This window comes from Nocardia brasiliensis NBRC 14402 (genome assembly GCF_000308475.2).
In the GTDB taxonomy this organism is placed as follows: Bacteria; Actinomycetota; Actinomycetes; order Mycobacteriales; family Mycobacteriaceae; genus Nocardia; species Nocardia brasiliensis.
In genome coordinates this window covers 56,752-114,422 of record NZ_BAFT02000038.1, presented here as the reverse complement: position 1 = coordinate 114,422, position 57,671 = coordinate 56,752, and the positions used below count along the sequence as shown (strand labels likewise).

The 57,671-nt window shown below is 68.1% G+C and carries 50 protein-coding genes (1 of these 50 running past the window's edge); 33 read left to right on the top strand and 17 right to left on the bottom strand.

The features are described 5' to 3' along the window. Together TY25_RS11945 and TY25_RS11940 are read left to right on the top strand one after the other, a co-directional pair. Window positions 1–597: the 3' portion of an amino acid ABC transporter permease gene (locus tag TY25_RS11945; protein ID WP_042255979.1), read on the top strand. The gene continues 363 nt to the left of window position 1, outside the view; only the last 597 of its 960 coding nucleotides appear in the window; the start codon falls outside the window, past its left edge; its stop codon occupies window positions 595–597. 35 nt (window positions 598–632) lie between these two features. Then, complete coding sequence (locus TY25_RS11940; protein WP_014983378.1) at window positions 633–1,385, top strand: amino acid ABC transporter ATP-binding protein; 753 nt, start codon at window positions 633–635, stop codon at window positions 1,383–1,385. A 45-nt stretch (window positions 1,386–1,430) separates the two neighbouring features. On the opposite strand, the gene TY25_RS11935 is transcribed toward TY25_RS11940, so the two are convergent. Beyond that, on the bottom strand, window positions 1,431–2,345 hold the full coding sequence (locus tag TY25_RS11935) for a LysR family transcriptional regulator (RefSeq protein ID WP_042255978.1): 915 nt from the start codon (window positions 2,343–2,345) through the stop codon (window positions 1,431–1,433). Window positions 2,346–2,416: 71 nt separating this feature from the next. On the opposite strand from TY25_RS11935, the gene TY25_RS11930 reads away from it, so the two are divergent. The 4 genes from TY25_RS11930 to TY25_RS11920 all read left to right on the top strand — a co-directional run bounded on the left by TY25_RS11930 (window position 2,417) and on the right by TY25_RS11920 (window position 5,607). Beyond that, on the top strand, window positions 2,417–3,778 hold the full coding sequence (locus TY25_RS11930) for an FAD-binding oxidoreductase (protein ID WP_042255977.1): 1,362 nt from the start codon (window positions 2,417–2,419) through the stop codon (window positions 3,776–3,778). A 114-nt stretch (window positions 3,779–3,892) separates the two neighbouring features. Next, complete coding sequence (locus tag TY25_RS11925) at window positions 3,893–4,777, top strand: SPFH domain-containing protein (protein WP_042255976.1); 885 nt, start codon at window positions 3,893–3,895, stop codon at window positions 4,775–4,777. 12 nt (window positions 4,778–4,789) lie between these two features. Beyond that, complete coding sequence (locus tag TY25_RS43385; RefSeq protein WP_014983382.1) at window positions 4,790–4,942, top strand: type II toxin-antitoxin system antitoxin; 153 nt, start codon at window positions 4,790–4,792, stop codon at window positions 4,940–4,942. A 68-nt stretch (window positions 4,943–5,010) separates the two neighbouring features. Continuing rightward, on the top strand, window positions 5,011–5,607 hold the full coding sequence (locus TY25_RS11920; RefSeq protein ID WP_052382936.1) for a hypothetical protein: 597 nt from the start codon (window positions 5,011–5,013) through the stop codon (window positions 5,605–5,607). A 61-nt stretch (window positions 5,608–5,668) separates the two neighbouring features. Here TY25_RS11920 and TY25_RS11915 read toward each other — a convergent pair whose 3' ends face one another. Next, window positions 5,669–6,529, bottom strand: coding sequence for a class I SAM-dependent methyltransferase (locus TY25_RS11915; RefSeq protein WP_042255974.1), 861 nt, complete (start codon window positions 6,527–6,529; stop codon window positions 5,669–5,671). Between the two features lie 347 nt (window positions 6,530–6,876). On the opposite strand from TY25_RS11915, the gene rpsA reads away from it, so the two are divergent. Continuing rightward, window positions 6,877–8,349: a 30S ribosomal protein S1 gene (gene rpsA, locus TY25_RS11910; protein ID WP_014983385.1), complete on the top strand. Its 1,473-nt coding sequence runs from the start codon at window positions 6,877–6,879 to the stop codon at window positions 8,347–8,349. 117 nt (window positions 8,350–8,466) lie between these two features. Continuing rightward, window positions 8,467–9,099: a TetR/AcrR family transcriptional regulator gene (locus TY25_RS11905; RefSeq protein WP_052382935.1), complete on the top strand. Its 633-nt coding sequence runs from the start codon at window positions 8,467–8,469 to the stop codon at window positions 9,097–9,099. Here TY25_RS11905 and TY25_RS11900 read toward each other — a convergent pair. The 3 genes from TY25_RS11900 to TY25_RS11890 form a co-directional block, all read right to left on the bottom strand. Then, window positions 9,092–11,314, bottom strand: coding sequence for an MMPL family transporter (locus TY25_RS11900; RefSeq protein WP_052382934.1), 2,223 nt, complete (start codon window positions 11,312–11,314; stop codon window positions 9,092–9,094). The genes TY25_RS11905 and TY25_RS11900 overlap by 8 nt on opposite strands. Window positions 11,315–11,613: 299 nt before the next feature. Beyond that, entirely contained in the window at window positions 11,614–12,180 is a 567-nt protein-coding gene (locus TY25_RS11895; protein ID WP_146154022.1) for a hypothetical protein, read from the bottom strand. A 99-nt stretch (window positions 12,181–12,279) separates the two neighbouring features. Next, window positions 12,280–12,966 (bottom strand): NAD(P)-dependent oxidoreductase, encoded by a 687-nt coding sequence (locus TY25_RS11890; RefSeq protein ID WP_042256158.1) that lies wholly within the window; start codon window positions 12,964–12,966, stop codon window positions 12,280–12,282. Window positions 12,967–13,053: 87 nt separating this feature from the next. Here TY25_RS11890 and TY25_RS11885 point away from each other — a divergent pair, with 87 nt between their 5' ends. Then, window positions 13,054–13,755: a TetR/AcrR family transcriptional regulator gene (locus tag TY25_RS11885; protein WP_042255972.1), complete on the top strand. Its 702-nt coding sequence runs from the start codon at window positions 13,054–13,056 to the stop codon at window positions 13,753–13,755. Between the two features lie 5 nt (window positions 13,756–13,760). Next, on the top strand, window positions 13,761–14,441 hold the full coding sequence (locus TY25_RS11880; protein WP_042255971.1) for an AEC family transporter: 681 nt from the start codon (window positions 13,761–13,763) through the stop codon (window positions 14,439–14,441). Window positions 14,442–14,450: 9 nt separating this feature from the next. Here the strand turns inward: TY25_RS11880 and TY25_RS11875 are convergent, their stop codons facing one another. Then, entirely contained in the window at window positions 14,451–15,584 is a 1,134-nt protein-coding gene (locus TY25_RS11875; protein ID WP_042255970.1) for a hypothetical protein, read from the bottom strand. A 138-nt stretch (window positions 15,585–15,722) separates the two neighbouring features. Between TY25_RS11875 and TY25_RS11870 the strand changes: the two genes are divergently transcribed. The 10 genes from TY25_RS11870 to TY25_RS11825 all read left to right on the top strand — a co-directional run bounded on the left by TY25_RS11870 (window position 15,723) and on the right by TY25_RS11825 (window position 27,302). Further along, entirely contained in the window at window positions 15,723–17,330 is a 1,608-nt protein-coding gene (locus tag TY25_RS11870; protein ID WP_042255969.1) for an ABC transporter substrate-binding protein, read from the top strand. Beyond that, entirely contained in the window at window positions 17,330–18,304 is a 975-nt protein-coding gene (locus TY25_RS11865; protein WP_226887423.1) for an ABC transporter permease, read from the top strand. Before TY25_RS11870 ends, TY25_RS11865 begins: the two co-directional genes overlap by 1 nt. Next, on the top strand, window positions 18,297–19,154 hold the full coding sequence (locus TY25_RS11860; RefSeq protein WP_042255968.1) for an ABC transporter permease: 858 nt from the start codon (window positions 18,297–18,299) through the stop codon (window positions 19,152–19,154). The genes TY25_RS11865 and TY25_RS11860 overlap by 8 nt, the downstream gene beginning before the upstream one ends. Then, entirely contained in the window at window positions 19,151–19,978 is an 828-nt protein-coding gene (locus tag TY25_RS11855; RefSeq protein WP_042255967.1) for an ATP-binding cassette domain-containing protein, read from the top strand. The genes TY25_RS11860 and TY25_RS11855 overlap by 4 nt, the downstream gene beginning before the upstream one ends. Beyond that, on the top strand, window positions 19,975–20,664 hold the full coding sequence (locus TY25_RS11850) for an ABC transporter ATP-binding protein (RefSeq protein WP_042255966.1): 690 nt from the start codon (window positions 19,975–19,977) through the stop codon (window positions 20,662–20,664). Before TY25_RS11855 ends, TY25_RS11850 begins: the two co-directional genes overlap by 4 nt. After that, window positions 20,661–21,635 (top strand): ornithine cyclodeaminase, encoded by a 975-nt coding sequence (locus TY25_RS11845; RefSeq protein ID WP_042255965.1) that lies wholly within the window; start codon window positions 20,661–20,663, stop codon window positions 21,633–21,635. The genes TY25_RS11850 and TY25_RS11845 overlap by 4 nt, the downstream gene beginning before the upstream one ends. Then, the gene (locus TY25_RS11840; protein WP_342216891.1) at window positions 21,632–22,975 is read left to right on the top strand and encodes an alanine racemase; all 1,344 of its coding nucleotides are present in this window, start codon (window positions 21,632–21,634) and stop codon (window positions 22,973–22,975) included. Before TY25_RS11845 ends, TY25_RS11840 begins: the two co-directional genes overlap by 4 nt. 65 nt (window positions 22,976–23,040) lie before the next feature. Then, window positions 23,041–24,099, top strand: coding sequence for a PLP-dependent cysteine synthase family protein (locus TY25_RS11835; RefSeq protein ID WP_042256156.1), 1,059 nt, complete (start codon window positions 23,041–23,043; stop codon window positions 24,097–24,099). 5 nt (window positions 24,100–24,104) lie between these two features. Next, window positions 24,105–25,505, top strand: coding sequence for an MATE family efflux transporter (locus TY25_RS11830; RefSeq protein ID WP_042255963.1), 1,401 nt, complete (start codon window positions 24,105–24,107; stop codon window positions 25,503–25,505). Window positions 25,506–25,757: 252 nt separating this feature from the next. After that, the gene (locus TY25_RS11825) at window positions 25,758–27,302 is read left to right on the top strand and encodes a phospholipase C (RefSeq protein WP_042255962.1); all 1,545 of its coding nucleotides are present in this window, start codon (window positions 25,758–25,760) and stop codon (window positions 27,300–27,302) included. Between the two features lie 48 nt (window positions 27,303–27,350). Here TY25_RS11825 and TY25_RS42580 read toward each other — a convergent pair whose 3' ends face one another. Beyond that, the gene (locus TY25_RS42580; protein WP_141692293.1) at window positions 27,351–27,563 is read right to left on the bottom strand and encodes a hypothetical protein; all 213 of its coding nucleotides are present in this window, start codon (window positions 27,561–27,563) and stop codon (window positions 27,351–27,353) included. A gap of 306 nt (window positions 27,564–27,869) precedes the next feature. On the opposite strand from TY25_RS42580, the gene coaE reads away from it, so the two are divergent. After that, window positions 27,870–29,060, top strand: a complete 1,191-nt coding sequence (gene coaE / locus TY25_RS11820; RefSeq protein ID WP_042255961.1) for a dephospho-CoA kinase — start codon at window positions 27,870–27,872, stop codon at window positions 29,058–29,060. A 9-nt stretch (window positions 29,061–29,069) separates the two neighbouring features. On the opposite strand, the gene TY25_RS11815 is transcribed toward coaE, so the two are convergent. Both TY25_RS11815 and TY25_RS11810 read right to left on the bottom strand, forming a co-directional pair. Further along, complete coding sequence (locus TY25_RS11815; RefSeq protein WP_042255960.1) at window positions 29,070–29,594, bottom strand: ribonuclease FAU-1 family protein; 525 nt, start codon at window positions 29,592–29,594, stop codon at window positions 29,070–29,072. A 47-nt stretch (window positions 29,595–29,641) separates the two neighbouring features. Beyond that, the gene (locus TY25_RS11810) at window positions 29,642–30,289 is read right to left on the bottom strand and encodes a ribonuclease FAU-1 family protein (RefSeq protein ID WP_081868821.1); all 648 of its coding nucleotides are present in this window, start codon (window positions 30,287–30,289) and stop codon (window positions 29,642–29,644) included. 349 nt (window positions 30,290–30,638) lie between these two features. On the opposite strand from TY25_RS11810, the gene TY25_RS11805 reads away from it, so the two are divergent. Both TY25_RS11805 and uvrB read left to right on the top strand, forming a co-directional pair. Next, window positions 30,639–31,106: an NUDIX hydrolase gene (locus tag TY25_RS11805; protein WP_042255959.1), complete on the top strand. Its 468-nt coding sequence runs from the start codon at window positions 30,639–30,641 to the stop codon at window positions 31,104–31,106. Between the two features lie 60 nt (window positions 31,107–31,166). Next, a complete protein-coding gene (uvrB, locus tag TY25_RS11800) occupies window positions 31,167–33,359 on the top strand; it encodes an excinuclease ABC subunit UvrB (protein ID WP_029899220.1) in 2,193 nt (730 codons plus the stop codon). 530 nt (window positions 33,360–33,889) lie between these two features. Here the strand turns inward: uvrB and TY25_RS11795 are convergent. Further along, the gene (locus TY25_RS11795; RefSeq protein ID WP_042256154.1) at window positions 33,890–34,357 is read right to left on the bottom strand and encodes a VOC family protein; all 468 of its coding nucleotides are present in this window, start codon (window positions 34,355–34,357) and stop codon (window positions 33,890–33,892) included. 55 nt (window positions 34,358–34,412) lie between these two features. On the opposite strand from TY25_RS11795, the gene TY25_RS11790 reads away from it, so the two are divergent. The 3 genes from TY25_RS11790 to TY25_RS11780 all read left to right on the top strand — a co-directional run bounded on the left by TY25_RS11790 (window position 34,413) and on the right by TY25_RS11780 (window position 36,762). Continuing rightward, window positions 34,413–35,303 (top strand): helix-turn-helix domain-containing protein, encoded by an 891-nt coding sequence (locus TY25_RS11790; RefSeq protein ID WP_042255958.1) that lies wholly within the window; start codon window positions 34,413–34,415, stop codon window positions 35,301–35,303. A gap of 106 nt (window positions 35,304–35,409) precedes the next feature. Then, a complete protein-coding gene (locus TY25_RS11785; protein WP_029899217.1) occupies window positions 35,410–35,823 on the top strand; it encodes a DoxX family protein in 414 nt (137 codons plus the stop codon). 486 nt (window positions 35,824–36,309) lie between these two features. Further along, a complete protein-coding gene (locus tag TY25_RS11780) occupies window positions 36,310–36,762 on the top strand; it encodes a universal stress protein (RefSeq protein WP_014983412.1) in 453 nt (150 codons plus the stop codon). Window positions 36,763–36,888: 126 nt separating this feature from the next. On the opposite strand, the gene TY25_RS11775 is transcribed toward TY25_RS11780, so the two are convergent. From TY25_RS11775 to TY25_RS11765, 3 genes are all read right to left on the bottom strand, one after another. Then, window positions 36,889–39,162 (bottom strand): HelD family protein, encoded by a 2,274-nt coding sequence (locus tag TY25_RS11775; protein WP_081868843.1) that lies wholly within the window; start codon window positions 39,160–39,162, stop codon window positions 36,889–36,891. A 290-nt stretch (window positions 39,163–39,452) separates the two neighbouring features. Next, on the bottom strand, window positions 39,453–40,796 hold the full coding sequence (locus TY25_RS11770; RefSeq protein WP_042255956.1) for a diguanylate cyclase domain-containing protein: 1,344 nt from the start codon (window positions 40,794–40,796) through the stop codon (window positions 39,453–39,455). A gap of 533 nt (window positions 40,797–41,329) precedes the next feature. Further along, a complete protein-coding gene (locus TY25_RS11765) occupies window positions 41,330–43,051 on the bottom strand; it encodes a GAF domain-containing sensor histidine kinase (RefSeq protein ID WP_042255955.1) in 1,722 nt (573 codons plus the stop codon). 142 nt (window positions 43,052–43,193) lie between these two features. On the opposite strand from TY25_RS11765, the gene TY25_RS11760 reads away from it, so the two are divergent. Beyond that, window positions 43,194–43,970, top strand: a complete 777-nt coding sequence (locus TY25_RS11760; RefSeq protein ID WP_052382933.1) for a sigma 54 modulation/S30EA ribosomal C-terminal domain-containing protein — start codon at window positions 43,194–43,196, stop codon at window positions 43,968–43,970. 83 nt (window positions 43,971–44,053) lie between these two features. Here TY25_RS11760 and TY25_RS11755 read toward each other — a convergent pair whose 3' ends face one another. Continuing rightward, on the bottom strand, window positions 44,054–45,250 hold the full coding sequence (locus TY25_RS11755) for a GAF domain-containing sensor histidine kinase (protein ID WP_052382932.1): 1,197 nt from the start codon (window positions 45,248–45,250) through the stop codon (window positions 44,054–44,056). A gap of 8 nt (window positions 45,251–45,258) precedes the next feature. Beyond that, the gene (locus TY25_RS11750) at window positions 45,259–45,891 is read right to left on the bottom strand and encodes a response regulator (RefSeq protein ID WP_029899211.1); all 633 of its coding nucleotides are present in this window, start codon (window positions 45,889–45,891) and stop codon (window positions 45,259–45,261) included. A gap of 482 nt (window positions 45,892–46,373) precedes the next feature. Between TY25_RS11750 and uvrA the strand changes: the two genes are divergently transcribed. Further along, window positions 46,374–49,409 carry an excinuclease ABC subunit UvrA gene (gene uvrA / locus TY25_RS11745; protein ID WP_042255954.1) on the top strand — a complete coding sequence of 1,012 codons (3,036 nt, stop codon included), beginning with the start codon at window positions 46,374–46,376 and terminating at the stop codon, window positions 49,407–49,409. Between the two features lie 50 nt (window positions 49,410–49,459). Here the strand turns inward: uvrA and TY25_RS44445 are convergent, their stop codons facing one another. Both TY25_RS44445 and TY25_RS11735 read right to left on the bottom strand, forming a co-directional pair. Beyond that, window positions 49,460–50,179, bottom strand: a complete 720-nt coding sequence (locus tag TY25_RS44445) for a MerR family transcriptional regulator (protein ID WP_042256150.1) — start codon at window positions 50,177–50,179, stop codon at window positions 49,460–49,462. 42 nt (window positions 50,180–50,221) lie between these two features. After that, the gene (locus tag TY25_RS11735) at window positions 50,222–51,646 is read right to left on the bottom strand and encodes a serine hydrolase domain-containing protein (protein ID WP_042255953.1); all 1,425 of its coding nucleotides are present in this window, start codon (window positions 51,644–51,646) and stop codon (window positions 50,222–50,224) included. Window positions 51,647–51,859: 213 nt separating this feature from the next. Between TY25_RS11735 and TY25_RS11730 the strand changes: the two genes are divergently transcribed. From TY25_RS11730 to TY25_RS11710, 5 genes are all read left to right on the top strand, one after another. Then, window positions 51,860–52,753: an aminoglycoside phosphotransferase family protein gene (locus tag TY25_RS11730; RefSeq protein ID WP_042256149.1), complete on the top strand. Its 894-nt coding sequence runs from the start codon at window positions 51,860–51,862 to the stop codon at window positions 52,751–52,753. 184 nt (window positions 52,754–52,937) lie between these two features. Beyond that, the gene (metG, locus tag TY25_RS11725; protein WP_042255952.1) at window positions 52,938–54,446 is read left to right on the top strand and encodes a methionine--tRNA ligase; all 1,509 of its coding nucleotides are present in this window, start codon (window positions 52,938–52,940) and stop codon (window positions 54,444–54,446) included. Between the two features lie 137 nt (window positions 54,447–54,583). Then, entirely contained in the window at window positions 54,584–56,125 is a 1,542-nt protein-coding gene (locus TY25_RS11720; RefSeq protein WP_042255951.1) for a M28 family metallopeptidase, read from the top strand. A gap of 120 nt (window positions 56,126–56,245) precedes the next feature. Next, window positions 56,246–56,674 (top strand): helix-turn-helix domain-containing protein, encoded by a 429-nt coding sequence (locus TY25_RS11715; RefSeq protein ID WP_042255950.1) that lies wholly within the window; start codon window positions 56,246–56,248, stop codon window positions 56,672–56,674. A 28-nt stretch (window positions 56,675–56,702) separates the two neighbouring features. Then, a complete protein-coding gene (locus TY25_RS11710; protein ID WP_042255949.1) occupies window positions 56,703–57,542 on the top strand; it encodes an alpha/beta fold hydrolase in 840 nt (279 codons plus the stop codon). Window positions 57,543–57,671: the final 129 nt, after the last annotated feature.

Below are 57,671 nucleotides of genomic sequence, written 5' to 3'. Positions count from 1 at the left end.
TTCCGCGGCACACCGGTTTTCGTGCAGTTGGTGTTCTGGGGTCTGTTCCCCTCGCTGTACAAGACGATCGTGCTCGGCGTGCCGTGGGGGCCGCACCTGTTCGAGTTGAACGTGCAGAACATGCAGGCCGCCTTCACCTTCGCGGTGATCGGCCTGGGCCTCAACGAGGCCGCCTACATGGCCGAAATCGTCCGCGCCGGCATCAATTCCGTCGGTGAGGGCCAGCGCGAGGCGTCGATCGCGCTGGGCATGTCGTGGAGCCAGACCATGCGCCGGACGGTGCTGCCGCAGGCGATGCGGGTGATCATCCCGCCGACCGGCAACGAGCTCATCGGCATGCTGAAGACCACCTCGCTGGTCACGGCGTTGCCGTTGAGCACCGACCTCTACGGCCGGGCCCGCGAGATCTACGGCGTGAACTTTCAGCCGATTCCGCTGCTGCTGGTCACTGCCACCTGGTATCTCGCGATCACCAGCGTGCTGATGGTCGGTCAGTTCTACCTGGAGCGCTACTACTCGCGCGGCCTGTCCCGCCAGCTCACCGGTAAGCAGTTGCAGGAGCTGGCCGACGCCCAGACGATTGTGAAGGCGAAATGAGCAGCGTCGACGTCGAGCAGACCGCTCGACTCCCCATGATCGTCGCCGACCGGGTCTGCAAGAACTTCGGCGCGTTGCAGGTGCTCAAGGGCGTCTCGCTGGAGATCGGCCGCGGCGAGGTGCTGTGTGTCATCGGGCCGTCCGGTTCGGGCAAGTCCACCTTCCTGCGCTGCATCAACCATCTCGAGCAGGTCAACGCCGGACGGCTCTACGTGGACGGCGAACTCGTCGGCTACCAGGAGAAGAACGGCAAGCTCTACGAGCTGCACCCGCGCGAGGCGGCCCGGCAGCGGCGCGAAATCGGCATGGTGTTCCAGCATTTCAACTTGTTTCCGCATCGCACCGTGCTGGACAACGTGATCGAGGCGCCGACCCAGGTCAAGAAGGTGCGCAAGGCCGACGCCATCGCGAAGGCGAAGGAGCTGCTCGAGCGAGTCGGCTTGGCGGAGAAGGCGAATGCCTATCCGGCTCAGCTGTCCGGTGGGCAGCAGCAGCGCGTGGCGATCGCCCGCGCGCTGGCGATGGATCCGAAGCTGATGCTGTTCGACGAGCCGACCTCCGCGCTGGACCCGGAACTGGTCGGCGAGGTGCTCACGGTCATGCGTGAGCTCGCCGAGTCGGGCATGACCATGGTCGTGGTCACCCACGAAATGGGTTTCGCCCGAGAGGTGGCCGACAAGCTGGTGTTCATGGACGGCGGCGTGATCGTCGAGGCCGGCGCGCCGCGTGAGTTGCTCGCCAACCCGAAACACGAACGCACCAAGACGTTCCTGTCCCGGCTGCTCTGAGGCGCTGCGCTCCCGCACTCGAATTCGGGTGCGGGAGGGCCGGTCCTATGCCTCGGACGACGTTGTTTTGCCGCCCAGCGCGATCCGTAGCTGACCCAGCAGCACTTTGGCGGCCGGAGTGCCCGGCCGGTCGGCTCGCCAGACCAGCGCGAGCCTGCCGTGCATCTCGGGCTGCACGATCCGGACCACGCGGACCCTGAACGCCGCCGCTTCCGCGGGTGTGAGCTCGGGGACGACCGCGATGCCGAGACCGCGGGCCGCCAGTTGCAGCAGCAGCGGGGGAGCGGCCGCCTCGAAGGCGACGTTCGGCGTGAAACCGGCTGCCGCGCAGGAAAGTTCGAAGACGCCGCGCAGGCCGGTGCCGGGCGGAAGGCAGATCAGCGGCTGCTCGCGCAGTGCGTCGAGGGCGATCTCCGCGCCGTGCGTCCGGTCTGTTGCCGCGACCGCGGCCACCACCGCGGTCTCCAGCACCACCTCCATCCCGATTCCGGAATCTATTGGCGCGCCGGTCAATCCGATCAACGCGAGATCCAGGTCGCCGCGGCCGAGGGCGGCGAGCATGCGTTCGGAGGTGTCCTCGGTGAGGCTGATGCCGACCTGGGGATGGTCGTCGTGGAAGTCGGCGAGCACGCCGGCCACGTCGAACTCCTCGGTGGCCGCGCCCGAGATCAGGCCGACCCGTACCTGACCGCGCAGCAGGCCGGCGAATTCGTCCACCGTCGCGGTGATGCGCTCGGTCGCGGCGAGCGCGGCGCGGGCGTGGGCCAGCACCGCCGTGCCGACCTCGGTGGGCGTCACCGTGCGGGCGCCGCGGTCGAGCAACTGCTGGCCGAGTTCGCGTTCGAGCTGCCGGATCTGCGCGCTCAGTCCCGGCTGAGCGAGGTGCAGGCGCGCGGCGGCGCGGGTGAAGTTCGCCTCCTCGACCACCGTGACGAAGTAGCGCAGCTGACGCAGTTCCATAACTGATGATTCTAGTTACGAGAAGATCTATCTGTTGTACTTCTCGATGCGCCGCGGGCAGGGTCGAAGTCATGGGAAACACCGCAGAAAACATCACCGATACCTGCACCGGCCCGGTCTTCCGCCCCGGTGACGCCGGATACGACGAGGAGATCGCGGGCTTCCAGACCGCCTACACGCATCGGCCGGCACTGGTCGTCGGCGCCCGGCACGCCGAGGACGTCCGCGCCGCCATCGAGTACGCCGCACGGCACGGGCTGCCGGTGGCGGTGCAGGCCACCGGCCACGGGCTGTCGGTCCCCGCCGACGGCGGCGTGCTGATCAGCACCCGGCGCATGAACACTCTGGAGATTGATGTCGAGACGTGCACGGCACGGCTCGGCGCCGGTGTGCGGGCGGGCGAGCTGGTCGAGGCGGCCGCCGCGCACGGGCTCGCGCCGCTGATCGGCTCCTCGCCGTCGGTCGGTGTCGTGGGCTATCTGCTGGGGGGCGGAATCGGCCTGCTGGCAAGGGAATTCGGCTACGCGGCGGAGCACGTCGAGGCGCTCGAGCTGGTCACCGCGGACGGGCGGGTGCGCCGGGTGCAGCCCGGTGACGAGTTGTTCGCGGCGGCGCTGGGCAGCGGCGGCAATTTCGGCGTGGTGACCGCGGTCGTGCTCGGCCTGCTGCCGATCACCGAGGTATACGGCGGCCAGTTGATGTTCGATACGCCGCTGGTGGAACGGGCGCTGGAAGTCTGGCGGGACTGGACCGCGACGGTGCCCGACGAGCTGACCTCCACCGTGGCCATGCTGCGTTTCCCCGATATTCCGCAGGTGCCCGCGCCGCTGCGTGGCCGGTTCGTGGCGTCGTTCCGGATCGCCTATCACGGTGCTGGCGCCGACGGGGAGCGACTGGTCGCGCCGCTGCGGGCGGTGGGCGAGCGCCTGAAAGACGACCTGCGCGTCATGCCGTACACCGAATCGCACACCATCCACAGCGACCCCGATCACCCGCACGCGTACGCGGCCACCAACGTGCTGCTCGGTGCGCTGACCGGAGAAACGTTGTCCGCCTTGCTTTCCGCCGCCGGGCCGGACTCCGCTGCCGGTGCCGTGATCGACATCCGCCACCTCGGCGGCGCCCTGGCGAAGCCGCGCGCCGAGATCGCGGTGGACCATCGCGAGGCCGCCTACGTCGTCCGGGTCATCACGGACGCCGGGGAGGCGGGCACCGCACCGGCAAGCCAGGCGGCAATCCGGGCGGCGCTCGCACCCTGGACGCTCGGCCACAGCCTCAACTTCCTCTACGGCGCGGGCGCCGACGCGGACGAGGCGCAGACCCGGGGCGGTTACGCCGCCAGCACCTACACCCGGCTCGCCGAGCTGAAGGCAAAGTACGACCCGCGCAACATGTTCCGGTTCAACCGCAACATCCGCCCGGCGCGGCGCTGACCGCCCGGCTGCCGCACCCCGGGAGTGCGCGAAGAGAGTATGCGAAGTCGTGATGCCGGACCGCGGCGACCATCTGCTATCTTGGTGATATCACTTTGATAGTTGGAGGATGTCATGAAGCTACGTCCCGCGTTCCACGTCAACGGCTTCCTGGTGCTGGTGGCCTGGCTGGTGCTCACCTTGTTGCTCGGTGGCGGCGCGGCACTGGGGTATCTCGCGATGGCGCACGATCAGAACGTGCCCGCCCTGGTCGGGGCGATCGTCGCGAGCTTCCTGGTGCTCGTGCTGCTGCTGGGCGCGACCGGTTTGACCATCGTCAACCCGAACGAGGCCCAGGTGGTCCAGTTCTTCGGCCGCTACATCGGTTCGGTGAGCGAACCCGGCTTCTTCTCGGTGCTCCCGCTGACCGACCGCAAGCGGATCTCGTTGCGGGTGCGCAACTTCGAGACGCAGAAGCTGAAGGTCAACGACGCCGACGGCAACCCGGTCGAGATCGCCGCCGTGGTGGTCTACCGGGTGGTGGACAGCTTCAAGGCCGCCTTCTCGGTCGACGACTACGAGGAGTACGTGCAGACCCAGTCCGAGGCCGCGGTGCGTCACCTGGCCACCACGCACCCGTACGACTCGCACGACGACACCCGCACCAGCCTGCGGGACGGCAGCGAGGTGGCCGAGGAACTCACCGTCGAGTTGCGCGACCGCACCGAGCTGGCCGGCATCGAGGTGCTCGAGGCCCGCATCACCCACCTCGCCTACGCGCCGGAGATCGCCCAGGCCATGCTGGTCCGGCAGCAGGCCTCGCAGGTGGTCGCCGCCCGCACGCAGATCGTGGAAGGCGCGGTCGGCATGGTGAGTCTCGCACTCGACCGGCTCACCGAGCAGGGGGTGGTGGAACTCGACGAGGAACGCCGCGCCGCGATGGTGTCCAACCTGCTGGTGGTGCTCTGTGGTGACCGAGCGACCCAGCCCGTCGTGAACACCGGCTCGCTCTACAGCTGAACGCCGAAGCCCATGGCTGAGCGCAAGAAGCTACTGCTGCGACTGGACCCCGGCATCCACGAGGCCATCGCCAAGTGGGCCGCCGACGACCTGCGCAGCGTCAACGCCCAGATCGAATACGCACTGCGGTTGGCGCTCGAACAGGCGGGCCGCAAACCGAAATAGGGGCACCGAGCCGCACACCGACAAAATTCGGTGTGCGGCCGTGCCGTGTTCGCCGTTACGGTGGGCGGGTGCCTATCTCGTTCGATATCAGTGGACTGCAACAGATGGACACCAACACCTGGGGGGATCACAGCACCGGCGACATCGTCACGCTGACCTACCACGACTTGGTGCCCGACCTGCCCGCGCCGCTGGAAGATCTCGACACGCTGCGCACCCGGCTCGCGGAGATCTCGGCCGAATCGGGTTGTCTGGTCGAGGCTTTCCTCGTCTGGGTCGACAAGTTGCCCGGCCTGTTGCGGATCGAGAAGCTGCCGCTGCCGAACCGGGATCACGGCCTGGTCTTCGCGGCCTCGATCGTCGTGCCGAAGGACCGGTGCAGCGCGGTGTTCCAGATCCTGTGTCCCGAGTTCGGCACCACCGGTCTGCGCGAGGCGGCGCTGATGGCCCAGCTCGGCCCGCAGCACATGTTCCCGCCGCACCCGTACGCGCCCGGCCTGCGCGGCAAGCTGCCCTACAACATCGCCGACGAAGTCCGTTGGGACGAGCAGTTTCCCGACCATCCGGTGAGCCGGGCCCGCCGCTGGGTCGCCCGGACGGTCCCCACCGCCAAGGTCGACCCCGGCTTCGCGGCGCTGCCCTCGTTCCCCGGGCCGAAAACCTGAACTCCCGCACCCCTTCCGTGTTCCCGCACCCGCTATGGCCGGCCGTAGCGGGTGCGAAGCATCAAAACCCGTGCGACTGCGGCTTCTGCGCGATGAAGATCGCGGTCCCGGGGAAGATCTCACCGCGCAGCGGACTCCACTGACCCCATTCGCGGTCCAGCCATTCGGGCCAGTCCGGTTCGACGAGGTCCACCAGCAGCAGGCCGGCGGCCACGATTTCGCGGACGCGATCCCCGACGGTGCGGTGATGTTCGACGTAGGTCGGCTCGCCCGCGCCGTCCACCTCGACATACGGGGTGCGATCGAAATAGGGGATGGCGGCGGTGAGCCCGGCCGGGCCGGGATCGTCGGGAAAGATCCAGCGCATCGGGTGGTTCACCGAGAAGACCCAGCGGCCGCCGGGCCGCAGCACCCGGGCCACCTCGCGCATCACCTGCGCCGAATCAGCGACGAACGGGATCGCGCCGAACGCCGAGCAGGCCAGGTCGAAGGAGGCGTCGGCGAACGGCAGCGCCTCCGCGCCCGCCTGGACCAGCGGCACCTGCGGTCCGCCGCGTCGCATCGCGTCGAGCCCGCGGGTCAGCATGCCCATCGAGAGATCCAGCCCGACCGGATGTGCGCCCTGCCCGGCCAGCCAGCGCGAGCACGGCGCCGATCCGCAGCCGATCTCGAGCACCCGCTTGCCCGCGACCTCGCCCAGGAAACGCATGTCGCCTTCGTGCAGGCCCTCCGGGCACCAGACGAATTCGCCGTCTGGGGAATCGACGCCGAGGAACGCGGCGTGCGTCTCGTGGTACTGGCCCGCGTCCGCGTCCCACCAGCGCCGGCTGGCCTGCTGGCTGGCGGCCGAGCCGATCCGGGTTCGCGCCGTTCCCGCGGTCCCGAGCAGTGTGTTTGCCTCTGCATGGCGATCTTCCGACACGGGCGTCAGCTTATCGACCGGGGGTGCGGCGCTCGGCGCGCGGACCGGGAGGCCGGCCGCGGTACGCGTATATATATAGCCGCCTGCTTGCTGTGCACGGTCCGGGGAACGGCTCTACGGCGTGGCGGCCGGACCGGTTTGCCCGGCCGGACCAAGGTCGCGTACGCTGAACGCGCGAGTGCCTTCTGTACAGCCGTACCGGAGTCAACCACCCGTGCTGAGTTTCACGTGCGTTACGTGCGGTACGTTCCTTGTGTCCGTCTTCACTTCACCGCGGTGAATTCGCCAGCGTACCGAAAGTTCCAATGTCCGCAACCGACCACAATCCGTCCGGAGCAAACCGACATATGCCCACCACCGTCACCTCGCCGCAGGTAGCCGTCAACGACATCGGCTCCGCCGAGGATTTCCTCGCCGCCATCGACGCCACGATCAAGTACTTCAACGACGGCGACATCGTCGAAGGAACCATCGTCAAGGTCGACCGCGACGAGGTCCTGCTCGACATCGGTTACAAGACCGAAGGCGTCATCCCTTCCCGCGAACTCTCCATCAAGCACGATGTCGACCCGAACGAGGTCGTTTCCGTGGGCGATGAGGTCGAGGCTCTTGTTCTCACCAAGGAGGACAAGGAAGGCCGCCTGATCCTGTCGAAGAAGCGGGCGCAGTACGAGCGCGCGTGGGGCACGATCGAGGAGCTCAAGGAGAAGGACGAGGCCGTCAAGGGCACCGTCATCGAGGTCGTCAAGGGCGGCCTGATCCTCGACATCGGTCTCCGCGGCTTCCTGCCCGCCTCGCTCGTCGAGATGCGTCGCGTCCGCGACCTCCAGCCGTACGTCGGCAAGGAGATCGAGGCCAAGATCATCGAGCTGGACAAGAACCGCAACAACGTGGTCCTGTCCCGTCGCGCCTGGCTGGAGCAGACCCAGTCCGAGGTGCGCAGCGAGTTCCTGCACCAGCTGCAGAAGGGCCAGGTCCGCAAGGGTGTGGTCTCCTCGATCGTCAACTTCGGTGCCTTCGTGGACCTGGGCGGCGTCGACGGTCTGGTGCACGTCTCCGAGCTGTCCTGGAAGCACATCGACCACCCGTCCGAGGTCGTCGAGGTCGGCACCGAGGTCACCGTCGAGGTGCTCGACGTCGATCTGGATCGCGAGCGGGTTTCGCTCTCGCTCAAGGCGACCCAGGAAGACCCGTGGCGTCAGTTCGCCCGCACCCACGCGATCGGCCAGATCGTGCCGGGCAAGGTCACCAAGCTGGTTCCGTTCGGTGCGTTCGTGCGCGTCGAAGAGGGCATCGAGGGCCTGGTGCACATCTCCGAGCTGGCCGAGCGCCACGTGGAGGTCCCGGACCAGGTGGTCGCGGTCGGCGACGACGCGATGGTCAAGGTCATCGACATCGACCTGGAGCGTCGCCGGATCTCGCTGTCGCTGAAGCAGGCGAACGAGGACTACCACGCCGAGTTCGACCCGTCGAAGTACGGCATGGCCGACAGCTACGACGAGCAGGGCAACTACATCTTCCCCGAGGGCTTCGATCCCGACACCAACGAGTGGCTCGAGGGCTTCGACAAGCAGCGCGAAGAGTGGGAAGGCCGCTACGCCGAGGCGGAGCGTCGCCACAAGATGCACACCGCGCAGATGGAGAAGATGGCGGCCGACGCTGCGGCCGAGGCCGCGAACGGCGGCGGCTCCTCGAACTACTCCTCCGAGAGCGGTTCGCAGGCATCCTCGTCCTCCAGCTCGTCCGAGTCGGCCGGTGGTTCGCTGGCCAGCGACGCGCAGCTGGCGGCCCTGCGGGAGAAGCTCTCCGGCAACGCCTGATAGACGCACTACGACGAAGGCCCCGGTCCGCTGGACCGGGGCCTTCGCCCTTCTCGCAGGTGGCCGGACCGCTGCGGAAAGCCGTGACAGGTAGCGGCGGCCGGTATCGTTGGTGTGATGTCCGATGCCATTGCCGAGCTTTCCTCGACCTCCTGGGAACGCAGGAAGATCGAGGCGATGGGCCGAATCCAGCGGGTCGCCCTGGATCTGTTCGACGCGCACGGGTACCGGAATGTGACGATCGAGCGGGTCGCCGCCGCAGCGGAGGTGTCACCGAGTTCGGTCTACCGCTATTTCGGCACCAAGGAGATGCTCGTCCTGTACGACGAGGCCGATCCGAAGGTGCTCGAGGCGGTCCGGACCGCGGGCGGGCCGCAGACCGTCGCCCCGGCCGAGCTGATTGCGGTCGGGCGGCTGCTCGTCCCGGTATTGCTCGAGTCGCTGCTGACCGCGGAGGCCGAGCACCGCATCCGGCAGCGGCTGCAGTTCATCGCGGCGGTGCCCGAGATCCGGGCCGGGCAGACCAAACAGATGCGGGAACTGGAAGACGAGTTCCGGACGCTGGTCGCGGAGCGAACCGGCTTCGGCCCCAACGATCTTCGGGTGCGGATGGCCGCGGCCACCGCGGTCTGGGGCTGCGTCGCCGCGCTGGACCATTGGGCCGGAACGGGTTTCGCCGGACGGCTGAAAGACGTTTACGCCGAGGCGTTCGGGTCGATCATCGACCAGGTCGAGACCATGTTCAGGTAGTCACCCGCGGCGCGCGCGACTTGCGTTGCGGCAGCCACCAATTCCAGCGGCCGAACAGCCGCATGAAGGCCGGCACCAGCACCAGTCGCACCAGCACCGCGTCGATCGCGATGGCGACCGCGAGCGCGAAGCCGATCTGCTTCAGCTCCAGCACGTCCGCGGTCACGAAGCTGGCGAACACGGCGACCATGATGGCGGCCGCCGCGGTGATCGGCCGGGCCGTGCGCTGCAGGCCGTCGGCGACGGCAGCGGCGTTGTCTCCGTGCACATCCCAGTGTTCCTTCATCCGCCGGATGAGGAACACCTCGTAGTCCATCGAGAGTCCGAACAGTACCGCGAACACCAGCATCGGCAGATAGATCTGCAAGAACCCGGTGCTCTGGAATCCGAGCACGCCCGCGCCGACACCGTGCTGGAACACCGCGACGGTGATGCCGAGCGCCGCGCCGGTGGCGAGCAGGTTCATCGCGATCGCCTTGAGCGCGAGCACGATACTGCGGAACGCGACGACGAGGAAGCCGAGCGAGATCGCGAGCACCAGCGTGATCACCCACGGGAAGCGGTCGGTGATCCGGTGCGACACATCGACGAACAACGCGGACGTGCCGCCGACCTTCACCTCGGCGTGCGTCAGAGCCGCTGCGCGGGCACGGATATCGGTCACCAGCTCGGCGGATTCGGTCGACTCGAAGGAGGCTTTGGGCACGACGGCCGCGAACATCCTGCCCTGCGCGTACTGCGGCAGCACCGCCGCAATCCGGGGATCTCGGGAGAACTCACCGATGAGTCGGTCCCCGTCGGCGCGAGCGTCGGCGGTGAGCGGGGTGTCGGCGGTGCCGGTCACGACCACCTCGATCGGCGACACCAGACCGGGGGTGAAGTTCTGCTTCACCAACGTGAGCCCTTGGCCGGACGCACGATCGGTGAGTGATCCGAGGCCCACGTCGACGCCGTAGCGCAGGCCGGTCAGCGGAGCGGCCGCGACGAGCAGCAGCGCGACCCCGACCGCGCCGAACAGCACCGGCCGCGCCATCACGATGCGAGCCCAGCGCGCCCAACCGCTCGACGCCGTGGCCGCGCGCACCTCGGCGGGCCGCAGGCGTTCGGGTAGCGCGCCGCGATTGATCGCGGGCCCCAGCGCGGCGAGCAGGGCGGGCAGCAGCGTGAAGGCAGCCGCCATCGTGGCGATCACCGCGGTCACCACACCGATCGCGACCCCGTTCAGCATCGGCAGCCCGACCACGACGAGGGAGCACAGCGAGATCATCACGATGAGCCCGGAGGCGAGCACCGTCCGTCCGGTGGTGTCCATCGCCGCACCGACGGCCTGCGCGATGGCGGTGTGCTCCTGCCTGTTTCGGACGCCGCGCCGCGTCAGCTCCTCGTTGAACCGGCTGACGATGAACATGCCGTAGTCGATCGCGGTGCCGGTGGCGATCATGGTGGCGACCGAGAGCACCAGCGAGTCGAAGGCGAGGAACGTGGTCAAGCCGAACAGCGCGCCGACCGCAACGGCGATCCCGGCCGCGGTGACGCTGATCGGCAGCGCGGCGGCGGCCACCGCGCCCAGGGCCAGTACCAGCAGCACCGCGGCGATAGGCACGCCGAGCGCCTCGCCGCGTTGCAGATCCGCCGTTTCGATCTCCATCAGATCGGCCTGGATCGGCGCGTAGCCGGTGAGCACGGCTTGCGCGCTCGCGTCGGATTCGGCGGCGAGCGCGGTGCGCAGTTCCCGGACGACGCTGACCCGCTCGGAGATGTCGCCGTCGAGGCCGACGACGGCGAAGGCGGTGTGCCGGTCGGCGGCGATCTGGGCGGCATTGCCGTCGAACGGGCCGACGGCGCCGGCGACGCCGTCGGTCTGCCGGACCGTGGCCAGGGCGCGCTCGATCGCCGCACGGAATTCCGGCGCCTCGACCGTCGCGGTGTCGGAATGGAAGACGATGAGGTCCTGTTCGGTGCCGAACTGGGCGAAGTGCTCGGCGACCAGCCTGCTCGCCGCGACGGAGTCCGAACCCGGCACGGAGTAGTCGGGGGTGCCGAGCCGGGCGTGCAGGGCGGGGTAGGTCGCGCCGCAGGCGATGACCAGCAGCACCCAGACGGCGAGCACGATTCGGCGATGCCTGGCCATCGCCATGCCCCAGCGACCGGCGGCGCCCCAGCGCGGCGTGGCGTGCGGGGGTTGCGGCCGTTCGAGGATGGTCGGTTGCGCCATCGCCCCTCCCAGGGTTCGCTACCTGACAGTGACTATCAGATTCTTTCGGTCAGCATACGAATACTGAGGGAGTGGAAGCAAGGGACTATCAATTTTGTGGCAGTGGTCCGGTTGCCGGAGCTGTGCGCGGCGAGGCTGTGCTGTTGGGGGGTGGTGCCGCTGGGCAAATCCGGCGGTCGCGGTGCGGGGCCGAGATCCGCCCGTCGCCGATAGACGAAATGAGCCCGCCGCCGACGTGGCACGATCCGGTGCGACAGGTGCTGTCGCGGATCGAGGGCGCGCCGGCGGCGGGCTCGAATTCAGTTGTCCGCGTGGTGCATCAGCTGGGGCTGGACGCGCCGCGACGGTTTCGTCGTGCCTCCTCGGGTCACCTCCGGCGGGCCGGTCGGGCGGGTGGTCCACCCGCCCGGCTGGGCCGTGGTGAGCACGACGACCTGGATCTGTTCCAGCCGCAGCCCCAGCCCGGCGAGCCGGGCGATCACGCCGAGCCGGTGTTCCGGCAGCCCCGGGCGGATCGCCAAGGGTTCCCGGCCGGGCCGGCGCAGCACGTAGGTCCGCCGTTCGAGGTCGAACTCGAGCGGCGCACCGTCGCGCACGGCGCGGTAGGCGTCGAGATCCAGGGTGGTGTGCTGGACCGGGTCGATCATCATCGCCTCGATCAGCCGCTCGGCATGGGCCAGCCGCATCGCCCGATCGTCCGGTTCCAGCCACTCCACCCGCTGCGCCACCCGCCACCGATAGTCCTCGGCCGCGGCGCGGAGCAGGTACCGATGCCGCTCGATCTCTGCCGCCAGCTCCACCAGCCGCTCGAGATCGACATGCATCGGGTCGCGCGGGTCGGGTGTCGAAGCTGGGACATCAGGCATTGCGCCTCCTCGTTCGAGTGCCAATTACCTTTCGCGGCAACTCGATCGACGTCCGACCTGAGAACTATTCTCCCTCAGGGGTACGACAAGTTTCGGCGCTCAGTAGCCGACGGTGAAGCGGCGCTGGACGAACCGGGGCTGTTCCGCCTCGTCTAGCAGTGCGACGGCGATGTCCTCGGCCGAGATGTCGCCCGCGCCGGGAGCCGGGGACAGCAGCTGGTCGCCGCCGATACGGAACTGCCCGGTGCGCTCGCCGGGTTCGATCCGGCCCGCGGACGGACTGAGGTAGGTCCAGTGGCGATCGGACAGCCGATAGACGTTCAGGCTGTCGCGCAGTGCGCGCACCACGTCGATGTACTCCGCGGGTACCTCCAGCACCTCGGTCAAGGTGCGGGTGAAATCCGCTCCGGTGTCGACCAATTGGCGACCGGGCGCGACCTCCAGGCTGCCCGCGCCGCCGACGGCGATCAGCCGGACCCGGGGCTGCCGTTCGAGCGCGCGCACCATGGCCTGCGCGCCGGTGACGAAATCGCCGGCGTTGGCGATGGTGTCGGCGATGTCGCGCCCGGCGTTCACGGCGCTGATCACCACGTCGGCGCCCGTGATGGCGGTGGCGATGCTGTCGGCGTCGAGCCAATCGGCCACCTGCCAGCGCACCCCGGCCTGCTCGGCCGGGATCCGGGCCGCGTCCCGGGTGAACGCGGTCACGCGGTGTCCCCGCCGGGTGGCCTCGGCGACGACCCGGCTGCCGATGACGCCGGTCGCCCCGAAAATTCCGATTTCCACGATCACTCCCTCGACGCTGTTCATTTACTACACGCCGTTCAGTAACAGCACGGACGATAGTAGCCAAACGCTGTAGAGTGTCAAACCGTGGTCGAGGCAGTCAGGAGTCGCAGGGAGCGGTTACGTGCGCAAGCGTCGGACGAGATCAAGGCGATCGCCTTACGGTTGCTCGCCGAGGGCGGGCCGGACGCGGTCTCGTTGCGTGCCATCGCCCGTGAGATGGGCATGACCGCGGGTGCCATCTACGGCTACTACGCCACCCGCGACGACCTGATCTCCACGCTGATCTCCGATGTCTACACCGCGCTGGTGGATCGGGTCGAGGCCGCGCGGGACGCGGTTCCCGTCGCCGACCCGGCGGGACGAATCGTCGCGTGGGGAGAGACCGTGCGCGACTGGGCGATCGCGCATCCCGCGGAGTTCCGGCTCATCTATGGCGATCCGGTGGCCGGCTACCAGCCACCGCCCGGCGGGCCCGCGACCGCGGCCGAATTGCGGGCCTGCACCGGGCTCGTCGGCTTGGCCGCGGCGGCCTGGCCGCACGCCGCGGCGCGGCAGACGGTCGGCGACGAGGACTGGTCCGATTTCGATGCGGGCCTGGTCGCCCACGTGCGCAACGACTTTCCCGAGCTGCCGCCCGCGGCGCTGAGCCTGGCGCTGCGGATGTGGGGCCGGATGCACGGGCTGATCGCGCTCGAGGTCTACGGTCACCTGGTGCCGCAGGCGCAAGCCCCCGCGAAGCTCTATCACGCCGAAATGCTGGACCTGGTCCGGTCGCTCGGGCTCTAGCCGGGATGAGCCAGATAGCGACGACGATCGGCAAACTCGCGCCGGTGGCGCTGGTGTTCGGCGGTGGCGTCGTCTTCGCGCGGCGCAAGATCATCGGCGCCGAGATCTCGAAAGCGTTCTCCGACTTCGCGTTTCTGTTCGCGATTCCCTGTTATCTGGCCGGGGCACTGTATTCGAGTGACCTCGGGCGCCTCTTCGATCCGCGCGCCATCGCCGCGTATCTGGTCACCGCGCTGGCCGGCATGCTGGTGGTCGGGTTCTGGTCGCGGCGGGTGACCGGCGCGGACAGCCGGGGGATCGCGCTGCGCATCATGGCCGGGGTGCAGGTGAACACCACCTATTTCGCGATCCCGGTGTTCGTGCTGCTGTTCGGTGACGCCGCGCCGATCTTCCCGATCATCCTGCTCCAGGTCTGCGTGCTCACCGTCGTGGTCATCGCCGTCATGGAATTCGGTGCCGGACAAGAGGATCCGGGTGGACAGCGGCCGATCGCCGCCGCGGTGCGCGGGATTCGCGCTGCCTGGCTGACGTATTCGGTGTTGATCGCCGCCATGCCCTCGCCGCAGAATCTGTTCATCTTCGCCCAGCGCTACGAGACGGACATCGATCTGGCGGCGTCGATCGTCGCGAAGACCTCGCTGGCGACGTTGCTGCTATTGCCTGGATGGTTGCTGCTGGCCCGGTGACGGTGCCGGTCAGAGGCCGAGGTACCCGACGGTGGCCGCGAACATGATCGCGGTGAACAGCGGCCAGAACAGCACCTTGGGCAGCAGGTTGTCCCGCCAGGCCAGTGCTCTGCCGAAGGCGCCGTGCAGCAGCAGGGTCGCGTTGAGCGCCACGAGCAGCGTCATCACGTACAGGGTGAAGTACCAGTACTCGATGTAGGAGATGCCCGCCGAGCCCACTTCGGTGCGGGCCGCGTTGTCGTTGACCGCGACGACCAGCACGGTGGACACGGAGAAGGTGATGATCGCGAACGCGGTGAAGCCGGAGATCGGCCGCCGGTCCGGGTCGGTGGTGATGACGAACAGCGAAAGGAACATCAGCACCGCCAGCAGCAGCACCGGCACGATCCGGCCGAGCAGCGGTCCGAGCAGCCCGCGAGTGACGCCGACGTTGAAGTACAGCTCGTCGGTATTGGCCAGCCCGGGATGGGTGAGCATGCTGTACGCCTGGTGATTGAGGCTCCACACGGTGTACTCGGGCTCCCAGTCGCCGAAGACCAAGCCGGGGTCCAACCCGTTGAGCGCGTGCGGGTCCCACGGCGGAAACGATTCGAACGAGGGCACCAGCTGCACCGGATGGATCATGTCGACCGGGCGCATGCGCAGCCAGATGTCCTGGTGGTCGAGCGGATAGTCCTGGTAGTGGAACTGCTGGCGGATGACGGTGGAGAACGACCAGACGACCACGCGCCAGTCGCCGAGCGGGTACTCGAACACCTTCTTGGGGCTGTGCGGGTCCTCGGCCTCGAGCAGCTGCACGCCGATCTCGATCTCCGCCGGGAAGTCGGACGGTATGTGCTGCCAGATGTGGCCGACCGCTTTGACGTTGTGCGCGTTGACGAACTGCAGCGAGTTCACCAGCACGCCGGTGGAGAGCCGGGGGACATGCCGGTCCTGCGGCAGGTTCGGCCGCACCGCCGCCTCGGCCTCGGCGTAGGACGACACCGTGGTGCCGATCTCCGCGACCGGTGCGTGCTTGCTCGCCGCGTGCGTCCACGAGTACACGGTGCCCGCGGCCAGCAGCAGGGACACCGCCGTGGCGGCGAGCCACAGCAGCAGCTTCCATTTCGATACCAAGCCCGAGACCGCATCCCTGATCGGCACAGCCAGGAGATTAGCTCTCCATTAGCCACTCGAGCGGTATTCGGACATCAGCCGACGCGTCGCGTCCGGCTCGACGGGTGTGTCCGGTTTCACTGAAAATGCTAATGAAAATCATTACCAGTAGTCTACGATGCTGACATGGCTTTGTTTCGGATCGGGATGTGTGCTGCCGCAACGGCATTCGTAGTAGGGCTGACCGCTTGCTCGGCACCGGGGGAAACATCCAGCGATCCTGACCAATTCGTGGTGATCGACACCGAGGAACTCGGCGACTTCAGCCCGTTGCTCGGCGCGGGGAAGAACGGCGAGTCGAAGATCTTCGAAAGCCTGTACCGGATCGAGGAGGGCGTGTCGGATCGGATCCCGGCGGCCGTGCCGGTGCTGGCCGTGGGTGCGCCGGAGCCGGTCGGCGGCGATCTGTCCCGCTGGCGGGTGCACACCCGAACCGGCGTGCGCTTCTCGGACGGCACCACGTTCGGGCCCGAAGACGTTGTCGCGACCTACAACTCGTTGATCGATCCGGCGTTCGCCGCACCGATCGCCGCGGATTACGACTTCCTGAAGCGGGCAGTACAGACCGGGCCGGATACCGTCGAGTTCGAATTGTCCGGCGCCTATGCCGATTTCGACCATCGACTGTTCCTGGCGATCGCGCCGGCGGAAGCTTTCGCCACCCCGGGGCCCGCGGATCAGGCCGAGATCAACCGGCACCCGGTCGGGACCGGACCGTACGTCCTCACCGAATCCCGCCCCGATCAAGTGATTCTCACCGCCCGTGACGATTATTGGGGCGAGCGCGCCCAGGTGCGAAAGTTCGTGGTGCGCCGCAGCGACGACGACAACGCCAGGGCGAGTCAGCTGCGCGACGGGGCCGACGGCACGGTGCTGCCGCCCGAGCTGGCCCAGGCGGCGGCGAAAGACGGATATCGGGTCGTCTCGGCGGTGGCCAATGATTGGCGCGCCATCACCTTGCCGAGTGGCAACCCGGTCGCGGGTGACCCCGCGGTCCGCAGGGCCTTGAATGTCGCCGTGGACCGCAAGGCCATGGTCGAGCACATCCTAGGTGGGCACGGTGCGCCGATGTCCACCCTGATGGGCACCGTCTACGGCGAGAACTACGACCCCGCAAAGGATTTCGGCTTCGACCGGGACGAGGCGGCGCGGGTGCTGGACGCGGCGGGCTGGCAGCTCGGTGCGGACGGCATCCGAGCACGGGACGGGCGGCGCGCGAGTTTCGAGATCGCCTACTACCCGACGGAAGTGCTGCGGCGTGATCTGACGATGGCCGTGGTCTCGGACGCGAAGAAGGTCGGTATCGAGATCACCCCGGTCGCGGTGGACAAGCAGAAGATGACGCCGGAGTACCTGGCGCAGACCCCGTTCCTGCTCGGCGGTGGTGGTCAGCCTTACACGGTAGACAGCCAGCTCTACACCAAACTGCACTCCCGCTACGCCGCGCCGGGTGTCGGCTCCAAGTGGGACAACGCCTCGGACTACGTGAACCCGAAGATCGATCAGCTGCTCGATGCCGCCCGCGGCGAGACGAACCCGCCGCGTCGGGCCGAGCTGTACCGGCAGCTGCAGGCGGAATATCACAACGCGCCCGCGATGCTCGCGCTGGTCACCACGAACCACGTCTACGTGCTGCGCGACAACGGCTGGCGGGTCACACCGACTGCGCTGGAACCGCATTCGCACGGCGTCGCGTGGGGTCCGTGGTACGGGCTCGCGCGCTGGACCCGGTGATGGGTGGCAGAGCGGGCAGGTTGATCATGCGCCGGCTCGTCGTCGCGGTACCGCTGGCCGGGTTGGTCTCGCTCGCCGTGTTCGCGCTCGCGGCGGCCAGTCCGTTCGATCCACTGGACGCCTACCTCGGGGCGCACGGGGACGGCTTCGACGAGGCGCAGCGCGCGGCGCTGCGGGAGCGACTCGGGTTGGACCGCAGCTGGTTCGGCGCGTGGTGGTCCTGGCTGGGCGATCTGCTGCGGGGCGAGTTGGGCACCTCCCGGTCTTACCGCCGGCCCGTCGCCGAGGTGCTCGCCGAGCGGCTGCCCTGGAGTGTGCTGCTCGGTGTGCTGGGCGGCGTGGTGGCGCTGGTGCTCGCGGCCGGCCTCGGCGCCTGGGCCGGACTGCGCCGCGACGGCTTGGCCGATCGGATCCTCAGCGCGAGTGCCGTTGTGTTGCAGTCCGTTCCGCCGTTCGTGCTGACGCTCGGTGCGGTGCTGCTATTCGCGACCACCCTGCGCTGGTTTCCGGCCGCGGGTCTGACCGATCCCGGTGGCGGCGTCGGTGTCGGATCGACGGCCCGGCATCTCGTGCTGCCCGCCGTGCTGCTCGGCGTGACGCAGCTGCCCTGGCTGGCGCTCGGGTTGCGGGAGACCGTGGCGAACAGCCTCGACAGCGACGCCGTCACCGGGGCGAAAGCACGGGGATTGCCGTGGCGGGTCATCGCTTTCCGGCATGTGCTCCCGGTGTCGGTGGCGCCGTTCGTCGCGCTGTGCGGCGCGAGGTTGCCGGAACTGGTGGTCGGCGCCACGGTGATCGAGACGGTGTTCAGCTGGCCGGGTGCGGGCGCGGCGACCGTGACTGCCGCTCGCGCACTGGATTTCCCGTTGCTCGCCGCGCTGACGCTGCTCGTCACGGTAGTGGTGCTGATCGGCAACCTGGCCGCCGATGCGATCGGCGTGGCCATCGATCCGAGGATCGACGCCGATGGCTGAGCTGCGGACCGCACCGCTGTTGACCAGGAAACGGTGGCGTGCAACGGTTCCCGTGATCGCGGTGGGTGTGCTGGTACTCGCGGTGCTGTATGCCGGGCTGGTGCCACTGCTGCGGCCGGTCGACGACGCCCTGGTCGACTTCTCCCTCAGCAGGCGGCCGCCCGGTCTCGAATTCCCCTTCGGTACCGACAGTGCCGGGCGTGACGTGTTCGTCCGCGTCGCCGAGGGCATGCGCGTCTCGCTGCTGATCGCCACGGCCGCGGCGTTGGGCTCGGCGGTCCTCGGCCTGCTGGTCGGGGTGAGCGCTGGGGCGTTCGGCGGCTGGTGGGATCGGATCGCGATGCGCGCGGTGGACACGATGAACTCGCTGCCGAGCCTGCTGCTCACCCTGCTGGTCGTGGCCATGTATCGCGGCTCGGTGCTCGCCATCGTCGTCGCGCTCGTGCTCACCCATTGGACCTCGGTGGCCAGGGTGGTGCGGGGTGAGGTGCTGGCGCTGCGGCACGCCGAATTCGTGCAGGCGGCCCGGTTGCGCGGGCTGCCCGGATGGCGCATCGTCCGGCGGCATTTCGTCCCGCCCGCCCTGGGTCAGGCGCTGGTGGGCGTCGTGCTGCTGATCCCGCACGCGATCTGGCACGAGTCGACGCTGTCGTTCCTGGGCGTCGGCCTGCCGCCGCACCGGGCCTCGCTCGGCACGCTGCTCTCGGACGCGCAGGCGTCGATTCTGCTGGGGGACTGGTGGTTACTGGTCTTTCCGGCCGGGGTGCTGGTGCTCGTCGCGCTGGCGGTCTCGGTGCTCGGCAGGCATTGGCAGCGGAACAGTCAACGGCGCCACGAGGTGTCGGCGTGACGTTGACCTTGCAGCGCGTGTCTGTGCGAATCCCGCTGGGCCCCGGCCGCATCGTGCACGCGGTCACCGAGGCGGACCTGACCGTAGCGCGCGGCACGGTGCACGGTTTGATCGGCGAATCGGGCTCGGGGAAATCCATGCTGTCCGCGACCGTCACCGGTTTGCTGCCGAAAAGAGCCCGCATGACCGGCACCGTCGCGCTCGAGGCCGATGGCCGGACGTACTCCGCAGCGGATATCCGGCGGGCCCGGGGCCGCACGGTGGCCTGGGTCCCACAGTCGGCGATGACGTACTTCACGCCGGTCCGGCGGTTGGGACCGCAACTGGCCGAAACGATCCGGTGCCTGGGCACCGCGCACGAGCCGGGCGATCTGCTGCACCGCGTCGGGTTGACCGCGGAGGTGCTGCGCCGGTATCCGCACGAACTTTCGGGCGGTATGGCGCAGCGAGCGGCGCTGGCCTTCGCGCTGGCGGGCGATCCCACGCTCATCATCGCCGACGAACCGACCTCGGCGCTCGACGCCGCGCGGGCGGCCGCGATCCTGGGTCTGCTCGGCGAATTCGCCGCGGCGGGCGGCAGCGTACTGCTCGTCACGCACGACCTGACGGCCCTGCGCGCCGCGCAGATCTGCACGGACATCTCGGTGATGTACGCATCCCGGATAGTCGAAACCGGCTGTGCAGGAGAGGTTCTCACCGCACCTGCGCATCCGTACACGAAGGATCTGCTGGCCGCGCTGCCCGAGAACGGTTTGCACCCGCTGCCGTATCGCACACCGGAACTGGTGAACCTGCCCGCGGACTTCCGCTACGGAGCGACATGACGAGAAGATCTCTTGCGGCCGAGGCCGTTTCAGTGCGACTGGGCGGGCGCCTGGTCCTCGACCGGATCTCGCTCGAGCTGGCTCGCGGTGAGGTGGTGGGGTTGACCGGGCCCTCGGGCACCGGCAAAACGACACTCGCGCAGGTCTTGTCCGGCCTTCGCAAACCCAGCGGTGGGCGGGTCGTCTGCGATGGGAGACCGTTGCCCCGGCGGCATACCGGGCGCATCGCGATGCTGTTCCAGTCGCCGCGGCGGTCCTGCGATCCGCGCCTGACCCTGCGCCGGTCCATCGCCGAACTCGCGCGCAGGCCGGTGGCTTGGGCGAGCGTGCTCGAATCCGTCGGCATGACACCGGATCTGCTCGACCGGTATCCGGCGCAGGTTTCCGACGGTCAATTGCAACGAGCCGCAGTCGCCCGGGTGCTCGTGTCCGAGCCCGACTACCTGCTGTGCGACGAGATGACCTCGATGCTCGACCCGGCCACCACCGCCGCGGTCGCCCGCACCGTGACCGCCCTGGCGGGCACGGGTGTCGGCGTGCTCTTCATCAGTCACGACCTCCCCTTGTTGAGCGTGTGCGCGGGTCGGCTCGTGCGCTTGGGGGACAACCTCTCTCCCGTGTCCGGTGCGGCAGCGTCGTCGCCCGGACCGACCGTTGATTCGACCGACGACATCGGAGTTCTATGAGCAACGCACTGCATATCCTCACCCGCACCGATCTGGCCGATATCGATCTGACGCCCGCCGAGGTCATCGATCTGGTCGAGGAGGGTTATCTGGCGTACGCGCGCGGCGAATCCCGGTGCCCGGTCAAGCTGATGATGCCGATTCCGAAGGTGGAGCGCGACGCGGTGTCGTATTCGATGCTGGGCTACGACAGTTCGCTGGAGCAGATCGGTTTCAAGACGTCCTACCGGCAGGGCAGCGAGAGCGCGGACAAGTACTACACCACGATCAGCCTGTACGACGACACCACGGGCCTGCCGTTCGCCTTCATGGACTGTCAGCGGGTCGGTGCCGCCCGCACCCCGGCGACGACGGCCATCACCGCGAAACACTGTGCCCGCGAGGGTGCGACGAAGGCCTTGATGATCGGCACCGGGGTGCAAGGACGAAACACCTTGCCGTACCTGCTCACCGCGCTACCGGAACTGCAGGAGCTGCGCCTGTTCGGTACCCATCCCGACGGCATCGCGGAAACCCTTGCCACCATGCGGCGTTGGTATCCGGACCGGGAGATCGAGCTGGTCGACGACGTACCCGCCGCGGTCGCCGATTCGGATATCGTCGTCGTCGCCTCCGGGCGGGCAGCCCATCCCAAGGTACGCACCGAGTGGTTGCCGCCGGGCGGTGTGCTGATCTCGGTGGCCAGTAAAGGCGTCGAGAGCGGCGCGCTACGTGCGGCGGATTACGCGATCGCGACCAGTGCGGGGCAGCTGGGAGTCACCGGCACCCGGTTGGCCGGCCCCGACGGGCCGGTGATCGACGCCGAACTCCCGGACATCGTGGCCGGCCGGGCGCGCGGGCGGATCGGCGCGGACGACCGGGTGTTCGCCTTCGCCAGCGGCATGATCATCACCGATATCCCGGTCGCGCACGCGTTGGCGACCCGGGCGGTGGCCGCGGGCCGTGGACAGCGGGTGGAACTGTGGTCGTGAACATCGCAGCGGTCGAATTCCCCGGTCTGCCTGCGCTGGAACAGAAGTGGCAGCAGCGGGTGCGCGCGGACCGGCACCTGCTCTTCGATATCCGGCACGCGCTGGGCGGCCCGTTCCACGTGGTCTACCCGGAGCAGTTCGCCGACAACCTCAGATCGTTCCAGCGGGTCTTCACCGCACGCGGTGTGCGCGGCCAGGTCTATTACGGCAAGAAGGCCAATAAGGCAGGCTGCTGGCTGTCCGAGATCGCCGATCTGGACGGGGCGGTCGACGTGGCGAGTGAACCGGAACTGGTGCACGCGCTGGCGCACGGTGTCCGCGGGCGCGACATCGGGGTGACCGGCGCCGCGAAAACCGATGCGCTGCTGCGCCTGGCCGCCCGGCACGACTGCGTGGTCGCCATCGACGCACTCGACGAACTGGAGCGGATCGCCGAGATCGCCCGGCAGGCCGGACCGGTGCGGATCTTGTTGCGGCGGCTGCCGCCCAACGCCCCGCACAGCCGGTTCGGTTTGTCCGCAACCGATCTCGATCGCGCGATCGAGTTGTGCGTGCGACTGCGGCCGCGGGTGGAACTGATCGGGTTCTCATTCCATTTGGACGGCTACGCGGTTGCGCCGCGCGCCGAACTCGCCGACGAACTGATCCAGCTGTGTGTGCGGACGCGGGCGCGGGGTTTGCCCGTCGACACGATCTCGATCGGGGGCGGTTTCGCCTGCCGGTACGTGCGCGACGACGATTGGCACACCTTCTCCGAACAGCGCCGTGACGACTGGTTCCATGCCGGAAAACAGTTCGGCAAGTTCTACCCCTACGCCCAGGACCCGACCGGCGCCGCCATGCTCGACGCCGTGCTGGCCACCCGCTTCGGTGTCCGATCCCTGGCGGAGAATCTGCGGGACAACGATATTCAGCTGTTCATCGAGCCGGGGCGGGCCCTGCTGATCGACGCGGGATTCACGGTGTTCCCGGTGCTCGGTTACAAACAGAACGCCGATTACGGCATCACGACCGTGCACGGACTCAGCATGAGCGTCTCCGAGCAGTGGAAGGGCAGTGAGTTCCTGCCCGACCCGATCCTGGTGCCGCGCAAGCAGATCACCGCCGCCGCACCGGTGGCCACCTGTGTCGGCGGCGCCAGCTGCATGGAGTACGACGTGCTCACCTGGCGCAAGGTCCGTTTGGCGCAGCGACCCGAACCCGGTGACCTGCTGTTGTATCCGAATACGGCGGGCTACCAGATGGACAAGAACGAGAGCGAGTTCCACCAGCTCCCGCTGCCGCCCAAGGTTGTCGTCACCGAACAGGAGGACCGGTGGTTGTGGCGTTTGGACAAGTAGAAGCGGACGCGACGACGGTGCGTCCGGTCGGCCGGGCCACCGTGCATCCGGCCGGCGTGCGGCCGATGCCCCGGCTCCGGGAGAACGTCGTGCGCAGCGCGTCCGAGCTCATCGGCGCGACCCCGCTGCTCGAACTGGTGCGCACCGGCACCGGCACCCGGATCCTGTTGAAGCTGGAGCAGTTCAACCCGACCGGCTCGGCGAAGGTACGCATGGCCCGCGAGATGGTGTTGCAGGCCGAACGCAGTGGCGAACTGCGGCCGGGCGGGCACATCGTCGAACCCACGTCCGGCAATACCGGTACCGGGCTCGCCCTGATCGCGCTGGAACGCGGCTACACCTTCACCGCGGTGGTCGACGACCACGCCGCGAAGGACAAGCTGCGTGCGATGAAAGCGATGGGCGCGCAGCTGGTCTCGGTGGACAGCGGGGACAGCGGCGGCCCGAGTACGGTCGAGCGCAGGCGGGTCGCCGACGAGATCGCCGCACGCACCGGCGCGTATCGCCCCGACCAGCACAACAATCCGCACAACAACGCGGGCTATCGGGACCTGGCGGCCGAACTGCTCACCGATCTCAATACCGATGTCGACTACCTCGTCGGTGCGGTCGGCACCGGCGGATCCCTCTGCGGCACAGTCGAAGAGCTGCGCCGGCTCGGTTCCCGGGTGCACGCGATCGGTGTCGAGCCCGTCGGGTCGATCATTTTCGGTGGCGCGGGCGGCGGCTACTGGCAGACCGGCGCGGGCAGCCCCGCCGGGTTCCCGGTCGGCGGCAACGTGAAATACGACGCCATCGACGAGGATTGCCGCGTGGGCGATGTCGACGCGTTCGCCACCGCACGCGTGGTGGCACGGCGTACCGGCATTCTGGTGGGTGGTACCGGTGGCGCGGCGATCCACATCGCGCTGCGCCGCCTGGTGCACGTCCCCGCGGCAAGCACCGTGGTGGTGCTGGTGTGCGACGCGGGAGAGAAGTACCTCGACACCGTCTACGACGAGGACTGGTTGCACGCGCGCGGGCTGTACGACCGTGCGGCGCAGCAGCGGATCACGCGTCTGCTGACGGCCTATGACGAATCGGTACGGTTGGCGGCCGACGACCTGGAACGGGCGGGGGCGTAAACGCTATGGCAATTCGGGAGTATCGCGCCATCGTCGCGCTGGCCGCCCCGATCGCGGGCATCCAGCTCGCGCAGGTGGCGCTGACCACGGTCGATCTGGCGATGATGGGACTGCTCGGGATCGCCGCGGTCGCGGCGGGCGGGCTCGCGCTGCTGCTGTACAACCAGCTGCGCACCATGTGCGTCGGCATGGTGACCGGCGTCGGGAACATGATCGCCACAGCGGCCGGACAGGGCGAGAAACGCACCGGCAGTGCCGGACTCGACGAGCAGGCCCGCGCCGAGATCCGCGGGTACGTGCGCGCCGCCGCCGCGGTGGCCACCGCGGTGTCGATCGTGGGCGCGCTGATCCTCGTCGCGCTCGGCTACGCGCTGCGGTGGTTCGGGCAGGACCCGGCGGTGCTCGAGCTGGCACGGCCGATCATCTGGGCGCTCGCGCCGGGCCTGATTCCGATGCTGTGGCTGAATGTGCTGCGGCAGTTCGCCGTCGGGCTGCGCCGAGCGGGCTCGCTGCTGCGGGTGACGCTGCTGTCGATCGGCGTGAACGCGCTGTTGAACGCGCTGTTCATCTTCGGCTGGTGCGGTATGCCGCAGCTGGGCCTGGCCGGTATCGGTCTAGCCACGACGCTGGTGCAAGTCTGGACCTTCGGCACCTACCTGCGCACCGTCCGGCGCGATCCGGTACTCGGCGAACTGCTTTCGCTGCGCGTGTGGACCGCCGACCGCGCCACGGTGCTGCGGATCGTGCGGATGGGCACGCCCATCTCGCTCACCTACGGTGCGGAAGCGGCGATCACCTCCATCGCCACGGTGCTGATGGGTGGGTTCGGGCCGGTGGCGCTGGCCGCGAGCAATATCGTCAATCAGCTGGCCTACATCGTGTACCAGGTGAACATCGGCCTCTCCCAGGGCTCCTCGATCCTGGTGAGTCGCACAGTGGGCCAAGGGGATCAGCACGCGGTCGCCGGCATCGCCCGGCGCACCTTCGCGCTCGGCTTCGGTTTCATGACGGCGGTGGGACTGGTGTACGTGCTGTTCCCCGGCACGGTGCTCGCGCCGTTCCTCGGCGCGGATCGCGACGACACCGCGGTGGTCGCCGCGGCGTCGACGCTGCTGTGGTTCGCGATCGTCCAGCAGTACTGCAAGGGTTCGCAGAATCTGTGCATCGGCCTGCTGCGCGGGATCGGAAATACCAAGGCGGGCATGCAGAGCACGTTGATCGGCTACTTCGTGCTCGGTGTGCCCGCGATGGCGCTGTTCGCGTTCACCCTCGATCTGCGCGGGCCGGGCATCTGGTTGGGGCTGTGCGTGGGCTTCGGCACCACCGCGATCCTGGTGTGGCGCAGGTTTCTGCGCGGGGTGGCCGAGTTGACCACGGCCGCACGGGAACCCGTGCCCGTCAACTGATGAACGGGAGGAATCAGGCAAAGCACATGAAACCGGCTGGACCGCTGGGATTCTCGGGCACATCGCGTTGAGTCCGGCAATTCGGGCAGTCGACGGCAATTGTTCAGCATCGATCGGTGGCGAACGTGGTCCAGATCACCTCATCGGTACCACCTGTTGATCTTTCTCTGCGGCGTCGCCGCACCTCGGGTAGGGTCGGCGCGGATCGCGAAATTCTGCTCGACAGCCCTGGCGGAAAGGTCGGCCGACACGATGTGCGCAGCGGGGCCGTTCAGCGGACTCAACCGCAGACAATTCCTAGCGAAGGCGGCCGCGGCCGGTGCGGTGGGCGCGTTGGCCTCCTGGGCCGACCCGATCATCCAGCGGGCCTATGCCGCCGATCCGGCGGGCACGGGCGGGCTCGGCGATATCGAGCATTTCGTGCTGCTGATGCAGGAGAACCGTTCGTTCGACCACTATTTCGGCACGCTGTCCGGCGTCCGCGGCTTCGACGACCCGTCGCCGGCTTGGCGGCAGTACGGGTGGACGCCCGGAATCGGCCCCACGGCTGACGGTTTCGTCAATCCGTTCCGGCTCGACACCACCCGCGGCGCCACGCTGGACGGTGAATGCATCAACGACCCGGATCATTCCTGGGGCGGCATGCATCGTGCTTGGAACGGCGGCCGCAACGATGGTTGGATGCCGATGTCGGTGGCCGGTGTCGGCCCGGCGAACGCGCCCGCCGCGATGGGTTACTACCTGCCGGAAGACATTCCGATCCATACCGCACTCGCCGATGCCTTCACGCTGTGCGACAACTACCACTGCTCGGTGCTCGGACCCACCGATCCGAACCGGCTGTACTGGATCAGCGCGACCATCGACCCGGACGGTTACGCGGGCGGCCCGCTGGTGCGGACGCCGACGCTCATTCCGCAGCACGTGTACAGCTGGCGCACCTACCCGGAGAACCTCACCGAGGCCGGCGTGAGCTGGAAGATCTACAACAACCGCGATGTCGGCCCGCTGTCCTCGGTGCTGTTGGACGGCATGCTCGGCTGCTTCACCCAATCCGCCGACCCTGCTTCGGATTTGGCGCGCCGCGGTATGGCGCCGGTGTACCCCAACGACTTCCAGGCCGACGTCGCCAACGACACGCTGCCCGCGGTGTCCTGGGTGATCCCGTCGCTGCTCAACTGCGAACATCCCGCGCTGCCTGCGGCTTTCGGCGCCTACGGCATCGTGCAGCTGCTCGACATCCTCACCTCGAACCCGAAGGTGTGGGAGAAGACCGCGTTGATCATCAGTTACGACGAGAACGGCGGCTTCTTCGATCACGTCACCCCGCCGACCGCGCCGCCGGGCACCCCGGGGGAGTTCCTCACGGTGCCGCTCGACCGCGTCGAGGCGGCGGACGGCACCGCCGGTCCGATAGGTCTCGGCTATCGTGTTCCCGCACTGGTGATCTCGCCTTATACCCGCGGCGGACTCGTCGCGTCCGAGACCTTCGATCACACCTCGCAATTGCGGCTGCTGGAAACCAGATTCGGCGTCGAGGTGCCCAATCTGACGGCGTGGCGGCGCGGTGTGACCGGCGATATGACCTCCACGTTCGATTTCGGTTCCGCGCCGAATGCGGCGAAACCCGTACTGCCCGATCCGAAACCGAAAATGGATGCCGCGATCGCCCAATGCGGCCCGAATGTCGCCCTGGGCACGGCGACCGCCGGAGTTCCGTATCCGGTGCCGCCGAATGCCATGCCGGCGCAACAACCCGGTACCCGGCGCAGGCCGAGCGGGTTGATTCGGGCATGAGAGTGGCCCAGCCCTGGCGGGGGCTGGGCCACTGCTCGAAGTGTGGGGTCAGCTCGCGGTCGCGGGCACCCACCGGACCGAGGGGACGGTGGAGCGTTTGCGCATGGCCGCGAAACTGTGCCGGGCCGGGCTGATCAACGCGGTGAACCAAGTGCGGCGGTGCTCGGCCAGCGCCTCCGCGACGGCGGGAATCTGGGTGCAGTGCACGCCACCCGCCATACCCAGGCGGTGGCGACCCGTCTGGTTGTTTCTGGTGCCCAATGGTGTTCCTTTGCTTGCTGGTGCTGGCGCCTGGATCGCCACGGCGAAGATTAGCCGAACGAAAGTGCCGCGCAGAGTATTTTGCGCAAGTAATTGGCTCGGCGTGTCGGAAAGTTGTCGCCGCGTGACCCGGTTCGGCCGGAATTGTTGCGAATCGGTCTCGGCCTCGTCACGGATCGAACAAATGCGGCGAGGGCAGGTGGAAACTCAGCCGTCAGTGGGTAATCGGGCTGATTGTGTCCCGATGGCAGGCGCGGGCCCGGGTGGGGCGCGGCGCACGAGAACGCCGGATGTAAGACTGGTCGAATGTTGCGGATCGGCCTCACCGGAGGCATGGGAGCGGGCAAGTCGACGGTGGCGCGGATGCTCGCCGACCGCGGGGCGGTGATCGTCGATGCCGATCTGATCGCCAGGGAGGTCGTCGCACCTGGCACCGAAGGCCTCGCGGCCCTCGTGGACGCGTTCGGCGCCGGCATCCTGGCGGCCGACGGCAGCCTGGACCGCCCGGCCCTCGCCGCCAGAGCATTCGCCGACGACGCGTCCCGGGCGCGGCTGAATTCCATTACGCATCCGCTGGTGGGTAAACGCACCGCGGAATTGATTGCCGCCGCGGCGCCGGACGCCATTGTGGTGCAGGATATTCCGCTGCTGGTGGAAAACGGTCTCGCGCCGCTGATGAATCTCGTGCTGGTCGTCGACGTGCCCGCGGAAACTCGGCTGCATCGATTGGTGGAATTCCGTGGTGTCGACGAAGCGGACGCGCGGGCGCGAATTGCGGCGCAGGCCACCGACGAGCAGCGGCGTGCGATAGCCGATGTGCTGCTGGACAACAGTGGCGCGCCGGCGGATATCGAGGGGACGGTTCGCACGCTGTGGGACGAGCGGCTGGTGCCGTTCGAACACAACCTGCGCACCGCGACCCCCGCCCGGCGAAAAGAGGTGCGGCTCGTACCGGCAGACCCGGAGTGGGACGCGCAGGCGCAGCGGTTGATCGCGCGATTGTGGGTGGCGTGCGGGCAGGCCGCCGCGCGGATCGATCACATCGGCTCGACCTCGGTGCCGCAGCTGCCCGCGAAGGACGTCATCGATCTCCAGATCACCGTCGCCGACCTGGCGGCGGCCGACGGACTGCGAGATGCGTTGGGGGCAGCGGGATTTCCGGTGCGGCCGGGCGTCACTCAGGACAATCCGAAGCCGACGCCCGCAGACCCCGAGGGCGTCGACAACGCGCTGTGGTCCAAGCGATTCCACCAGAGCGCGGACCCCGGCCGCCTCGCCAATGTGCATGTGCGCGTGGACGGAACGCCGGGCCAGCAGTTCGCGCTGCGCTTCCGCGACTGGTTGCGTGCTGACCCCGACGCGCGCGCCGAATACCTCGAGATCAAGCGTGCGGGCGAGGCGAAAGCGGCCGGGCTCAGCGGGTCCGAGGCGACGACCGCCTACCTCGACGTCAAGGAGCCCTGGTTCGACGCCGCCTATCAGCGGCTGTTCGGGTGACCCGGCTCGCTACTTCCAGGTCAGCGTGATCCCGCGCGAATCGAGCCAGCGGTGCAGGTCGTAACCGTGCGCGGCGAGACCGTCGATGGTGGCGGTGGCGTGTGCGATCGCCGCCTCGGCCGCGGCGGCGGTGATCAACCCGGCGACGTGCGCGGCGAGCAGCTCGTCGACATCGAGCAGCTCGCATTCGCGGCCGGTGCGCACGACGATGTCGAGATAGTGGTCCACCGACTGCCACTTGTCCGGCGCCACCTGGCCGAACTCGCCGAGGTCCAGATAGAAGTCCTGATCCCGCCGATGTTCGGGGTGGTAGTGGAACACGCTGGCGCGCAAGGCCAGTTCGGGCAGCAGCCAGGACTCGATGTAGTGGAACTGCTCATGGTCCGAGGTGCGCGCCATGTACAGACCCCATGGCGCCACCTGGTACCGCTCGACCGGTCGCACGAAGCCCTTCGGATCCGTGTTGGTCAGGTCCGCGAGGTCGAAGTATTCGACCTTGGGCCGATGCACGTCGACAGAGGGTGCCTGCGTCATGCATCCAGAATCTACCGGCGCGTGGACCGAGTCGAGCGGTGTGGCGGTCACATCCAGGTCAGCGTGATGCCGCGGGTGGCGAGCCAGTCCTCGACGCAGTGGTCGTTGACGGCCAGCCCGTCCAGCGCGGCCGTCGCGCACTCGAAGGCCCGATGCGCCTGCGCCGAGTCCACCAGGCCGGCCGCGTGCGCGGCCAGCAGGTCGTCCACGCCGCGCAGTTCGACGTCGCGGCCGCGGTGCACCTCGATGTCGAGGTAATGGTCGACGGCCTTCCAGCGCTTCGGCGCGATCTCGGTGAACTCGCCGATGTCGAGGTGGAAGTCGTGGTCCACGTGGTGCGCCGGATTGCGGCGGCTGACCGTCACGCGCAACGACAGCTCCGGCAGCAGCCAGCACTCCAGGTAGTGGTGGTGCGGGACGGGCACGATGCGCGCCATGTAGAGGCCCCACGGTTCGTGGTGGTAGCGCTCGACCTGCCGGACGAAACCCTTGTTGTCGGTGCTGGTGAGTTCGGCCAGGTTGAAGAACTCGACGTGCGGCCGGTGGGGTGGCTGGCCCGGGGGTAACGCGTTCGGTGGGTTGGCGGCCGGGCCGCTGTGATTCAGGCCGGGTACCGCTGCGCGGAGATGCCTGGCGAGGTTTCCTGCGAAGCCCGTTGTGGGCGCGGTATTAAGCAATGGAATCAGACCTCTCATGGCTGTTGTCCTTCGCCGCATCCGAACTCGTTGTCCGAACAACCAAATCAGAGTACACCTGGGAATGGGTCACGGGGTGTAATGCGCGAGCATCATTTTCGCCACGAAACCTGTTGCTGCTGAGGCAAATTCGGACATCGGTAGGATTCGTAAAGTGAAATAGACGTGGTGCGGCACGGCGGACGTGCCACTTTTACCGTCCCTTTTACCGCTCTTGGGCGGGCGACGGTGTGCCGAATTCCACCCCCTCGTGGAACGGCCGCCGTAACAACGGAAAGAATGCCCGCCCGTCCCCGCCGAAAACCCCGCTTTCGACCCCGGCGGACGCCCGGTCCGTAGGTTGAGCCGCATGAGTTTCCGGCTGGCGGCGTACGCGGTATGCCTCGACGACGAACGTCTCCTGCTCACCCGGCACATCCCCCCGACCGGTGACCCGACCTGGACCCTGCCGGGCGGACGGGTCGAGCACGCCGAGGATCCCTACGACGCGGTGCTGCGTGAGCTCGCCGAAGAAACGGGCTGTCGAGGGGCAGTCGTCCGGCTGCTCGGCGTGGACTCCAGGGTCATCCCCGCCGATGTCGCGCGGGCCGGGGTCGAGCATCAGAATGTCGGCATCTTCTACGGGGTTCGCGTCACCGGTGGCCGGCTGCGGGCCGAGTCGAACGGTGCGACCGCCGAGCCGACGTGGACCCCGGTCGGCGCCGTCGCGGATCTGCGCCGGTCGTCGCTCGTGGACGTCGGGCTGGCCATGGCGCTGACCCGGCCGGTGACGGGTCATGTGGCTCCTGTGCCGGTCGGGGGGCTGATCCAGCACTGAGGTGTGGTTCGGGCACCGGAGCAGCGGAATCTGTCGGTGGCTGGGCCTAGGCTGGTCACCATGGCATTTGCAACCGAGATTCCGACGGAGGGCTACGAGGACAGGGCCGCCGGTGCGACTCCGTTGGCCCACTCGGAGCATCGACCCGTCGGCGAGATCGAGCGCACCGAGGGGCAATTCCAGGTGGTCAGCGACCACCAGCCGGCCGGTGACCAGCCGGCCGCCATCGCCGAGCTGGAACGCCGGATCACGGCGGGGGAGCGCGACGTCGTGCTGCTCGGCGCCACCGGTACCGGTAAATCGGCCACCACGGCCTGGCTCATCGAGCGGCTGCAGCGCCCGACGCTGGTGATGGCGCCGAACAAGACGCTGGCCGCGCAGCTGGCCAACGAACTGCGCGAGATGCTGCCCAACAACGCGGTCGAATACTTCGTCTCGTACTACGACTACTACCAACCCGAGGCGTACATCGCGCAGACCGACACCTACATCGAGAAGGACAGCTCGATCAACGACGACGTCGAACGGTTGCGACATTCGGCGACCTCGAGCTTGCTGTCGCGGCGTGACGTGGTGGTGGTCGCGTCGGTGTCCTGCATCTACGGCCTCGGCACCCCGCAGTCCTACCTGGATCGTTCGATCCAGCTGGAGGTCGGCACGGAGGTCGACCGGGACGCGCTGCTGCGCCTGCTCGTCGACGTGCAGTACACCCGCAACGACATGGCCTTCACCCGCGGTTCGTTCCGGGTGCGCGGCGACACCGTCGAGATCATCCCGTCCTATGAGGAACTCGCGGTGCGCATCGAGTTCTTCGGCGACGAGATCGAGGCGCTGTACTACCTGCATCCGCTCACCGGCGATGTGGTCCGGCAGGTCGAGATGCTGCGCATCTTCCCCGCCACCCACTATGTGGCCGGCCCGGAGCGGATGGAACGCGCGGTGCGCGATATCGAAGCCGAACTGGAAGAGCGGCTCGCCGAGCTGGAACGGCAGGGCAAGCTGCTGGAGGCCCAGCGCCTGCGCATGCGGACCCAGTACGACCTGGAGATGATCCGGCAGGTCGGCTTCTGCTCCGGCATCGAGAACTACTCGCGTCACATCGACGGCCGCCCGGCCGGATCGGCGCCCGCCACACTGCTCGACTACTTCCCGGACGACTTCCTGCTCGTCATCGACGAGTCGCACGTGACCGTGCCGCAGATCGGCGGCATGTACGAGGGCGACATGTCGCGCAAGCGCAACCTGGTCGAGTTCGGCTTCCGGCTGCCGTCCGCGGTGGACAACCGGCCGCTCACCTGGGAGGAGTTCGCCGACCGGATCGGGCAGGCGGTGTACCTCTCGGCCACCCCGGGTCCGTACGAGCTGGGGCAGGTCGGCGGTGAGGTGGTCGAGCAGGTCATCCGGCCGACCGGCCTGGTCGACCCGCAGGTGGTGGTCAAACCGACCAAGGGCCAGATCGACGATCTGGTGCACGAGATCCGGGTGCGCACCGAGCGGGACGAGCGGGTGCTGGTCACCACGCTGACCAAGAAGATGGCCGAGGACCTCACCGACTATCTGCTCGGGCTCGGGGTGCGGGTGCGCTACCTGCACTCGGAGATCGACACGTTGCGCCGGGTCGAGCTGCTGCGGCAGCTGCGCCTCGGCGAGTACGACGTGCTGGTCGGCATCAACCTGCTGCGCGAGGGTCTCGACCTGCCCGAGGTGTCGCTGGTCGCGATCCTCGACGCGGACAAGGAAGGCTTCCTGCGCAGCAGCACCAGCCTGATCCAGACCATCGGCCGCGCGGCGCGCAACGTGTCCGGTGAGGTGCACATGTACGCCGACAAGATCACCGACTCGATGCAGCACGCGATCGAGGAGACCGATCGGCGCCGGGCCAAGCAGGTCGCCTACAACACCGAGATGGGCATCGACCCGAAACCGTTGCGCAAGAAGATCGCCGACATCCTCGACCAGGTCTACAAGGAAGCCGACGAGACCGAGGTCGAGGTCGGCGGTTCCGGCCGCAACGCCAGCCGCGGCCGTCGCGCCCAGGGGGAGCCCGGTCGCGCGGTCAGCGCCGGCGTCTACGAGGGCCGCGACATCAAGTCCATGCCCCGCGCCGAACTCGCCGACCTCGTCAAAGAACTCACCGCCCAGATGATGAACGCCGCCCGCGAACTCCAATTCGAACTGGCCGGCCGCCTCCGCGACGAAATCGCCGACCTCAAAAAGGAACTACGCGGCATGGACGCCGCCGGCCTCAGCTGAGCCTTCTTCGTTGCGGAGGACGTCGCCGCCCGAAAGGTTGGTCCCCGAGGGTGGTCGGCCTGTGTCGGAGGGGCGTCCGCCACCCACGGGTGGCTGCCGAGGATGTGTCAGTGGCCGCTGACAGGCTGTTGGCCGGCGCAGGGTAGCAGTTGGCGAACGGTCTCGGCTGGATGGACAGTCGACGCTGAGCGCCCGCCCGGGGTTGCACGCCCCCGGCGGCGCTGAGCGCCAGCCACGAGCAGAATCCCGCACCTTTTCTGGGTTCGCGCACCTCGACTTGCCGTGGGACACGCGGTGGTTGGGTGCAGAAGGGGCGCGGGGGCTGGTGGAGGTTGCCGGTGGTGACGGGTGGAGGTACCAGGGGAGGTGCGAGTGCGGGTCCGGGAGCTGGGGGCCGGGCCGGGCCTGGCGGCGCTGCGGTGTGGCGCGGGTTTGGGGTGTATCCGCACCCTTTCTGTGTTCGCGGACCTCGACTTGCCGTGGGACACGCCGTGGTTCGGAGTAGAAAGGGTGCGGATGTGCGTCGGGCGTTACTGGGTGGCGAGCCATTCGTTGACGCGGCGGTCGGCTTCTTCGCGGGAGACGTCTTCGACCTTGGTGAGGACGGCCCAGCGGTGGCCGAAGGGATCGATCATGACGGCGAAGCGGTCGCCGGTGACGAAGGTCTGGGGTTCTTCGGCGCTGCGGGCGCCGTGCGCGAGGGCGCGCGCGATGACGCTGTCCACGTCGGGGCAGTAGTGCACGATCGAGGTGTGCACCCATTCGCCGTTGGGGGCCAGCACGTTGTTGTCGGGTATCGGCATGCCGAGTTGCAGGGTGGAATCGCCGATCTTCAATTCGGCGTGCGCGGGCTGCCCGTCGGGCAGGTCGTTGCGGCTGAGCAGCTCGGCGCCGAACACGGCGGTGTAGAAATCGATGGCCTTGTTCGCGTCTCCGACCGCGAGGAAGCAGGTGATCGAGTGGTAGCCGTCGGCGATGGGGTTCACGGTGTCGGTCATGGCACCGATACTGGTCGCCCACGGTCGGCCGGTCTTGTAAGAAAGCGACAGCACGATGTCCGATAGCACCGCGTTCGATCCGCCCGCACCCAATCCGGTGACTCCCGTGGACACCACCGGCATCCTGCACCCGGACGAACAGGCGAAGTACCGCTCGCTGGCGCGGCTGCCCGCGGGGCCGGTGGTCGGTCGTTTCGTCGAGTGGTACTGGTCGGTGCGCTGGGATCTGCGCGACCGGCCGCCGTACCACGCGCAGGTGCTGCCGTATCCCAGCGTGAACGTCACCTTCGAGCGATCGCCAACGCGCACAGGCGGTTTCGTCACCGGCGTGTGTACGACGAAGTTCGTCCGCGAGCTCAGTGGGGTGGGGGAGACCTTCGGTGTGCGCTTCCGGGCCGGTGGTTTCGGCGCGTTCACGGGTTTGGATGTCGGGTCCTTCCGCGATACCTCCGTCTCGTTGACCGAGGTGCTGCCCGACACGGGCGACCTGATCGAGCGTGTCCTGGACGCGACCACCGACGAGCAGCGCCGCGGCGTGCTCGAGGATTTCTTCGCGCCGCGCTGTACCCCGGCGGACCCGACCTATCCGCTGGTGTTGCGCATCGTCGAGGCGATCGCCCGGGACCAGGAGTTGACCAGGGTGGACCAGATCACCGAGCGCTTCGACGTCTCGATGCGCACCCTGCAGCGCACGTTCCGGCGCTACGTCGGCGCCGGACCCAAGTGGGTCCTGCGGCGCTACCGCCTGCAGGACGGCGCGGAACTGCTCGCCCGCGGCCGCACCGAAGATCTCGCCATGTTGGCCGCCGAACTGGGATACTTCGATCAGGCGCACTTCTCGCGCGAGTTCACCGCGGAAGTCGGAATGGCTCCACTGGAATACGCCAAGAATTCGCTACGCTCGCGCAACGAGGTTACGGCGAAGGTCCTGCCGACCAGGACGTAGTTGCCGAGCCGACCGTATTCGACCATTCGACGGGGCTGGGAAATACCCCTCCGAGCCGCTAGTTGAATGTTGCACTACCTACCGTCAGCCAAACAAGGAGCTGGACATGGATGTCGTGGTGTTGATCGGACGGGTGTTGTTCGCGGTGTTGTTCCTGAGCTCGGGCGTCGGGCATTTCATGCAGACCGACGCGATGGCGGGCTATGCCGAGAGCCGGGGTCTGCCGATGGCCAAGCTGTCGGTGCTCGGGTCGGGGGCGCTGTTCGCGCTGAGCGGGCTCAGCATTCTGCTCGGGGTGTGGGCGGATCTGGGTGCACTGGTGCTCGCAGTGCTGCTGGTGGTCACCGCGGTGCTGATGCACGCGTTCTGGAAGGAGACCGACGCCCAGGCCAAGCAGATGGAGATGATCAGCTTCAACAAGGACGTGGCCCTCGGCGGCGCCGCGTTGATGCTGTTCGCGTTCTTCGCCCATGTCGACGACCTCGGATTGACCATCACCGGACCGCTTTTCGACCTCTGAACCCTGTGCGACGCGCTAATATTGCGCGTCCTTTTAGTGCAGGGAGAAGGTAGGCATGGACATCATCGGAGCGATTCTGGGCTTATTTTGGGCGAACTACCGACAGTGGCCCTGATAGCTCGGCAGTACCGAGCCCGATCGGCCCGTCCCGGCGCGTGATTTACGCGCTGCGGCGGGCCGATCGGCGTTCCATCGCCCCTGGTGTGTGACGAATATCCCAGGGGGACAAGATGGTTCACCATTGTTGTGCTGGATCACAGTTTGCCGCCCCTGCATTTGTGTCCGGCCTGGTTACTCGGGCCCTCACGACATTTCCCCGCGAACCCGTGGCATGAATGCCCGGACACCGCCGATGTGATGTGTTGCGATTTCTGATATTTCCACTCCGTTTGCCGCTAGGGTCGACGCAAGTCGCTGCGCCGGTGCCGCGTCTGTGCGGGTGCACCGGCGTGGGCAACGTGACCACTTCATAACTTGGAGGAGAGAATGACCGCCTACCGGACGATCGTCGTCGGTACCGATGGCTCGGACTCGTCGTACGTCGCCGTCGAGAAGGCCGCCGCGCTGGCTGGAGTGTCCGCCGCGACCCTGGTCATCGCGTGTGCTTACTACCCCACCGACGATCGTGACGTGGCCGCGGCCGCCGATGTCCTGAAGGAAGAGGCCTACCAGGTGCGCGGGTCCGCCCCCACCAACGAGATCCTGCGCACCGCGCGGGACAAGGCCGCCGCCGCGGGCGCGGTGGACATCGTCGAGCGCGCCGTGGTCGGCGAGCCGGTCGAGTCCCTGCTCACGCTGACCAAGGAGGTCGACGCCGACCTGCTGGTCGTCGGTAACCGTGGCTTGAACACCCTGACCGGTCGCCTGCTCGGCTCCGTCCCCTCGGACGTGGCCCGCAAGTCCCGGTCGGACGTGCTCATCGTGCACACCGTGCGCTGACCCACCCGCTACCCGAAAGGCTCCGCATCGCACCCGATGCGGAGCCTTTCGCGTCATCTGGACATGCGATCACCAGGTAGTGGTGGCGGCATCGCCCGAGAGGCTTCCGCCACCATTACCTGGTGATCATTCGACCAGCAGCGCGCCGAGCACGTCCGGCAGGTCCGCGCTGTGCACCACGCCCAACCGCTGGGTCGCGCGGGTCAGCGCGACGTACAGGTCGTTGAGTCCGCGCGGCGACTCGTCCAGGATGGCTTGCGGTTCGACCAGATAGACCGCGTCGAACTCCAGGCCCTTCACGTCGTGCACGGTCAGCACCCGCACCGATTCGCCGGCGAGTTCGGCCAGCTCCTCGATCGACGCGTGCGGCGCGATCACCGCGGTGGTGCCGGGGCCGGTCTCTGTCGCGATCAGCCTGGCCACTTCGTCGCGCACGCCGGACGGATCCACCCGATAGCCGCGCGGCGGGTTTCCGGTTTCGCGGACCGAGCGCGGGGCCGTCGCGTCCGGGTCGATCGCGGCGAGGACGTCCGCGGCCACGTCCATGATCTCGGCCGGCGTGCGGTAGTTGACCGTCAGCTCGGTGAGCTTCCAGCGTTTGGCCACATAGGGTTCCAGCATCCGCTGCCAGGACGACGCACCGGCCGGGTCGCCGGTCTGCGCGACGTCGCCGACCACGGTGATCCAGCGATTCGGGATGCGCCGCATCACCATTCGCCACGCCATCTCCGAAAGCTCCTGTGCCTCGTCCACGATGACGTGGCCGTAGGTCCAGGTGCGGTCGCCCGCGGCGCGCTCGGCGGTGGTCTGCCTGGTGCGCACGTCCTGCCGCTCGGCGAGCTGGCTCGCGTCGATCAGGTCGTAAGCCATCAGGATTTCCGGGTCGAGTTCGTCTTCGAGATCCTGTGGCGCGGAACCGGTCAGGATGTCGAGCGCGTCCTGTGCCTCGGCCAGCTGGGCGCGCCAGCGGCGGCGGGCTCGTTCGCGTTCCTCGGCATCGTCGACGCCGAGCAGTTCGGCCAGTTCGTCCAGCAGCGGCGCGTCGGCCGCGCTGAAGTTGCCGTCGTCCGAGCGCACCAGCTCGGCGCGGTCGGCCGGGGCCAGGCTGCTGCCCGCGCGGTCGAGCCGTTTCGGGTCGGCCAGCAGGTCGGCGAGCACCTCCTGCGGGGACAGCAGCGGCCACAGCTTGCCGATGGCCCGCTGGATCTCCTGATCGGCCCGCATCTCGTCGCGGATCTCGGCGAGGTCGGTCCGGCTCAGCAGGCTCGGACCACCGGACAGATCCGCGCCCATGGTCTCGGCCAGCTGGTCGGTGAGCGCGTCGATCACCGAACTGGTGAAGATCGGCTTGGCCAGGTTGTGCGGACGGCGCGAGGAGCGGGCCCGCCCGCGCGCCTTGGTGGCGATCTTGCGGTCCAGCGTCACCGGGTAGCCGTCGAAGCTGAGCCGGATCGGTTCGGCGGGCACCTCCTGCCGATCGCGGACCGCCTGCTTGAGCACCTCGAGGATGTCGAGCGAGCCCTTGATCTCACCCGCGCGCAGCGAATCCTCCCGGGTGGCTTTCACACCCGGGTACAGATCGCCGATGGTGGACAGCAGCACGCCGGTTTCACCGAGCGAGGGGAGCACCTGGCCGATGTAGTCGAGGAAGGTGGCGTTCGGCCCGATGATCAGCACGCCGCTCTTCGCGAGCTGCTGGCGGAAGGTGTAGAGCAGGTACGCGGCGCGATGCAGCGCGACGGCCGTCTTGCCGGTACCGGGGCCGCCCTGCACCACCAGCACGCTCTTGTGCTCGGACCGGATGATCGCGTCCTGCTCGTGCTGGATGGTCTCGACGATGTCGTTCATGTGGCCGGTGCGGGCGGCGTTCAGCGCGGCGAGCAGCGCGCTCTCGCTGCCGACACCGCCGTCGTTCGCGTGTGCGCCCGCCTGGCGCGCGGCGTCCAGGTCCAGGTATTCGTCGTTGATCGCGGTGACCTTGCGGTTGCGCGACCGGATGTGCCTGCGCCGGGTGACGCCGTCCGGCGCCGCGGTGGTGGCCAGGTAGAACGGGCGGGCCAGCGGTGCGCGCCAGTCCAGCAGCAGCGTCTCGTAGTCGTCCTTCTCGTCGAGGATGCCGAGCCTGCCGATGTAGCGGTATTCGTCGGCCAGATCGATCCGGCCGAAACACAAACCGTGTTCGGCCGCATCGTATTTGGCGAGATCCTCGGTGTAGAGCTGGCTGAACGATTCGCGTTCGCTGCGGGCCTGCGGGGTGCCGCCGGTTTCGAGCAGCACGGTGCGTAATCGGTTGCGCGCGTAGTCGCGCATCTCGTCGAGCCGGTCGTAGAGCACCGAGAGGTACGCCTGCTCCTGTTCGGTCTCGCGGGTCAGCTCCGGGCCGTCCGCACGGGCGGGCAACGCGGTGCTGTTGCCCTGACCCGACGAGCCGGCTCGGTCCTGAGTGAGGTCGGGCAAACTGAACTCCTTGTCACCGCGATGAAGCCGGGCGAACGGTACACGCGGTCGACACCGCGCACCCGAACGCTCGGAAAACAGAGTTGTCGAGTCTACTGCGATTGCGGCGCGCTCGCCGTAACCGCTGGTGTACCCGAAATCATGCCGTCCAGTACTCCGGTGCAGGTCGCAGCGCCGGGCGTGTTGGTCCGCGAGTCGCGGGCGTGATCGAGGTCATCGGCGCGGCCGTCGCCTCAGGAGGCGTGCGTGCTGTTGGGTCTGCGACCCTTGGTGACCGTGCCCTCGCGGTGCCCGGACGGCTTGGCCCGGTACATGGCGAGATCGGCGTCGTGCAGGACCGCCTCCGGGGTGCGCCGGTCGCCGACGCTGAGCGGTGCCACGCCGATCGAGGCGTTCACCTCGATGCGGTGCCCGCGCGCGATGATCGGCTCGGCCATGGTGGTGCGCAGGCGTTCCACCAGCGCGTCGATATCCACCCGCCGGGTCCGGCCGGAGAGCAACACCAGGAATTCGTCGCCGCCGAGCCGCCCGACGATATCGTCGCCGCGCAACGCGCGCTGCAGCCGTTGCGCGACGATCTGCAGCACCGTGTCGCCGATCGCGTGCCCGAGGGTGTCGTTGATCGCCTTGAACCCGTCCAGGTCGATGAACAGCACGGTGGACACCGGCAGGTCCTCGCTGGTGGCCAGCGCGCCCGCCAGCTGGGACAGGATCAGCGAGCGGTTCGCCAGTCCGGTCAGCGAGTCGTGCGTGGCCTGGTACTCCAGTTGCCGCCGGCTGGCCCGGAACTCGGTGATGTCGGCGAAGGAGGACACCGCCGAGGAGCGCTTGTCGTCGGGGTTGAGCAGCCTGCTGCTACCGGATAGCCATCGCCGCTGACCGTCGACCCGGTCGACGCCGAAGACGTAACCGGTGATGGTCTCGCCGGTGGCGAGGGTGCGGGCGATCGGGTGGCGGTGTGGCGGCAGCGGTTGCGCGTTCGCGTCGAGCAGGGTCAGCGGCAGCGCGTCGATCGGCTGACCGATGATGGCATCGCTGTCCTCGGCGCCGAAGATGCGCCGGGCCGCCGGGTTGATGGATTCGATCCGGCCTTCGGTATCGATCACCACCACGCCCTCTTCGAGCTGCGAGACGACCGTGGTGAAGTGCTGCTCGGCCAACTGCTGCGCGGCCTCGGCGTGCCGCTGGGCCGTGAGGTCGTGGATGACCACCTGGTAGGCGAGCCGGTCGTGCCAGGCGGTGAGCACCGAGACGGTTTCCACCGGCACCGGGGCGCCGTCTAGGCGGACCAGCGTCATCTCGGTCGGCCGGGAGGCGGCGCCCTTGGTGGTGAGGTGGCTGATCCGCTCCAGCATCCCCGGGACCGAGCTGGGGTGGACGAACTGGGTGAGCGGCTTGCCGATCACGTCGTCGGCGGTGCCGGCGGCCAGCAAACGGACGGCAGCGGGGTTGGCATAGACGAGGACGCCGCGCTCGTGCACGCAGATGCCGTCGGGTGAGTGCTCGACCAGGGAACGGTAGCGCTCGGCCAGCTGCTCGGCGGCGTCGACCGCAGCGGCTACCTTGTCCTCACCCACTCGAACCCCCGATCGTCGACCCGATTATGGCCATTGGAACATGGGATTATTCTGGTATCGGCGCGTACGAGATCACAGCGCCGACGCTATTGCCTCGATCACAGTTCGCGCACTTGATCGGGCTCGGTCCGCCGATCATTACAGCCCCGTTTTTTCCGGGAAATTTCCGGCCGATACCGCTCAGCCGGGGAATCCCGGGCCGGACCGACGCGAGGCCGGCTGCGACCCGGACAACCGATACCGCCTTCAAGATCATAGGACGTTTCCCGGGATCGGGTCGTCACCGCCCGTCGTCGGCGACACGCGGGCCGGTGATACGGCTTGTTCCTCGGCATGTCGGCGGCGTTCGGGCCGCGGTGGGGCGGACCGGGCGGGTACCCGGATTCGCTGGCGTGCGGTGGTGTCGCTCGCGCGATCGGGGCAGATCGGTGCGCACGCGCCGAGTGCGTGTCCAGCTGCGCGATACGCGTCGGCGCCATCGGAGGGGACCGGCAACCGGCTGCACGGCTCCGCCCGCCGGCTATGTCGTCCGATCATGGCAGCGGCACCGACCAGCACAGCCTGGTGCCGGGCATCGCACTGCCGTCCCGTTCCTCGGGCGCGAGACCCGCTGTGGCGACGCCGAATTCGCCGTCGGCCTTTTCGGCCCGCTGCTCCAGATTGCGTAATCCGCTGCGCACCACGTGGTTCGGAATGCCCCATCCGTTGTCGGTGACCACGATGGTCAGATCGTCGTCGACGGTGACCTGTACCGCGAGGGTGTCCGCCCCCGAGTGCCGGACCGCGTTGCTGACCGCCTCGCGGACCACCGCTTCCGCGTGATCGGCCAGCTCGTCCGCCAGTACCGACAGCGGGCCGGACACCGAAAACGTTGCGTGCAGCGGTGTTTCGGCGGTCTGCTGGCGGATCGCGCGCTCCAGCCGCTGCTGTAGCGGGTTGCCCTGGCTGCCGTGCAGATCGAAGATCGAGGTACGAATGTCCTGGACCACCTCTTGCAGATCGTTCACCACCGTCGAAAGTCGCTGTCGCACTACCGGAACCGTAGCCTTCGCGACCGCGCCCTGCAGCGTTATCCCGATCGCGAACAGCCGTTGGATGACATGATCGTGCAAATCGCGCGCGATGCGGTCGCGATCGGCCAGGATATCGATCTCGCGCATCCGGTGCTGGGCATCGGCCAGCTGCATGGCCAGCGCCGCCTGATCGGTGAAAGCGGCGGTCAATTCGACCAATTCGTCGGAATACGGTGCCGCGCCCGCGGGGCGCAAGGTGGTCAGCACGCCGAGCGTGGTGTCGGGGGTGCACAGCGGCAGGATCAGCAGCGGCCCGTTCTCCGGCCGGGCGAAACCGAGACCGACGGCGCTGGCGTCGTCGAACCGCAACGGGGTACGCCGGGCGAACGCCTCGCCGAGCACGGTGCCCTCGATCGGTACCACCGTGCCCTCGTAACCCGTTCCGGGACCGCACCATTGGGTGATCACCAGCTCGCCCGCGGTGCTGCCCGGACCGGCCAGGAACGAGCGCTGCGAGCCGGTGAGCGTGCGCGCGTGCTCGACCACCTGGCCGAGTACGCTGTCGGACTCGGTACCGGCCAGGAACTCGGTCGCGATATCGCGGGTGGCCGCGATCCAGGCCTGCCTGGTGCGGGCCGATTCGTAGAGCCGCGCGTTGTCCACCGCGATGCCCGCGGCCGCCGCCAGCGCCTGCACCAGCACATCGTCCTCGCCGGTGAACGGTTGCGCGTCCGCCTTCTCGGTCAGATAGAGGCTGCCGAACACCTCGCCGCGCACCCGCACCGGCACCCCGAGAAAGGTGCGCATCGGCGGGTGATTCTCCGGAAGCCCAACGGAGGCAGGATGTTTGGAAAGATCGTCCAGACGCAGCGGTCTGGACTGCTGGAACACCACGTCGAGCACGCCGTGCCCGGCCGGCAATCGCCCGATGGCGCTGCGGGTCCGGTCGTCCATGCCCTCGTCGATGAACTGCACCACCCGCTGGTCGTGACCGCGCACGGCCAGCGCGCCGTAGCGGGCGTCGACCAGGCTGATCGCGGTGCGCACGATGGTACGCAACGTTTCGTCCAGATCCAGGCCCGACGTGACGGCCAGCATCGCCTCGACCAAGCCGTCCATCCGGTCGCGGGAGTCGAGAATGAGCTCGACCCGTTCCTTGACCTCGCTCAGCAGTTCCCGTAACCGCAGTTGCGGCAGGGTGTCACGGACCGAGTAGGGGTCGTTGCCCTGCTCGTCGGTCATCTCGGCTTCCCCTTGTGACGGGCGCGTGAACTGCGCCTCGCGCCAGTTTAGTTCGCCGATCGGGGACTTTCGGCCCTGTTCGCGGTGGCGTCGCGATGGTGACATGGTGGCTCGGGTTCGAATCGAAGGCAGGACGTGCCACATGAAGTCGTCAGGGCTGTTGCGATCGTCGCCGGCGCAGTATTGGCACACCGCGGGTGAACTCGATCTCGCCGTCACCACCTGCGGCGAGGTACCGGCGATGGATGTGACGCGAGCGGTCCGGGCGATCGGGCGGGTGCTCCGCCGCCATCACCTCGACGCGGCGACCAGGGTGCGGGTCACCGCTCCGATCGACGCCGAAGATCCGACGGTGGTGCAGGCCAACATTCGCTGCCACGGCGTCGCGACCCGCGTGCAGGTGACCGGGCCCGGCGGGTTCGCGGTGACCTTCGCCGCCGAACGACTCGACCGGCAACTGGCCCGGCTGGCGACGGCGGCGTCGCGGGATTGGCCGGACCCGGCGCGGCCGCCGCTGGCCCGGGTCACCGCGCCGCGACCGATCGTGCGCCGCAAGTACTGCGCGCTGCTGACCGGAACACCGGCTGAGGCGACGGCGGTGATGGACGCGATGGACTACGACGCGTATCTGTTCGTGGACGAGGCGACCGGCGCCGACGCCGTGGTGCACTGGGGCGATCCGCTCGGTGTGCGATTGTCCCGGCAGTGCGGTGCGCCGGAACACCCCGCCGGAACGGTGAATCTGCTTCCGCTGACTGTGGATACCGAACCTGCGCCGGTCCTGGACGAGGAGCGGGCCGCGCGCATCCTGTGTCAGCAGGGCCTGCCGTTCCTGTTCTACACCGATCCCGACCACGGCCGCGGTCAACTCCTGTACCGGCGCTACGACGGCGATCTCACGCTGGTCGGTCCCGCGTAGTAGCACGCCGGACCGCTGGACTCGTCGGAAGGCTCGGCCTGCGGACCGCCCAGTCCGGCGGACCGCTCGGCGCGCCGGACCGCTCAGCTGAGCGGCACCGACCACTGCACCACCGTGCCGCCGTGCGCACCATCCTCGATCCGGCAGCGGCCGTCCGATTCGATCGCGCGCTGCGCGAGATTGGCCAGGCCGCTGGGGATCACGTCGTCGGGCAGGCCCCAGCCGTTGTCCTGGACCAGGATGGTCAGCTCGTCACCGATGGCGATATCGATCGTCACGGAGTCCCCGCCGGAATGGCGTACCGCGTTGCTGACCGACTCGCGCACAACGGCTTCCGCGTGATCGGCCAGCGCGGGACCGACCACCGACAACGGTCCGTCGACGCGTAGCCTGGCCCGGATCGCGGTGTCGGTGGTCTGCTGCCGGATCGCGTCCTCCAGTCGCTTGCGCAGCGAGGCGCCCGCGCCGCCGTGCAGGTCGAAGATCGTCGTCCTGATCTCGTGCACGATCTCCTGGAGCCGGTCGATCTCGTCCGAGAGTCGTTGCCGGACTTGCTCGTCGCCGACCCGGGTGGCCAGGCCCTGCAGGCCGAGGCCGACCGCGAAGACCCGCTGGACGACATGGTCGTGCAGATCGCGGGCGATGCGGTCGCGGTCGGCGAGCACGTCCAGTTCCCGCGCCTTGCGTTGCGCCTCGGCCAATTGCATGGCCAGGGCGGCCTGGTCGGTGAACGCCGAGGCCAGTGCGATGAGTTCGGCGGAGTAGGGCGCGGATTCGGGTCCGCGCACGATGATCAGCACGCCCAGTACCACGCCCGCGGTCTGCAACGGCAGGATCACGGCCGGACCGGCCGCCGCGACGGGCGCGCCGAGATCGACGTCCCGCGCGTCCGCGAGCTGGACCGCCGTGCGCTCCGCGAACGCCTTACCGGCCGCGGTGTCGGTGAGCCGCACCGTTTGTCGCGCGACCGGTTCCGCGGCGAGGGACCATTGCGCGACCACGAGTTCGGTGGCTTCTTCGGGCGGGATGCCGGGCTCGACCACCGCGAGCAGCGCGCGCTGTGAGCCGGTCAGCGTGCGCGCGTGCTCGACCACCCGCGCGAGCACCCGGTCCGGTGCGGTGCCCGCCAGGAATTCGGTGGTGATATCGCTGGTCGCCTCGATCCACGCCTGTCTGGTGCGGGCCCATTCGTAGAGCCTGGCGTTGTCGATCGCGACCCGGGTCGCCGTGTCGACGACCGCGCGCAGGGTGTCCAGCACGGTGTGCGGGATCTCGGCCACGGCCCGGTTCAGCGTTCGCCGAGCTTGCTGGCCAGCACCGCCGCCTGGGTCCGGCGCTCCATGCCGAGTTTGGCGAGCAGCCGGGACACGTAGTTCTTCACTGTCTTCTCGGCCAGGAACATGCGGGCGGCGATCTGCCGGTTGGTGAGGCCCTCGCCGAGCAGTGCGAGCAGCCTGCGTTCCTGCTCGGTGAGCCCGGCCAGCGCGCCGTCTTCCGCGGTACCCGCGCGCAGTCGCGCCCGCAGTGCGGCCGCCGCGCGATTGTCCAGCAGGGAGCGGCCCGCACCGACGGCCTTGATCGCCGCGGCCAATTCCATGCCCTTGATGTTCTTCACCACATAGCCGCCCGCGCCCGCCAGGATCGCGTCGAGCATCGCCTGCTCGTCGGTATAGGAGGTGAGGATCAGGCAGCGCAGCCCGTCGACCTCGGCCAGCAGGTCGCGGCACAGCTCGATGCCGTTGCCGTCGGGTAGCCGGACATCGAGCACGGCGACGTCGGGCCGCAGCGCCGGAATCCGGGCCAGCGCCTGCGCCACATCACCGGCCTCGCCGATCACCCGCAGTTCCGGGTCGCTGTCGAGCAGGTCGATCAGGCCACGCCGGACGATCTCGTGGTCGTCCACCAGAAAAACGGTGATCACGCAACCCTCCTGCCGCACTGCCGTCCCGGTTCACCGACCTCGCGAGCCCGATCGATCCCCGCATCCCCTGCTCAAATTAGCCGGGTCCGCCCGCGCGCAGGCTGGATCGCCGTGAAGAGGTATCCGGCGCAGCGGATTACGTCCCCGCGTGGTCCGGCTCACTCGCGCTGCGGTCGAGCTATGGCCCGGCGGCGGGGAGGTGGCGAAGCTGCGTACGATGGGTTTGCTGGGGCCGGGTGTTCCGGAGGGGGTCGGCGGCGTCGCCGGTGACCTGTGGCGAAGTGTGCGTGCTGTCGTACCCGTCGAGTTCCGGTGCGTTGCCCGCGCATCCCCGCAGCTGAAGCGGCCGTGACCCCGCCGCACTATCCCGCGCGACCCGCGCGAGCGAAACTTGTCGGTGGGCACGCCTAGCATGGCGGCGGGATAGGTCTGGACGCCGTTTTGTCGGTTCACCCGAACACGATCGAGAAGGGATTCACCAGGTGGCGGAACGCCTCACTGTGCGCGGAGCTCGGGAGCACAACCTGAAGGGGGTCGACCTCGATCTGCCCCGCGACAGTCTCATCGTGTTCACCGGATTGTCCGGCTCCGGTAAATCGAGCCTGGCGTTCGACACGATCTTCGCCGAGGGACAGCGGCGCTACGTGGAGTCGCTGTCGGCCTACGCGCGGCAGTTCCTCGGGCAGATGGACAAGCCCGACGTCGACTTCATCGAGGGCCTCTCGCCCGCGGTGTCGATCGACCAGAAGTCCACCAACCGCAACCCGCGCTCGACCGTCGGCACCATCACCGAGGTGTACGACTACCTGCGTCTGCTGTACGCCCGCGCGGGCACCCCGCACTGCCCGGTCTGCGGCGAGCTGATCGCCAAGCAGACCCCGCAGCAGATCGTCGACCAGGTGCTCGCCATGGAAGAGGGCATCAAGTTCCAGGTGCTTGCGCCGGTGGTGCGCACCCGCAAGGGCGAATTCGTCGACCTGTTCGATCAGCTGAACAGTCAGGGTTACTCGCGCGTGCGGGTCGACGGCGTGGTGTATCCGCTCACCGACCCGCCGAAGCTGAAGAAGCAGGAGAAGCACGACGTCGAGGTCGTGGTCGACCGGCTCGCCGTGAAGCCGAATTCCAAACAGCGCCTCACCGATTCGATCGAGACCGCGCTGCGCCTGGCCGACGGCATCGTGGTGCTCGACTTCGTCGATCGCGACGAGCACGCGCACGATCGGGAGCGCCGCTTCTCCGAGCGCCTGGCCTGCCCGAACGGGCACGCCCTCGATATCGAAGACCTGGAACCCCGATCGTTCTCGTTCAACTCGCCCTACGGCGCCTGCCCCGACTGCACCGGTCTCGGCATCCGCAAAGAGGTCGATCCCGAACTGGTCGTGCCCGATCCGGCGCTCAGCCTCAACGAGGGCGCGATCGCCCCGTGGTCGCGCGGCCAGACCGCCGAGTACTTCACCCGCCTGCTGTCCGGTCTCGCCGAGTCGATCGGCTTCTCGATGGACACGCCGTGGGAGGATCTGCCGCTCAAGGCGCGCAAGGCGGTGCTGGAGGGCAGCTCCGATCAGGTGCACGTCTCCTACACCAACCGCTACGGCCGGAAGCGTTCGTACTACGCCGATTTCGAGGGCGTGATGCCGTTCCTGCAGCGGCGGATGGAAAGCACCGAGTCCGAGCAGATGAAGGAGCACTACGACGGGTACATGCGCGACGTGCCGTGCCCGGTCTGCGACGGTGCCCGGCTGCGCCCGGAGATCCTCGCGGTCACCATCAGCGCGGGGGGCGACCACAAGTCCATCGCCGATGTCAGCGATCTGTCCATCGGCGACTGCTCCGCCTTCCTGAACTCGCTCACGCTGGGCGAGCGCGAGGCCGCGATCGCCGGGCAGGTGCTCAAGGAGGTGCAGGCGCGGCTGGGGTTCCTGCTCGACGTCGGCCTGGAGTACCTGTCGCTGTCGCGGGCCGCCGCCACCCTGTCCGGTGGTGAGGCGCAGCGGATCCGGCTCGCGACCCAGATCGGGTCGGGGCTGGTCGGTGTGCTCTACGTACTCGACGAGCCGTCCATCGGCCTGCACCAGCGGGACAATCGGCGGCTCATCGAAACCCTCACCCGGCTGCGCAATCTCGGCAACACCCTGATCGTCGTCGAGCACGACGAGGACACCATCCGGGCCTCGGACTGGGTGGTCGACATCGGCCCGCTGGCCGGCGAGCACGGCGGCCGCGTGGTGCACAGCGGGCCCTACCAGGAACTGCTCACCGATCCCGAATCGCTCACCGGCGCATACCTTTCCGGCCGGGAGCGGATCGAGGTGCCGATGGTGCGCCGCCCGATCAGCAAGAAGCGCCAGCTCACCGTGGTCGGCGCGACCGAGCACAATCTGCGCGGCATCGACGTCAGCTTCCCGCTCGGCGTGCTCACCGCGGTCACCGGCGTCTCCGGCTCCGGTAAGTCGACGCTGGTCAACGACATCCTGGCGACGGTGCTCGCGAACAAGCTCAACGGCGCGCGGCAGGTGCCGGGCCGGCACACCAGGATCAACGGCCTGGACAACCTGGACAAGCTCGTCCAGGTCGATCAGTCGCCGATCGGCCGCACCCCGCGCTCCAACCCGGCCACCTACACCGGCGTGTTCGACAAGATCCGCACGCTGTTCGCGTCCACCACCGAGGCGAAGGTGCGCGGCTACCAGCCGGGCCGATTCTCGTTCAACGTCAAGGGCGGTCGCTGTGAGGCCTGCTCCGGCGACGGCACCCTGAAGATCGAGATGAACTTCCTGCCCGACGTGTACGTCCCGTGCGAGGTCTGCCACGGTGCGCGCTACAACCGGGAAACCCTCGAGGTGCACTACAAGGGCAAGACCATCGCCGAGGTCCTCGACATGTCCATCGAGGAGGGCGCGGAGTTCTTCGAACCGATCAGCTCGATCCACCGCTACTTGAAGACACTGGTGGATGTCGGCCTCGGCTATGTGCGGCTCGGCCAGAGCGCGCCCACCCTGTCCGGCGGTGAGGCGCAGCGCGTCAAGCTGTCGGCCGAATTGCAGAAGCGGTCCACCGGGCGCACCGTGTACATTCTCGACGAGCCCACCACCGGCCTGCATTTCGAGGACATCCGCAAGCTGCTCAAGGTGATCAACGGTCTGGTCGACAAGGGCAACACGGTCATCGTCATCGAACACAACCTGGACGTGATCAAGACCTCCGACTGGATCATCGACATGGGCCCCGAGGGTGGTTCCGGCGGTGGCACGGTGGTCGCCGAAGGCACCCCCGAAGACGTGGCGGCCGTGGCCGAAAGCTACACCGGCCAGTTCCTCCGCGAAGCCCTGGCCGCGCCCCCCGCCACCAAGCCCGCCAAAAAGGCGCCCGCCAAAAAGGCTTCGGCGACAAAGGCTTCCGCCAAGAAGTCCCCCGCCACCAAAGCCGCCAAGCCCACCCCCGACAAGCCGAGCGAAGCCCAAGCCGCCGCCAAGGCCGCGACCAAACGCCTTTCGCGCAAAGCCGCCGCCCTGCGCTGATCCCGCGTAACCGGTCCCCGGACCTATCCGGTCTGGGACCGGTTACGTGATCAGCTCTGCATGAGTTGGGCGAGGCGGTGCCAGGCGGGGGAGGTGGCGCCGGGTTGGGAGTGGGCGGCGAGGCGGGCGATGGCGGGGTTTTGGACCGGGCGGGTTTCGGAGTGGAGGTGGTGGGTGGTGAACCAGGTGCGGGTGCGCTCGGCGAGGGCGGGCAGGCGCGGGTCGTCGGGGGACCAGTGGAATGCGGCGTCGTGCTCCAGGTAGAGGGCGCGGAACTCGGGAACCGCTAGCAGTTCACGCTTTTCGGCCAACCAGAGGGTGGCGTCGGCAGGGGAGGCGGTTTGCAAAAGAATCCAGCCGTCGCGTTCGAGGCGGATCTGGCGGTCGCTGGCACCGAGTTCGCGGAGTTCATCGAGGAAGTCGGCGACCTCAGGGGAGACGAAAAGCCGGTCGCCGCCGCGTAATTGGGCGAGATGCTCGCGGGTGTGCCGCAGTTGGGTCATGCGCTTGCGGACGTCGCGGTCGATCTCGGCGATCGCGGCGGCGAGCGTTTCGGGGTCGGCGTCGAGCAGGTTTTTGACGCGGACAAGCGGGACGCCCGCCTCGGCCAGGGTCCTGATCTTGACGAGATCGATCGCGTGCTGGGCGGTGTAGCGCCGGTAGCCGGACGAGTCGCGGTCGGGCTCGGGGAGCAGACCGCGCTCGTGATAGTGGCGGATGGCCTTGGTGGTCACTCCGGCGAAGTCCGCGAGCCGGCCGATCGTGATCATGCGGGTCATCCTTGCACTCGTCGTCTCGCCCGGCCGGAACGGTCAGGCGCGGCGGGTGAGCCGGCCGCCGCCGTTGCGGAAACGGGCCCGGCCGTCCTGAATATCGTGGAAGGAGACCAGCAGGAGGCGCAGGTAGCCGTCGAACGTCTCCAGCGGGTAGCCCACCGGGGCGAACAGGCCGGGCCGGATCGCCACGTACCGCTGCGGCGGGGCCGCGGTCGTGCCACCCGCGAACTCGGTGAAGACCCGTTCCTGCGATTCGTCGGCGGGCTCGTAGGTCATCCGTTCCTCGAGCTGGCCGTCGACAATGCTGACCTCGATCCGGAGCTGGTTCGAACGATAGGTGCCGACGTATGGGGTGAGGTCGACGTCCTCCGCGAATTCGGTGACCAGCGTAGGGATTTCGACGCCGAGCTGGGTGCGCAGCAGCCACTGCAGCAGCTGATCCTGCAGCATGATCGCGTCCGGGCTGTTGCCGAACGCGGCGAAGACCAGATCGTGTTCGGGCACCACGCACAGCAGCGACACACCGCCGGGCGAGGCGCCCGACATGGCGAGCACGGTGGTGTCGCCGAACGGGTAGCGCACCCAGCCCATGCCCATCGGCGGCACGTTCGGCGTCGCCATATCGTGCGAAACCCGCTGCATCAGGTCGACCGAATCGGTCGATAGAACGCGAACCCCGGTGGGCGACACTCCGCCCGCGAGGTGGGTACGGCCGAATGCGAGCAGGTCGGCGACGGTGCCGATGGGTGTGCCGCCCGCCGGACCCCAGGTGTCGGGCAGCGTGAACATGCCGGTGGGTGCGGCGGACATGGTCTCCGGGTTCAGGAAGTGGCCGACGGCGGTGCTGCGCAGGATGGCTTGTTCGGCCGAGGTGCTGGATTCGCGCATGCCGACCGGGCCGTAGATGTCGCGCTCGAGTAGTGCGTGGAAGGACAGGCCGGTCACCACTTCGAGCAGGCGGCCCGCGACGATCATGCCGCCGTTCGAATAGCTGAGCTGCTCACCCGGCTCGAACAGGACGCCGCTGCCCTCGGCGAGACCCGCGAGGTAAGTGCGCAGTGCGGCACTGCCTTTGGCGTCGGGGAAGTACAGGTCCGCGTCGATGCCGTTGGTGTGCGAGATCAGGTGCCGCACCAGGATCTTGTCCGCCGCGCCGGGCGCGTTCAACGCGAATTCGGGCAGGTAGCGCACCACCGGCGCGTCGAGGTCGAGGTTGTCACGCTCGACCTGCTGCAGCACCAGGGTGGTGGTGAGCACCTTGGTGACCGAGCCGAAGAGGAATCCGGTGTGCTCGAGCATCGGCGCACCGGTCCGGGCATTCGCCGTGCCGTGCGCTACGACGACCTGTTCACCCGCTCGATAGACCCCGGCGACGAAACCGGGAACGAGGTTGGCCTCGCAGCAGGTGGCGGCCTGTTCGCGGATGTGAGTTGCGATGTCGTGCAGTGCGTTGCTGTTCATGAGAACTATCGTCGAACCTTGCCCTAGGGGCAAGGTCAAGCCGAAGTCTCCGGCACCGGAAAATGCCTGTTCAGAAATGATTTGGGTAGACAATGCGGCGCGCTGCGGTGTGGCCGCGTCGTTTGCACGGAGCCGTGCCGAGCGAGGGGGCCGTGCACTGCGGGAAATCGCTTGTGGGCGCGGGTGACGGTTTGTCACGCTGCAAGGGTGACCATGCATGCCGATCAACTGGCCGTCTCGCTCGAGACGGTGCGGGCGCTGGTCGACGAGCAGTTCCCGGCTTGGCGTGATCTGCCGATCCGGGCGGTCGCATCCGCGGGTACGGAGAATGCGCTTTTCCGGATCGGGGATCGGTTCGCGGCGCGGTTCCCGTTGCGCGCGGGGGAGGTCGAGTCCGTACGGCGCTCGTTGCGGGCCGAGGCGGCGGCCGCGCGAAAACTGTTCGGTCGCACGAGATTTCGCACACCGGAGCCGATGGCGATCGGCGAACCCGGCGCGGGCTACCCGCTGCCGTGGGCGGTACAGACCTGGCTGAGCGGAACGGTCGCCACCATCGCGGATCCGGGCGGCTCCATCGAATTCGCCTGCGATCTGGCCGAGTTCATTCGCGGCGTGCGCGCCATCGACACCCGCGGCCGTACCTTCGCCGGGCGCGGCCGCGGCGGTGAGCTGCACACGCACGACGACTGGATGCAGACTTGCTTCGAGCGCAGCACCCACCTGCTGGACGTGCCGGCCCTGCGCCGCCTCTGGGCGCGGATGCGCGAATTACCGCGCGGCGCAACACCCGACGTGATGAACCACTGCGACCTCATCCCGGGAAACGTGCTCGTCGCCGACGCCCGCCTCACCGGCGTCATCGATGTCGGCGGCCTCGCCCCCGCCGACCCGGCCCTCGACCTGGTCAGCGCCTGGCACCTGCTCGAACCCAGCCCCCGTCGGATACTTCGAGCCCACCTCGAATCCGACGACCTCGAATGGCATCGCGGCCGCGCCTGGGCCTTCCAGCAAGCCATGGGCCTCGTCTGGTACTACGCCACCACCAACCCCACCATGAGCCACCTCGGCCGCCGCACCCTCACCCGCATCCTCGCCGACCTCGCCTGACCCACAAAATGCGATGCGGTCGATCCGGCGTGTTCGCTAGCATGGTACGCATGAAAACGTCCGCGCAGCTGGTCATGGCGTCCCGTTCACGGGGCCGCTGACACCTGCTCGGATCATTGTTTCGAGGCCCTGTCCCACGGGGCCTCGAGTCGTTTCCGGAGCCCCTTCCTGTTCGGAGGTTCCGATGTCCACGCACACCTACATCACCACGACGATCCCGTACGTCAACGCACGGCCGCACCTGGGCTTCGCGCTGGAGTTGGTCCAGGCGGATGTGCTCGCTCGCTATCGGCGCCGCCGCGGCGAGCAGGTCCGGCTGCAGACCGGTACCGACGACAACTCGCTGAAGAACGTCCTGGCCGCCGAGGCCGCGGGGGTTCCCGTGCAGGAGTTCGTCGACGCCAACGCGGCAGCGTTCGTGGCGCTGGCCGGCCCCCTGTCCGTCGCCGTCGATGACGTGATCCGCACCAGCGGCGATCCGCGGCACCGGTGCGGAGTGGAACGTTTCTGGCGGGCCTGCACCGCGGCGGGGGACCTGTACCGCAGACACTATGACGGTCTGTACTGCGTCGGCTGCGAACAGTTCTCTGCGCCCGGCGATCTGGAGGACGGCCGCTGCCCGGAGCACGACCTAGCGCCGCAACACGTTTCGGAGGTGAACTGGTTCTTTCGCCTGTCCCGCTACACCGATCGGCTGCACGATCTCATCGTGACGGGCGCGGTGCGGATCGAGCCCGCGGTCCGGCGCAACGAGGTGCTCGCGTTCATCGCAAATGGGCTGACGGATATTTCGGTGTCGCGGTCCGTCGAGCGGGCGCGCGGCTGGGGTATTCCGGTGCCGAATGATCCGACGCAGGTGATCTATGTCTGGTGGGACGCGTTGGGCAACTATCTCACGGCGCTCGGTTACGGCACCGGCGGCGCGGAATCGGAACGCTGGTGGGCGGGGGCGCAACACCGAATTCATGTGGTGGGCAAAGGGGTACTGCGCTTTCACGCGGTGTACTGGCTCGCATTACTGCTGTCGGCGGGGGAGCCGCTGCCCACCACTATCTTTGTGCACGACTACATCACCGTCGATGGGCGCAAGATCAGTAAATCCGCCGGCCGCACCATCGACCCGGTGGAGTTGGTGCGGCAGTACGGCACCGACGCCGTCCGCTGGTGGTTGCTGCGCGAACCACCGCGAGTGGGCGATGCCGATTTCACCGTTGAGCGCCTCGTCCATCGCGCCGACGACGAACTGGCCAACGGCCTCGGTAATCTGGTGAATCGCGTCGTCGGCTTGATCCACCGCTATCGCTCCGGGCGGCCACCGGCCGCCGAAACCGTGGCAGTTCAATATATTCCGTTGTTCCATGCGATCGCCAAAGCGGGCGAACGAATCGATTCGGCCTTGTGCAACTTCGACTTTCGCCGAGCCACCGCGGCCGTCTGGACGATCGTGGACGAGGCCAATCGCTACATCAATCGCACTCGCCCGTGGACTTTGGCACCGGCCGGATCCCCGTCCACCCCCGAACTGGACGCCATTCTCTCGGCCCTATTACTTTCCTGTCAGGTGATCGCCGACCACCTGACCCCGTTTCTCCCTGATCTCGCCGCCCGAATCACGAACCAGTGCACCCCGATCGACAACGAACTTCCGTCTGCCACCCAGCTCCAGCCACGCTTGGCGGCGCCGAAAGGCTGACCGTGCCGGGTGTGTATTTCTAACACAGCACAGCTGGGGAAAACGGTTCCCCAGTTCGCAACTGGGGTTTCCGGTAGCGCGACATATCGCCCTAACCTCCGACCACCGGGATTCATCCGTCCCTTGGAGGAACCGACATGCCCCGTATCTTCAACCGCGCCGATACCGGTCGAGTTCTCGCGACCGCTACCGCGCTGCCGCTCGCTCTGTCACTGGTGTTGATGGGATCGGCGAACGCCGATCCTGCGCCGCCCGAACGACAACTGGCCAACTCGGTCCAGGCGCCCAACATCAAACGCCACTTGACGGAGTTCCAGAAGATCGCCGACGCCAACGGCGGTACCCGTGCCGCGGGCACTCCCGGCTTCGACGCTTCCCGCGATTATGTCGTCAAGAAACTGCGCGGTGCGGGCTACCAGGTGACGGTGCAGAAGTTCGACTTCCCGTTCTTCCAAGAGAAATCGACCGCGGTGCTGAACCAGGTCTCCCCGGATGCCAAGACCTACAAGCCGACTCCGCCCGGCGGCAGTGCGCTCGGCGACTTCGTCACGCTGACCTATTCGGGTTCGGGCGACGTGAACGCGAAGGTCCAAGCCGTCGATTTGACGTTGCCGCCGACGCCGGAGCCGAGCTCGACCTCCGGCTGTGAAGCCGCGGACTTCGCGAACTTCACCGCGGGCAATATCGCGCTGCTGCAACGCGGCACCTGCCCGTTCGCCGACAAGGCCCGCAACGCGCAGACCGCGGGCGCGGCCGGCGTGATCATCTTCAACGAGGGCCAGCCCGGCCGCACCGACGCCTTCGCGGGCACCCTGGGCGGGCCCGGCTTCACCATCCCGGTGGTCGGCGCGAGCTTCGCCGTCGGCGAGGATCTCGCCTCGCCCGCCGACACGGTGGTGCGGCTCAAGACCGACACCGAGAGCAAGGTCCGTTCGACCTCGAACGTGCTGGCCGAGAGCAAGCAGGGCAAGGCGGACAAGGTCGTAATGGCCGGGGCGCACCTGGATTCGGTGCTGGCCGGCCCCGGCATCAACGACAACGGTTCCGGCAGTGCGGGCATCCTCGAGGTCGCGTTGCAGATGGCCAAGTTCCCGCCGAAGAACAAGGTCCGCTTCGCCTGGTGGGGCGCGGAGGAGCTCGGGCTGCTGGGCTCGGAGCACTATGTCGCGAACCTGTCCGAGGCCGACCGCGCCAAGATCGCGCTCTACCTCAACTTCGACATGATCGGCTCGCCGAACTTCGCCTACAAGATCTACGACGGTAGCGAGGGCACCCCGGGTTCGGCCGAGATCGAGAAGACCTTCGAACGCTACTTCGACATGCTGCGGTTGCCGCACGTGCCGACGCCGTTCGACGGCCGCTCCGATTACGGCCCGTTCATCGCGGTCGGGATCGCGGCGGGTGGCTTGTTCACCGGCGCGGAGGGCGTCAAGACGCCCGAAGAGCAGAAGATGTTCGGCGGCGAAGCGGGCAAGCCCTACGACGCCTGCTACCACGGTGCCTGCGACACCACGAAGAACATCAACGACAAGGCGCTGGCCGTGAACACCGGCGCCATCGCCTACTCGATCGCCACCTACGCGTTCAGCGACAACCCGCTCGGTGGCGGCACCGCCACGAAGGCGGGCACGCAGCAGCGCGGGAAGGACAACGCCTACCACGGCGGTCTCATCAAGTAGCGGCTCGCTGACGCAGGCCCCGGTGGTTCCCTACCACCGGGGCCTGTTGCTGTTCCGATTCCCTAACACTCCCTAAACTTCCCTATTGCGCACAACTGAGGGGATGTTTAGGGTAGTTCTGTGTCCGATACCTTCTATTCCGTCGAACAGGTCGCCGAGCGTTTGGGCCTGCATGTGCGCACCATCCGCAACTATGTGCGCGACGGGCGGCTCACCGCGGTCCGGATCGGCAAGCAGTACCGGATCTCGGCGGCGGACCTGGAAGCGTTCACCGGCCGTCCGGTGCCCGCACCGCTGCGGGAAACCGTTGGGCGGCAACGACACAGCGAGGTGTCGAGCATCGTCGAGGTGGACGCGGTCGATCCCGCGACCGCCGACCGGCTCACCTCGCTCGTCATGGGTGCGGCCGCGAATCGCGGGCCGGGCGAGCAGCGGTTACGGGTCGAGACGGTCTACGACGCGGAACGGGCACGGATGAAGGTCATCGTCCTCGGCGGTCTGGCCGATACGGCCCGGCTGCTCGATTACATGGAAGCAGTGCTCGCATGACGAAGCATCGCACGACGGAGGTGGGGAAATGACCACGATCTACAAGACCGAGCGCGGCGCGTCCGCGATCCAGCAGCGTTATCGGGAAGCGTTGACGGCCTGGCCGGTTCCGGCCGAACAACTGCGGATTCCGACCCGCGAGGGGGAGACCTTCGTCGTGGTGTCCGGTCCGCCGGACGCGCCGCCGCTGGTGCTGCTGCACGGGTCGGGCGCGAACGCGACCATGTGGCTCGGTGATATCGCCACGTGGGCAACGGATTTCCGGGTCTACGCGGTCGACATCATCGGCGAGCCCGGCGGTAGTGCGCCGGTGCGGCCGCCGCTCGGCTCCGAGGCGTACGCGCTGTGGCTCGATGATGTGCTCGAAGCCGTTGGCGTCGAACAGTTCTCGCTGGTGGCGTCGTCGCTCGGCGGGTGGTTCGCGCTGGATTATGTGACCCGCAGGCCGGGCCGGGTGACCAAGCTGGCGCTGTTGTGCCCCAGCGGGATCGGCAAGCAGACGATGGGCTGGCTACCGAAAGCGTTGTTCCTGCGCATGTTCGGCAGCTGGGGTGTGCGCCGGACGGCCCGCCTCGTGACGGGGTTGCACACCCCGGAGACCGATGCCGCCCTCGACCACGTGGTGTTCACCTTCGCCACCTTCAACCCGCGCACCGAACGGCTGCCGATCTTCTCCGACGACCAACTACGCACCCTCACCATGCCCCTCCTGGTGCTCGTCGGCGCCCGCGACGTGATGCTCGACTCCGCGGCCACCGCCGACCGCATCCGACGCTTCGCCCCCCACGCCACCGTCCACGTCCTCCCCGAAACCGGCCACGCCATCCTCAACCAAACTGCCACCATCGCCGACTTCCTCACCACCTGACCCCGAGCCCGCGCACGTTTCGTCACCGCGCGCGGATTCGTCAACGAATCAGCGCGCGGTGCGAATTGGTGCGCGCCGCCTGGCTGGTGTGCGCGGTGCGAATTGGTGCGCGCCGCCTGGCTGGTGTGC

What these genes read in the sequence shown, in the direction of transcription:
- TY25_RS11940 (WP_014983378.1), top strand. Translation starts at nt 633, where the DNA reads ATGATCGTCGCCGACCGGGTCTGCAAGAACTTCGGCGCGTTGCAGGTG.
- TY25_RS11935 (WP_042255978.1), bottom strand. Translation starts at nt 2,345, where the DNA reads ATGGAACTGCGTCAGCTGCGCTACTTCGTCACGGTGGTCGAGGAGGCG.
- TY25_RS11930 (WP_042255977.1), top strand. Translation starts at nt 2,417, where the DNA reads ATGGGAAACACCGCAGAAAACATCACCGATACCTGCACCGGCCCGGTC.
- TY25_RS11925 (WP_042255976.1), top strand. Translation starts at nt 3,893, where the DNA reads ATGAAGCTACGTCCCGCGTTCCACGTCAACGGCTTCCTGGTGCTGGTG.
- TY25_RS43385 (WP_014983382.1), top strand. Translation starts at nt 4,790, where the DNA reads ATGGCTGAGCGCAAGAAGCTACTGCTGCGACTGGACCCCGGCATCCAC.
- rpsA (WP_014983385.1), top strand. Translation starts at nt 6,877, where the DNA reads ATGCCCACCACCGTCACCTCGCCGCAGGTAGCCGTCAACGACATCGGC.
- TY25_RS11905 (WP_052382935.1), top strand. Translation starts at nt 8,467, where the DNA reads ATGTCCGATGCCATTGCCGAGCTTTCCTCGACCTCCTGGGAACGCAGG.
- TY25_RS11900 (WP_052382934.1), bottom strand. Translation starts at nt 11,314, where the DNA reads ATGGCGCAACCGACCATCCTCGAACGGCCGCAACCCCCGCACGCCACG.
- TY25_RS11895 (WP_146154022.1), bottom strand. Translation starts at nt 12,180, where the DNA reads ATGCCTGATGTCCCAGCTTCGACACCCGACCCGCGCGACCCGATGCAT.
- TY25_RS11880 (WP_042255971.1), top strand. Translation starts at nt 13,761, where the DNA reads ATGAGCCAGATAGCGACGACGATCGGCAAACTCGCGCCGGTGGCGCTG.
- TY25_RS11870 (WP_042255969.1), top strand. Translation starts at nt 15,723, where the DNA reads ATGGCTTTGTTTCGGATCGGGATGTGTGCTGCCGCAACGGCATTCGTA.
- TY25_RS11865 (WP_226887423.1), top strand. Translation starts at nt 17,330, where the DNA reads ATGGGTGGCAGAGCGGGCAGGTTGATCATGCGCCGGCTCGTCGTCGCG.
- TY25_RS11860 (WP_042255968.1), top strand. Translation starts at nt 18,297, where the DNA reads ATGGCTGAGCTGCGGACCGCACCGCTGTTGACCAGGAAACGGTGGCGT.
- TY25_RS11850 (WP_042255966.1), top strand. Translation starts at nt 19,975, where the DNA reads ATGACGAGAAGATCTCTTGCGGCCGAGGCCGTTTCAGTGCGACTGGGC.
- TY25_RS11845 (WP_042255965.1), top strand. Translation starts at nt 20,661, where the DNA reads ATGAGCAACGCACTGCATATCCTCACCCGCACCGATCTGGCCGATATC.
- TY25_RS11835 (WP_042256156.1), top strand. Translation starts at nt 23,041, where the DNA reads ATGCCCCGGCTCCGGGAGAACGTCGTGCGCAGCGCGTCCGAGCTCATC.
- TY25_RS11830 (WP_042255963.1), top strand. Translation starts at nt 24,105, where the DNA reads ATGGCAATTCGGGAGTATCGCGCCATCGTCGCGCTGGCCGCCCCGATC.
- TY25_RS11825 (WP_042255962.1), top strand. Translation starts at nt 25,758, where the DNA reads ATGTGCGCAGCGGGGCCGTTCAGCGGACTCAACCGCAGACAATTCCTA.
- coaE (WP_042255961.1), top strand. Translation starts at nt 27,870, where the DNA reads ATGTTGCGGATCGGCCTCACCGGAGGCATGGGAGCGGGCAAGTCGACG.
- TY25_RS11815 (WP_042255960.1), bottom strand. Translation starts at nt 29,594, where the DNA reads ATGACGCAGGCACCCTCTGTCGACGTGCATCGGCCCAAGGTCGAATAC.
- TY25_RS11810 (WP_081868821.1), bottom strand. Translation starts at nt 30,289, where the DNA reads ATGAGAGGTCTGATTCCATTGCTTAATACCGCGCCCACAACGGGCTTC.
- TY25_RS11805 (WP_042255959.1), top strand. Translation starts at nt 30,639, where the DNA reads ATGAGTTTCCGGCTGGCGGCGTACGCGGTATGCCTCGACGACGAACGT.
- uvrB (WP_029899220.1), top strand. Translation starts at nt 31,167, where the DNA reads ATGGCATTTGCAACCGAGATTCCGACGGAGGGCTACGAGGACAGGGCC.
- TY25_RS11795 (WP_042256154.1), bottom strand. Translation starts at nt 34,357, where the DNA reads ATGACCGACACCGTGAACCCCATCGCCGACGGCTACCACTCGATCACC.
- TY25_RS11790 (WP_042255958.1), top strand. Translation starts at nt 34,413, where the DNA reads ATGTCCGATAGCACCGCGTTCGATCCGCCCGCACCCAATCCGGTGACT.
- TY25_RS11785 (WP_029899217.1), top strand. Translation starts at nt 35,410, where the DNA reads ATGGATGTCGTGGTGTTGATCGGACGGGTGTTGTTCGCGGTGTTGTTC.
- TY25_RS11780 (WP_014983412.1), top strand. Translation starts at nt 36,310, where the DNA reads ATGACCGCCTACCGGACGATCGTCGTCGGTACCGATGGCTCGGACTCG.
- TY25_RS11765 (WP_042255955.1), bottom strand. Translation starts at nt 43,051, where the DNA reads ATGACCGACGAGCAGGGCAACGACCCCTACTCGGTCCGTGACACCCTG.
- TY25_RS11760 (WP_052382933.1), top strand. Translation starts at nt 43,194, where the DNA reads ATGAAGTCGTCAGGGCTGTTGCGATCGTCGCCGGCGCAGTATTGGCAC.
- TY25_RS44445 (WP_042256150.1), bottom strand. Translation starts at nt 50,179, where the DNA reads ATGATCACGATCGGCCGGCTCGCGGACTTCGCCGGAGTGACCACCAAG.
- TY25_RS11735 (WP_042255953.1), bottom strand. Translation starts at nt 51,646, where the DNA reads ATGAACAGCAACGCACTGCACGACATCGCAACTCACATCCGCGAACAG.
- TY25_RS11730 (WP_042256149.1), top strand. Translation starts at nt 51,860, where the DNA reads ATGCATGCCGATCAACTGGCCGTCTCGCTCGAGACGGTGCGGGCGCTG.
- metG (WP_042255952.1), top strand. Translation starts at nt 52,938, where the DNA reads ATGTCCACGCACACCTACATCACCACGACGATCCCGTACGTCAACGCA.
- TY25_RS11720 (WP_042255951.1), top strand. Translation starts at nt 54,584, where the DNA reads ATGCCCCGTATCTTCAACCGCGCCGATACCGGTCGAGTTCTCGCGACC.
- TY25_RS11710 (WP_042255949.1), top strand. Translation starts at nt 56,703, where the DNA reads ATGACCACGATCTACAAGACCGAGCGCGGCGCGTCCGCGATCCAGCAG.